Genomic DNA, 57,671 nt, shown 5'->3' on the forward strand with positions numbered 1-57,671 from the left:
AATCATACGGTCTTGCCTTCCCGAAGGAAGAAGTAGACCAAACTTGGCTCAAGGTTCAAACGTCTCAAAAAATCAGCCGATATGGCTTCTTTTGACGAGTCGCTTGCCTTGAAGTATCGGTGACTGACCACCCCTTCATCGACAAGCGCCCACATGAATTATCTGATCGATTGTTAAAGAGCAGCTCCGGGCTCTATAAAGAGTGGAGCATCCCGCATCGGCCTGGCCGTTCGGCCGGCGCCCTGCGAGGAAGGCGTATTCTACTGAATCGGCAGTAAATGTCAACCCTTGCTGTTAGCGCTTGCCGTTGATGACCGGGCAAACCAGCGGCGAGTTGAACGCCGATCGAGTGGAGGAGCATTTTACCGTTTCCGACTGTCTTGTCAATGCCGATCGATTCAAGCGAACCGAAAAACCTTAACGAAAACAAGTGCTTCCAACACCCTACACCGCTTCCGACGTTTGCTCATCGGCGGCAGCGGATGCGTACTCTACGGACTATCGCGGAGCGACACAACCCCTTTCTTGCAAAAAGGTGAATGAGCGGTTGTGGATAGATGACAGGGGCGAGGGCTGTGGATAACCAGGCCCCGCATACGACAACGCCCGCACGAGGGCGGGCGTTTCGGACGCAAGCACAAAGCCATAAAGCGAGACCGGAGCTATCTGCGCATAGAACGAAGAAGCCGACAGTATCGCCCTGGCTCGCTGAATAACTACTCGGCTTGTACGATATAGCAAGTCACCGACCAGCGAGAGGCTTGATCCCCCTCCCCCTTCTCGACGTCCAACCGACAGGTGAGCTCCCCACAAACGCCGATCACAATGAGCGCGACACGTTGAGTGATAAAAACCAAGGTCAGCGGCAAGCGTTCGCCACCACACTACAGGAGAGGCAGGAATGTTGACTGTCGCCCAGCATAAGAGGGCCAGACACACAAAACCCGCCCTCAAGAGGACGGGTTGAAATATGGCGCGCCCTGGAGGATTCGAACCTCCGACCCTCTGATTCGTAGTCAGATACTCTATCCAGCTGAGCTAAGGGCGCGTATCAAGATTGTGCTTGGCTAAGCAGAACGTGTTTGCCTAACCAATAACCTGCGGAACATGGTATTTCCGCTGGCAGGAAGATGGCGCGCCCTGGAGGATTCGAACCTCCGACCCTCTGATTCGTAGTCAGATACTCTATCCAGCTGAGCTAAGGGCGCGTGCTTTAGCATTACATCTTCATTGTGATGATGAAACTGCGACAACTCGCAGCTGAATGGCGGAGAGAGAGGGATTCGAACCCTCGATGGGGCTATAAACCCCATACTCCCTTAGCAGGGGAGCGCCTTCAGCCACTCGGCCACCTCTCCCTCATCAACACGGCGCGTATGTTACCGTTTCTGAAGGTATTTGTCCAACCCTTCTGGCAACTTTTTTGCGCTTTCGTGATCAGATCAGGCCTGAGACTCAGTATCAGCTCTGAATCACGATTTGCTGGGACTCGAACGCGCTATAAGCATCGCTTCTGCAACCCAGCGGCGATAGCCTACCACACTTTATCGGCCATCGCTTCCCTACAAGGCCACCTTCTTTCTCACTTCCCCCTTGAAAGCCAAAAGGCGATACAAGGCGATACCACTAAGCGACACGAGGGGACCCTAGAGTACCAGGAGTTACAGTGTCGGTTCTGGCTCGCCGTCTTCATCTGTCCTCTCGCGCTGAATGCGCTGATAAATTTCTTCACGATGCACTGCAACGTCTTTGGGAGCATTCACGCCAATGCGTACCTGATTCCCTTTCACGCCCAGCACAGTCACGGTGACTTCATCACCAATCATCAAGGTTTCGCCGACACGGCGGGTCAGGATGAGCATGACCGATCTCCTTTTCAGACTTCTCTTGCAACGGGATACGCACGCTTGTGGCCATGCGAAGCAAGATTATGCGCGAGACATGGCTTCAAGCCAAACGTCCCCTCCTATGCACATCGCTCACGGCCCGTGTATGTGGCCACCACCGATGGCAGTGACCACCCTTATAGCGTAGCGAAAGTGCTAGGCGCTACCAACCAGGATCACTCCTGCTCGATGTCGTCCTTGTCCAGACCAAACGCCTTGTGCAGGGCACGCACGGCAAGCTCCATATGCTTCTCGTCGATGACCACGGAGATCTTGATCTCCGATGTAGAGACCATACGGATGTTGATATTCTCGTCTGCCAGCACACGGAACATCTTGGAGGCAATGCCTGCGTGGGAACGCATGCCAACGCCGACCAAGGACACCTTGGCGATGTTGTCATCGCCGCGCAGGTCGCCGCCACCCAGATCCGGAATCACCTGATCCTTGAGGATCTTCATGGTCTGCTTGTAATCGCCCTTGCCGACCGTAAAGGTAAAGTCAGTGTAGTCGCCAGCCGGCGCCACATTCTGGACGATCATATCGATTTCGATATTGGCATCCGCGATCGGCCCAAGGATCCGCGAAGCCACACCCGGGACATCAGGGGTGTTGAGCAGAGTCAACTTGGCTTCGTTGGAGGTAAAAGCAATACCGGAAATCAGCGGTTCTTCCATGGAATCCTCTTCGTCATCTGAATCAGCAATGATCAGGGTTCCGCTGCCGCCATCCTCGAAGCTGGAGAGCACGCGCAGCGGCACGTTGTACTTGCCGGCAAACTCGACGGCGCGAATCTGCAGGACCTTGGAGCCGAGGCTTGCCAATTCAAGCATTTCCTCGACGGTGATGGTCTCGAGCCGACGCGCCTTGGAGCAGACCCGGGGGTCAGTAGTGTAGACGCCGTCGACATCAGTATAGATCTGGCACTCATCGGCCTTCAGCGCCGCAGCCAGCGCCACGCCGGTCGTATCGGAGCCGCCACGACCGAGGGTGGTGATATTGCCCTCCTCGTCGACGCCCTGGAAGCCAGCCACCACGACCACTTGGCCATCATCCAGATCGGCCTGGATTTCATCGGTCTCGATCCGCTGGATACGGGCCTTGGTATAGGCACTGTCGGTCTGGATGCCGACCTGGGCGCCGGTATAGGACGTCGCCTGCACACCCAGCTTCTGCAGGGCCATGGCCAGCAGCGAGATAGTGACCTGCTCGCCGGTGGACACCAGCATGTCCAACTCGCGTGGCGTTGGCTCGTCGTTGATCTGACTGGCCAGATCAACCAGGCGATTGGTCTCGCCACTCATCGCCGAGACCACGACAACAACCTGGTGACCGTTGTCGCGGAAGCGTTTGACCTTCTCGGCCACAGCCTTGATGCGCTCGACCGAGCCCACCGAGGTGCCACCGAATTTTTGGACGTATAGCGCCATATGCGATTGCCTTGAAGTAAAAGGATGAAAGGAAAGAATGCGTTATTGGGCGGGCAAGCTCGGACATGCAAACAAAGGGGGCGGAACACACCGCTCACGGCCCCTGCCAGCGGCTTACCCCAGCTGTGCCTCTACCCAGGCTGGCACACTGGCCAATGCTTCGGGGAGGGCCGCGGGGTCGCTACCGCCGGCCTGCGCCATATCGGCACGGCCGCCGCCCTTGCCGCCCACCTGGGAGGCAACATGCTTGACCAGGTCGCCCGCCTTGAGGCGCCCGGTCAGGTCATTGGTCACACCGGCGATCAAGCTGACCTTGCCGCTGTCGGCATCGGCCACGCCGAGCACCACTACGCCAGAACCTAACTTCTGTTTGAGCTGGTCCAGCACGGTGCGAAGCTCTTTACCGGAGACACCTTCGAGCTGCTTGGCGATCAGACGCACACCAGCGACGTCCTGCACCTCACTCAGCATGTCGTTACCGGCGCTGCTGGCAAGCTTGGCCTTGAGGCGCTCGAGCTCTTTCTCGAGGCTACGGTTACGTTCGAGTAGCGACTCTACCCGGCTTTCGACCTGCTCGGGCTTGGCCTTGAGTCGTTCACCGACTCGTGCAAGCTGCGCTTCCTGATTCTGGAAGTATTCAAGCGCCGCTTCGCCGGTAATAGCCTCGATGCGGCGCACGCCGGAAGCGATACCGGTTTCGGTGACGATATGGAAACAGCCAATATCACCACTGCGCGCCACGTGAGTCCCGCCGCACAGTTCTACCGAGAAGTCGTCGGCACCAATGGTCAGTACCCGCACGTCGTCAGCGTACTTGGCCTCGAACAGTGCCGCCGCCCCCTTGGCCTTGGCCTCATCGAGGGTCATGTTCTCGATTTGCGTGGGCGCGTTGGTCAGCACCTGGGCATTGACGATGGCCTCGATCTCGGCAAGCTCCGCGGGGGTAACCGCCTCGAGGTGGCTGAAGTCGAAGCGCAGCCGCTCGGCGGTGACCAGCGAGCCTTTCTGCTGCACATGATCGCCAAGCACCATACGCAGCGCCTGGTGCAACAAGTGCGTCGCCGAGTGATTGCGCACGGTGGCGGCGCGCAGACTGGCATCGACGGTCGGCGTCACCACGGCGCCTACCTTGAAGCCACCCTCGACCATCAGGCCCTGATGCAAGTGATGACCGGCCTGCTTCTGGGTGTCGGTGACCTGGAAACGGCCGCCATCAACCACAAGATAGCCGGTATCGCCCACCTGGCCGCCGGACTCGGCATAGAAAGGCGTACGGTCGAGTACCACGACACCCTTCTGGCCTTCTTCCATCGCCGCCAGTTCGTTGCCTTCTGTATCGACCAGGGCCGTAATCCTGGCCTGGTCCTCGAGGCGATCATAGCCAGTGAAGGCGGTCTCACCGTCAAGCTCCAGGGTGATGCCATAGTCGGCACCGAACTGACTGGCCGCCCGAGCCCGCTCACGCTGTGCTTCCAGCGCCACCTGGAAGCCGTCCTCATCCAGCGACACGCCGCGTTCGCGGCACACATCGGCCGTCAGGTCATAGGGGAAACCGTAGGTGTCGTAGAGTTTGAACACCGTCTCGCCAGGGAGCACATCGCCTTCCAGCCCGTCCAGCCCGTCCAGCGCCTCGGTCAAAAGGCCCATCCCGTGGTCCAGAGTGCGCGCGAACTGTGCCTCTTCCTTGGCCAGCACGGTCTCGATCTGGGCGCGAGCCTGGCGAAGCTCTGGGTAGGCCTCGCCCATCTCGGCGTCAAGCGCCGCTACCAAGGTATTGAAGAAGCTACCCTCGGCGCCAAGCTTGTGACCATGGCGAACCGCGCGGCGGATGATCCGGCGCAGCACGTAACCGCGCCCCTCATTGGAGGGCATCACGCCATCAACGATCAGGAAGGCGCAGGAGCGGATATGGTCGGCGATCACGCGCAGCGACGGCGCGCTGGTATCGGCGTGACCGGTGGCGTCAGAAGCGGCCGCCAGCAGACGCTGGAAGAGATCGATCTCGTAGTTCGAATGCACGCCCTGCAGCACGGCGGCGATGCGCTCGAGGCCCATGCCGGTGTCGATGGACGGCTTGGGCAACGGGTTCATGGTGCCGGCGGCGTCGCGGTCATACTGCATGAAGACCAGGTTCCAGATCTCGATGAAGCGATCGCCGTCTTCTTCCGGGCTACCGGGAGGACCACCCCATACCTCGGGGCCATGATCGAAAAAGATTTCCGAGGAGGGGCCGCAGGGGCCGGTATCGCCCATCTGCCAGAAATTATCCTCGTCGAGCTTGGAGAAGCGCTCGGGGTCGATGCCGATCTCGTCTTTCCAGATGCGCTCTGCTTCGTCATCACTTACGTGGACGGTGACCCAGAGCTTGTCCTTGGGCAGTCCCAGACGCTCGGTCAGAAAGGTCCAGGCAAACTGGATCGCCTGGCGCTTGAAATAGTCACCGAAGCTGAAGTTGCCGAGCATCTCGAAGAAGGTGTGATGCCGCGCGGTATAACCGACGTTATCCAGGTCATTGTGCTTACCACCGGCGCGCACACAGCGCTGCGCCGAGGTGGCACGCACATAGGGTCGCGGGTCGCGTCCCAGGAAGACGTCTTTGAAGGGCACCATGCCGGCGTTGGTGAACAGCAGGGTGGGGTCGTTATCCGGCACCAGCGAGCTGGACGGCACGATGGAATGTCCCTGCTCTTCGAAGAAGGTCAGAAAGGCCTGTCTGATCTCTGCGCTTTTCATATCAAGTCCGTGGCGTTAAGCGTGTTGACGCTGCGGGCGAGCGGCCGCCGGAGCGGACCGACACGGCACGCCGGTGTCGTCGAAAACCTTGGAGTATAACGAGTCGGCGGGAAACTTTCAGGGGGGATAGTGCGCTAGAAGGCGTCGTTATCGTCCCAGGCATGGGCCAGGGCATGTTTAAGCTGGTCGAAATCGAAACCACGGCCAGCGAGAAATCGCTCGCGCTTGGCTCGCTCCTTGGGGGTCTCGCCCGGGCCGCTGAAGCGCCGGGCGAGGGTCTCGGCGGCAAGCGTAAACCAGTCGACCTCGGCCTCAGTCAGGGCCTCGTCGACCGTCTCGCGCGCCGCACCGCGCTGGTCGAGTTCGGCGCGCACCTTGCGTGGCCCCTGGCCCCGCTGAATGCGTGAGCGCACAAAGTGTTCAGCGAAGCGTGCATCCGATTGCAGGCCCTGCTCGGCCAGGTCATCAAGACATACCGCCACCTCGGCGGCGTCATGGCCCTTGGTCGCCAAGCGAGACTCGAGCTCGTGACGCGAATGCTCTCTTCGCGCCAGCAGACGAATGGCATCATCACGAGGCGAGGGCTGATCGCCGTTTTCGCCTCGCGGGGTGTTGGCGGACCCGAACGCCATGGATCAGGCCTTGTCGTCGAGCTCGCCGTCGGCTACCGCTTCGCCTTCGGCCTTGTCATCCTTCGGCTCGGCCTGGGTCAGCAACTGGGCGCGGATCTGGCTCTCGATCTCTTCCATGATCGCCGGGTTGTCCTCGAGATGCTGAGCGGCATTGGCCTTGCCCTGGCCGATCTTGCTGCCCTTGTAGCTGTACCAGGCGCCGGCCTTGTCGACGAGATTGCACTGCACGCCCAGATCGACCACTTCACCGGCGTGGTAGATCCCCTTGCCGTAGAGAATCTGGAACTCGGCCTGACGGAACGGCGGCGCCACCTTGTTCTTGACGACCTTGACACGAGTCTCGTTGCCGGTCACTTCGTCGCCCTGCTTCACCGAACCGGTACGACGGATGTCGAGGCGCACGCTCGAGTAGAACTTCAGGGCGTTACCGCCGGTCGTGGTCTCGGGGCTGCCGAACATCACGCCGATCTTCATGCGAATCTGGTTGATGAACACCACCATGCAGTTGGCGTTCTTGATATTGCCGGTGATCTTGCGCAGCGCCTGGGACATCAGGCGCGCCTGCAGGCCGACGTGGGAGTCGCCCATCTCGCCTTCGATCTCGGCCCGCGGCGTCAGCGCCGCTACCGAGTCGACGACGATCAGATCGACGCCGCCGGAGCGCACCAGCATGTCGCAGATTTCCAGTGCCTGCTCGCCGTTGTCCGGCTGGGAGACCAGCAGGTCATCAAGATTGACGCCAAGCTTCTCGGCGTAACTCGGATCCAGCGCGTGCTCGGCATCGACGAAGGCGCAGGTCTTGCCCTGCTTCTGGGCCTGAGCGATCACCGACAGGGTCAGGGTGGTCTTGCCCGACGACTCCGGCCCGTATATCTCGACCACCCGGCCCAGCGGCAGGCCGCCGATGCCAAGCGCGATATCAAGCCCCAGCGACCCGGTGGAGACCGATGGCATGGTCACGCGCGGCGCGTCGCCCAGGCGCATCACGGTGCCCTTGCCGAACTGGCGGTCGATCTGGCTGAGCGCCGCGTTCAGTGCCTTGGCGCGATTGTCGTCCTGTGCCATGAATGGCCTCCTGGAGTCATCAAAGAAAAACGATGTGTTCTGAATACTGAATCGTGGGTACAGCACCTAAATACTGTATGACTACACAGTATTATGGAGAAAAAAAACCGTCGCGCCTACCGCTAGAGGGACTTTTCCTGCGACGCCTGAGCCCCCTCAAGCCGTTCGATCAGCCCGGCGAGTGCCGCCCGCAGCGCCTGCTCGCGTACCGCGTGGCGATCACCGCCAAAGTGATGGCATACCGCCCATTGAGTGACGGCATCTCCCCAGGCCAGCCATACCGTGCCGACCGGCTTGGCCTGGCTGCCGCCCCCCGGCCCCGCCACGCCGCTGATGGCGACAGCCAGATTCGCGCCGCTGTCGCGACAGGCCCCAGCCACCATCGCCTCGACCACCTCACGACTGACGGCCCCATGCGTGGCAAGCGTCGCCTCAGGCACGCCCAACTGGCGGGTCTTGGCCGCGTTCGAGTAGGTGACATAGCCGGTCTCGAAATAGGCCGAGCTGCCCGCAACCTCGGTGATCGCGTGGGCAACACCGCCACCGGTACAGGACTCAGCAGCCGTCACGGACACCCCGCGCGCCTTGCAGGCCTCACCCAGGCGAGTGGCGAGCGCGAGCGTATCGCAGTCTTCAAGCGTCGAAGGAATAGCCGGCATCTTGCCTCCGTGGTGGTGAGCAGCGCAATCGGACAGCGCCTGACGAGACGAGCATGAGCGGGTAGAATATCGCCTTTTGCCGGCCCCTGACGAGTCACCCGTTGCAGCGTCGCCATGCTTCGCTTTCACATCCAGCCGTGCCCGCATGCCCGCCCGCATTCCAGAGTAACCAAGGAAGCCAATGACACAGGCCAGCGCCCAGCACACCCCGATGATGAGCCAGTTCCTGAAGATCAAGCGCGAGCACCCCGAGGTGCTGCTGTTCTATCGCATGGGGGACTTCTATGAACTGTTCTTCGACGACGCCAAGCGCGCCGCCAAGCTTCTTGACATCACCCTGACCCAGCGTGGTCAGTCGGCGGGCAAGCCGATCCCCATGGCAGGGGTGCCCTATCACAGCGCCGAGGGCTACCTGGCGCGCCTGGTCAAGGCCGGCGAGTCGGTGGCGATCTGCGAGCAGATCGGCGACCCGGCCACCAGCAAGGGGCCGGTGGAGCGCAAGGTGGTGCGCATCGTCACCCCAGGCACGCTCCATGATGAGGCCCTGCTCGACGCCAACCGCGACAACTTGGTACTGGCCGCGCACCCCAAGGGCGAGACCTGGGGCCTGGCTTGGCTGGAGCTCTCCAGTGGCCGCTTCAGCGTCCTCGAGGTCGAAGGCGAGGCCGAGATGCTCGCCGAGGTACAGCGCCTCGACCCGGCCGAGTGCTTGATCGCCGACGGCCAGGACCTGCCGCCCTCGCTTGCCGAGCGTCGTGGCCTGCGTCGCCAGAGCGATTGGCTGTTCGATCTGGAATCGGCGACACGCACCCTGTGTGACCAGTTCGCCGTCCAGGACCTGCGCGGCTTCGGCTGTGCCCACCTCGAGGCGGCCATGACCGCCGCCGGGGTATTGATCGACTATGCCCGAGACACCCAGCGCTCCGCGCTGCCCCACGTCACCGCCATTGGCGTCGAGAACCGCGATGATGCCGTAGTGATCGACGCCGCCAGTCGACGCAATCTCGAGATCGATACCAACCTCGGCGGCAGCAGCGACAACACCCTGGCGAGCGTGCTGGACACCACCGCCACCGCCATGGGCTCGCGCCTGATGAAGCGTTGGCTGAACCGTCCCCTGCACGACCGCCCCCGGGTACTGGCCCGCCAGGCAGCCGTCGCACTGCTTTACCACAATGAAGCCTTTCTGCCCCTTCGTGATGACCTGAAAGCGATCGGCGACGTCGAACGTATACTTGCCCGCATCGCACTGCGCAGCGCTCGCCCCCGGGATCTGGCCCGGTTACGCGATGCCCTGAACGCCCTGCCCGGTCTCGAGGCGAATCTCTCGGGCTTCGATGAAGGAACGGCGCTCGACGAGCTCAAGCGCCATATTCATCCCTACCCGACGCTTGCCGAGACACTGAGCCGGGCGCTGATCGATAACCCGCCGGTGGTGATTCGCGATGGCGGCGTGATCGCCGATGGCTTCGACGAGGAGCTCGACGAGCAGCGCGGCCTTGCAGAGAACGCCGGCGACTATCTGATCAAGCTGGAAACCCGCGAGCGTGAACGCACCGGCCTTGCCGGTCTCAAGGTCGGCTACAATCGAGTGCATGGCTACTACATCGAGATCCCGCGTGCCCAGGCGCGTGAGGCCCCGGCGGACTACATCCGCCGCCAGACCCTGAAGAACGCCGAGCGCTTCATCATTCCCGAGCTCAAGGAATTCGAGGACAAGGCGCTGTCGGCCAAGTCCCGGGCCCTGGGTCGCGAAAAGCTGCTCTACGAGTCACTGCTCGACACCCTGGGCGCCGAGCTCGATACCCTGCAGCACACAGGCCGGGCACTGGCCAGCCTCGACGTGCTGGCAAGCTTTGCCGAACGTGCCCAGGCGCTGGATTTCGTGCGCCCGACGCTCACCGAGGCGCCCGGCATCAACATTCAGGGTGGACGCCACCCGGTGGTCGAGCACGTAAGCGAAGCGCCCTTCGTGCCCAATGACCTGGCACTGGACGATACGCGGCGCATGCTGGTGATCACCGGCCCCAACATGGGCGGCAAGTCGACCTACATGCGTCAGGCGGCACTGATCACCCTGCTGGCCCATACCGGCAGCTTCGTGCCCGCCGATGCCGCCGAGATCGGCCCGGTTGATCGCATCTTTACCCGCATCGGCTCCTCGGACGACCTGGCCGGTGGTCGTTCGACCTTCATGGTCGAGATGACCGAGACCGCCAACATCCTGCACAACGCCAGCGACAAGAGCCTGGTGTTGATGGACGAGATCGGTCGCGGCACCTCGACCTTCGATGGTCTGTCGCTTGCCTGGGCCAGTGCCGAGCACCTGACGCGCTCACGGGCCTTCACGCTGTTCGCCACTCACTACTTCGAGATGACCGCTCTGCCCGATCAGGCGCCGGGCGTGGCCAATGTTCACCTGACCGCCGCCGAGCACAAGGATGGCATCGTCTTCATGCACCGAGTGGAAGACGGCCCGGCTAGCCAGAGCTATGGCCTGCAGGTCGCCCAACTGGCAGGAGTGCCCCAGCATGTGATCGCTCGCGCCCGCGAGAAACTCGCCGTGCTCGAGCAGCAGGAGATCGATCAGGGCCAACGCCAGACACCCCTGGCCGACCCGGCATCGGCGGGCGGACCAAACGCCGCGTCTGCTGCCCCCGCACCGCGTCAGGACGATCTGTTCGCCAGTACGCCACACCCGCTGCTCGACGAACTGGCCGGTCTGGATATCGACGGCCTGAGTCCGCGCCAGGCCCTGGAGCTGCTCTATGCCTGGCGGGAAAAAGTCTAGCCATGCCGATATTTACCCGCCACGGGGGCAACTGGCCTGGCCGTTGACAACAGGACTGACACAGACGCTGCGCGCCGGATGGACGAAGAACGCCGCATAACGGGCATGGATTCATGCCGAAACGTTCTTCCCCCCGGCCGCTGCGATGACTTGCTGGCCCTGCACGCCACGACTAGAATATTGCCCCATTAGAATAGCGGCTTCTAATGATCAAGCCGCTTATAACTAGATTTAGCACACGACTCCATCAGGCTCACGGCATATCACCGAGACCCTGACAGCTAACGATCGAGGAAGACCCATGACATTCGTCGTCACCGAGAACTGCATTAAGTGCAAGTACACCGACTGCGTGGAGGTCTGCCCGGTAGACTGCTTCTACGAAGGTCCCAACTTCCTGGTCATTCACCCCGACGAGTGCATCGATTGCGCCCTGTGCGAGCCGGAATGCCCTGCGGAGGCCATCTTCTCCGAAGACGAACTCCCCGAGGGGCAGCAAGAATTCATCGAGCTCAACGCCGAGCTGTCCGAGGTCTGGCCGAACATTGCCGAGAAGAAGGACCCGCTGCCTGACGCTGAAGAGTGGGACGGCAAAAGCGACAAGAAGGAATTGCTCGAGCGCTGAGACCCCGCCATCAACGATGGCCGACAGGCGTAGTCCACGAAAAAGGGGCCGGCGATTTCTCGCCGGCCCCTTTTTATGGCCGGATTATGGCCAGAACGCTCTACATAGAACGTGATCCGCAGAACCTTGTGCCCACAACGCTATGTGAGGTTGCAGAGACTTTTCCCACACGCATAAAAAAAGGCGACCCGAAGGTCGCCCGCTCCTAGCCGTTTCCTTGAGCATGTCCCTATGCCCGCTTCCTCGGGTGACTTCCCTGCCCGGGAACGACATCCTGTCGCACCAAGCGCACCCGTCTACCATCCCGTTGCATCCTGCCGGGAAAGCGTCCTGCTTTCCCACATCCCAAGCGTATTGTGGCACCTATAGCGATGTTCTCAAGTCGACCCATATAGGGAGAAAGCACTAGCCAACACATGTTGAAATAAATATTTTTATTTATTTTCAATGACTTAAAAACAACAAGGTAAGCTAAGAGTGATCATTTATTGATCGACATCATGTTTTTCGGGGCAAAGTTGTCGGCAATCTCTTACACGCAATGAGGATATGGTCGGCATCTCCCCCTTGCGGATGCGCTCAAAACCGCCGCCCGATACGAAAAAAGGCGCCCGCAGGCGCCTTTTCCACTCATCTTTCCAATATCACAGGTCATCACCGACCCATGCGGATGTCAGCCTTGACCCTTGATGGCAGACAAGCCCGGATAGTGCACGGCCTCACCCAGCTGCTGCTCAATCACCAGCAGGCGGTTGTACTTGGCGACGCGGTCGGAACGGCACAGTGAACCGGTCTTGATTTGGCCCGCCGAAGTCGCCACAGCCAGATCGGCGATGGTGGTATCTTCAGTCTCGCCGGAGCGGTGAGAAATCACCGCGGTGAAGCCGGCATCCTGCGCCATCTTGATCGCATCCAGCGTCTCAGAGAGCGAGCCGATCTGGTTGAACTTGATCAGGATGGAGTTGCCGATCTTCTCATCAATGCCACGCTTGAGAATGCGAGTGTTGGTAACGAACAAATCATCCCCGACCAGCTGAACCTTATCGCCCAGCTTGTCGGTGAGCGCCTTCCAGCCGGCCCAGTCGGATTCGTCCATGCCGTCTTCGATGGAGACGATCGGGTACTGGTCGGCAAGCTTTGCCAGGTAGTCGACGAAACCGGCCGCATCAAAGCTCTTGCCTTCACCCGACAGATCGTACTGACCATCCTTGAAGAACTCGCTGGACGCACAGTCAAGCGCCAGCGTGATGTCGCTGCCAAGCGTATAACCGGCGTCAGACACCGCCTGCTTGATCACCGCCAGGGCCTCGGCATTGGAGGCAAGGTTCGGCGCGAAACCGCCCTCGTCACCCACTGCAGTGGAAAGACCACGCGCCGCCAGCACTTTCTTCAGGGCGTGGAAGACCTCGGCACCCATGCGCAGGCCTTCACGGAAGCTCGGCGCACCCACCGGCTGAATCATGAACTCCTGGATATCGACGTTGTTATCGGCATGCTCCCCGCCGTTGATGATGTTCATCATCGGCACCGGCATCAGATACTTGCCCGGCGCACCGAAGAGCTCGGCGACATGGGCATAGAGCTCGATGCCCTTGGCGCTGGCGGCGGCCTTGGCGGCGGCCAGAGAGACGGCGAGGATAGCGTTGGCGCCGAGGCTTTCCTTGTTCTCGGTGCCATCGAGCTCAAGCATGGCGTTATCCAGCGCACGCTGATCCAGCGCATCGAGGCCCGTCAGCCGTTCACGGATCGGGCCATTGACGGCCTCAACAGCCTTCAGCACACCCTTGCCCAGGTAGCGAGACTTGTCGCCGTCGCGCAACTCCAGCGCTTCGCGAGAGCCGGTTGACGCGCCACTCGGTGCGCAGGCCACACCCTTGGCGCCGCTTTCCAGCACCACTTCGGCCTGCACGGTGGGGTTACCGCGTGAATCCAGCACCTCGAGGGCGCGAATTTCGACAATCTTGGTCATGATGTCTCGTCCTTAATTAATGCTAAGCGTTGATCCAGTCGACTTGTCTGGAGGGAATCACGGCTCCGCTCGAAAACTGTCGTCTATCCGGCACGTCATTCAAGGCATCAGGCGCCCGAAAGCCGGGTCATGCGGCCTGCCGCCACCCGTGCCTCGATCAGGCAATCGTCAGTGCAGGGAAGCCCTTGACCAGGTCATCCAGCGCCTTGAGCTGAGCAAGGAACGGCTCGAGTTGATCTAGCGGCAAGGCACAGGGACCGTCGCACTTGGCATTGTCCGGGTCCGGGTGGGCTTCGAGAAAGATCCCGGCGAGCCCCACCGCGACACCGGCACGGGCAAGCTCGGCGACCTGGGCACGACGGCCATCAGCGCTGTCGGCACGCCCGCCTGGGCGCTGCAGGGCATGCGTGACATCGAAGAAAAGCGGATAGCCGGTGGCCTTCATGTCACCGAAGCCGAGCATGTCGACCACCAGGTTGTTGTAGCCGAAGCTCGAGCCTCGCTCGCAGAGGATCAGGCGCTCGTTGCCGGCTTCCTCGCACTTGCGCACGATGTGGCGCATCTCGTGAGGCGCCACGAACTGCGGCTTCTTGATATTGATCACCGCGCCGGTCTCGGCCATGGCTACCACCAGATCGGTCTGACGGGCCAGGAAGGCGGGCAACTGAATGATATCGGCGACCTCGGCCACCGGCTTGGCCTGCCAGGGCTCGTGAACGTCGGTGATCACCGGCACGTTGAAGCGCTCTTTGACCTCGGCGAGGATCTCGAGGCCTTTCTCCAGGCCCGGCCCGCGATAGGAGTGAATCGAGCTGCGATTCGCCTTGTCGAAGCTTGCTTTGAAGACGTAAGGGATGCCGAGCTTAGTGGTCACCTCGACGTAGCGCTCGGCGACCTCCAGAGCCATGTCGCGAGACTCGAGCACATTCATGCCGCCAAAAAGCGACAGCGGCAAGGCGTTGCCGGCCTTGTGGCCGGCAAACTCGATGGTTTTCTGCGATTCGCTCATCTGCTGTCCTTAGCCCTGCGGCTGGGCCTGCGCATGCTGCCGGGCACGTGCCTGCTTCTGCTCGAGAGCCGCTTGCACGAAGCCCGAAAACAGCGGATGGCCATCGCGGGGCGTGGAGGTAAATTCCGGATGGAACTGGCAGGCCACGAACCAGGGATGGTCCGGCAGCTCGACCATCTCGACCAGCGACTGATCGACGCTCTTGCCGGAAATCACCAGACCGGCCTCTTCAAGCTCGCCGATGAACTGGTTGTTGACCTCGAAGCGGTGGCGGTGGCGTTCGACGATCTCATCGTTGCCGTACGCCTCACGCGCCTTGGAGCCCGGCTTCAGATGACAGATCTGGCCGCCCAGACGCATGGTGCCGCCGAGATCGGAGGCCGCATCACGCAGCTCGATCTTGCCCTCGGCATTCAGCCACTCGGTGATCAGACCGACCACGGGGTGCTTGGTGTCGTGAGTAAACTCGGTGGAATTGGCATCTGCCCAGCCCGCCACGTGGCGAGCGAACTCGATCACCGCGACCTGCATGCCGAGGCAGATACCTAGGTAGGGAATCTTCTGCTCACGGGCGAAGCGAGCCGTGGCGATCTTGCCTTCCACGCCGCGCTCACCGAAACCGCCAGGCACCAGAATGGCATCCTTGCCCGCCAGCCGCTCGGGACCATGGCGCTCGATATCCTCGGAATCGATGTAGTCGATGTTGACCTTGATGCGGTTCTGGATACCGGCGTGGGTCAGCGCCTCGTTCAACGACTTGTAGGCATCCAGCAGCTCCATGTACTTACCGACCATGGCGATGTTGACCGACTTCAGCGGGTTGAGCTTGGCGTCCAGCACGCGGATCCACTCATCCAGCTCAGCATCGTTGGCTTCCAGACGCAGCTTGTCGCAGACGATCTCGTCGAGGCCGTGCTCATGCAGCATCAGCGGGATGCGGTAGATGGTATCGGCATCCTGCAGCGGCACCACCGCCCGCTCTTCGACGTTGGTGAACAGGGCGATCTTGCGACGCTCGGTTTCCTCGAGCTCGACTTCACTGCGACAGATCAGAATATCCGGCTGGATACCGATCGAGCGCAGCTCCTTGACGCTGTGCTGGGTCGGCTTGGTCTTGGTCTCGCCGGCCGTCTGGATGTAAGGCACCAGTGTCAGGTGCATGAAGATGGCGCGATTGGCCCCCAGCTCGCTTCTGATCTGGCGGATCGACTCGAGGAACGGCAACGACTCGATGTCGCCGACCGTCCCGCCGATCTCGACCAGCGCCACATCGAAGCCTTCGCCCCCGGCATAGACCCGACGCTTGATCTCGTCGGTGATATGCGGAATCACCTGCACCGTGCCGCCCAAGTAGTCGCCGCGACGCTCCTTGCGCAGGACATGTTCGTAGACACGACCGGTGGTGAAGTTGTTGCTCTGGGTCATCTTGGTGCGGATGAAGCGCTCGTAATGGCCCAGATCCAGGTCGGTCTCGGCGCCATCCTCGGTGACGAATACTTCGCCATGCTGGAAGGGGCTCATGGTGCCCGGATCGACGTTGATGTACGGATCCAGCTTGAGCATGGTGACCTTGAGACCGCGGGCCTCGAGAATCGCCGCCAGCGAGGCGGACGCGATGCCCTTGCCGAGAGAGGACACAACGCCGCCGGTCACGAAGATATATCGTGTCATGGAGAACCTGTCGAAACGTGATCAGAAGGCGCGGCAGGAAACCGCACCAGGATGGGACGACAGAGTAGCAGAATCGCCTTGGCGGCTCAATTTGCCATGCGCGCCATCGCTAAGGCGGTTTTCCCCGCCAGGAGCACACGTCCTTTTCCGGGAGGAAAAAGACGTGTCGCGCTGACCTGTCACCGTTGCCGGCTGAAAAAAACAGCCGTCTGTCGTTCAGACTTCCAGGTAGTCGAGGATACCCTCGCCGGCCTGGCGGCCCTCATAGACCGCGGTCACAACGAGGTCTGAGCCGCGCACCATGTCACCGCCGGCAAAGACCTTGGCGTTACTGGTCTGGAAAGGATAACGACCATGCTCCGGTGCCGTGATCAGGCCCCGCTCATTGGTATCGATATTGCTGGGCTCGAGCCAGTCGATATCGGTCGCCTGGAAGCCAAAGGCAATCACCACCGCATCCGCGGGCAGCACTTCCTCGGAGCCCGGTACGACTTCAGGACGCTGGCGGCCGTTTTCGTCCGGCTCACCCATGCGGGTGCGTACCACCTTGACGCCCTCGACCTTGTCTTCACCGATCACCGCCACCGGTTGACGGTTGAAGAGGAACTCGACGCCCTCTTCGCGGGCATTGGCCACCTCACGCTTGGAGCCCGGCATGTTTTCCTCGTCTCGACGATAGGCGCAGGAAACGCTGGCCGCGCCCTGACGAATCGATGTCCGGTTGCAGTCCATGGCGGTGTCGCCGCCACCCAGCACGACGACCCGCTGGCCCTCGAAGGAGACATAGTCAGAGGCGTTTTTCTCGAAGCCCAGGCAGTGATTGACGTTCGCCACCAGGAAGTCCAGCGCCTTGTGCACACCCGGCAGATCTTCCCCAGGGAAGCCGCCCTGCATGTACTTGTAGGTACCCATGCCGAGGAAGACCGCATCGTAGTCCTCCATCAGCTCATCGATGGTGATATCGGCACCGATCTCGACGCCCAGACGGAATTCCACGCCCATCTCCTCGAAGACCGCCCGCCGACGCTCCATCACGCTCTTCTCGAGCTTGAACTCGGGAATGCCGAAGGTCAGCAGACCGCCGATTTCCGGGTACTTGTCGAACACCACCGGGGTCACGCCATTACGCACCAGGATATCGGCACACCCGAGACCTGCCGGCCCGGCACCGACGATCGCCACGCGCTTGTCGGTCTTTTCGACCTGCGACATATCAGGCCGCCACCCCATGGCGAAGGCAGTATCGGTGATGTACTTCTCAACCGAGCCGATGGTCACCGCACCAAAGCCGTCATTGAGGGTGCAATCCCCCTCGCAGAGACGATCCTGCGGACACACTCGGCCGCATACCTCGGGCAGCGAGTTGGTCGCATGCGACAGCTCGGCGGCCTTCAGGATATTGCCTTCGGCCACCAGCTTCAGCCAGTTGGGAATGTAGTTATGGACCGGGCATTTCCACTCGCAATAGGGGTTGCCGCAACCCAGACAACGGTCCGCCTGGCTGGCGGCTTCGCTTGGCTGGTAGGGCTCATAGATCTCGGCAAACTCCCGCGAACGGGTGCGCGCCGGCTTCTTCTGCGGGTCATGGCGACCCACGTCGATAAACTGGAAATCGTTATGCTGAAGACGCTCTGCCATTGTCGTCTCTCCTCGAAAACTGGAAGGTCAGGGCGGAGCCAGTGATACTGGCTCCGCCGGGACGCGGCCGCCGGAACTCGGTCTGTGGGGCCGCTGCCGGGACGTCGCTTACTCCGGCCGCCGCCGAGACTCGGCGAGCAGACTGCCAAGACTCGCGGCCTTGGGCTTCACCAGCCAGAAGTGGCGGATGAAGTGGCCGAAGTCCTCGAGTATCTCTTCACCGCGCGCTGAGCCGGTGGTAGCGACATAGTCCTCGATGACCTCCCTCAGGTGGCGCCGGTACGCCTCCATTGCCTCGGTGTTGATCCGGTGGATTTCCACCAGCTCGTGGTTGTACTTGTCGACGAAGGTACGGTCTTCGTCAATGACGTAGGCAAAGCCGCCGGTCATGCCCGCGCCAAAGTTGACGCCGGTCGCGCCAAGCACCGTGACCAACCCGCCGGTCATGTACTCGCAGCAGTGATCCCCGGCACCCTCGATGACCGCAGTGGCACCGGAATTGCGCACCGCGAACCGCTCGCCGGCGGTGCCAGCGGCGTAAAGCGTGCCGCCGGTAGCGCCATACAGGCAGGTATTACCGATGATGGCCGTCTTGTGACTCTCGAAGTGGCTGCCGGCCGGCGGCACGATGGTGATCGAACCACCGTTCATGCCCTTGCCGACATAGTCGTTGGCATCGCCTTCGAGATACAGGTTCAGACCGCAAGCGTTCCACACCCCGAAGCTCTGCCCCGCCACGCCCTTGAAACGCGCAGTAATAGGCGCGTCTTCGAGACCGGCCTCACCATAGCGCTTGGCGATGGCCCCGGAGGTCATGGCCGCCACACTGCGATCACAGTTGGTGATGGTGAAATCGAACTCGCCACCGGATTTCTCGTCGATCGCCGAGCGTAGCGCCTCCAGCACCTCCAGGTTCTTGGCACCCGGGTCATGGGGCACGTTGCGATTGACGTGGCAGAACTGGGGAGCACCAGCCGGCACGTGGTCGTTCTCAAGCAGCGGCGTCAGGTCGAGCTTGCGCTGAGCGCTGGTCTGGCCCTCGAGCACCTCGAGCAGATCGGTGCGTCCGATCAGATCGGTGAGCTTGCGCACCCCGAGCAGCGACATCAGTTCACGCACTTCCTCGGCGATGAAGCGGAAGTAGTGCTTGACCATGTCAACGGTGCCGCGGAAGTGTTCGTCACGCAGGAACTGGTCCTGTGTCGCCACACCGGTCGCGCAGTTGTTGAGGTGACAGATACGCAGGTACTTGCAGCCCAGCGCGACCATTGGCGCGGTGCCGAAGCCGAAGCTCTCGGCGCCGAGAATCGCCGCCTTGACCACATCGAGACCGGTCTTCAGACCGCCATCGGTCTGCAGGCGGATCTTGTCACGCAGGCCATTGATGCGCAGCGCCTGGTGAACCTCAGGCAGGCCGAGCTCCCAGGGGCTGCCTGCATGCTTGATCGAGGTCAGCGGGCTCGCCGCGGTCCCCCCGTCATAGCCTGACACGGTGATCAGGTCGGCATAGGCCTTGGCCACGCCGGTGGCGATGGTGCCGATGCCGGGCTCGGAGACCAGCTTGACCGACACCTGGGCGTCCGGGTTGACCTGCTTGAGATCGAAGATCAGCTGCGCCAGGTCCTCGATCGAGTAGATATCGTGGTGCGGCGGCGGCGAGATCAGCGTGACGCCGGGGACCGCATAGCGTAGCCGGCCGATCATCTCGTTGACCTTGCCACCGGGCAGCTGACCGCCTTCACCGGGCTTGGCGCCCTGGGCGACCTTGATCTGCAATACTTCGGCATTGACCAGGTAGGTCGGCGTAACACCGAACCGCCCAGAAGCGATCTGCTTGATCTTCGACGAGCGGATGGTGCCGTAGCGCGCCGGATCCTCGCCCCCTTCGCCGGAATTGGAGCGGCCGCCGGTCTCGTTCATTGCCTGAGCCAGCGCCTCGTGGGCCTCCGGTGACAGGGCGCCGAGCGACATACCGGCACTATCGAAGCGCGGAATCAGTTCATCCGTGGTCTCGACTTCCTCGAGTGGCACCGGCTCGGCGGCAGGCTTCAAGACCAGAAGATCGCGAATGGTGGCCACCGGGCGCTCGTTGACCAGGCCAGCGAACTTCTTCCACTTCTGATAATCGCCCTGCTGGACCGCCTCCTGAAGGGTGGTCACCACATCGGGGTTGTAGGCGTGGTATTCCTTGCCATGGACATACTTGACCAGACCGCCCTGGTCAATGCTCTTGCGTGGTGTCCAGGCCCGGCGAGCCAGCAGTTCCTGCTGCATTTGCAGCTCGCTGAACCCAGCCCCCTGAATGCGCGATGCCATGTTGGTGAAGCACAGATCCATCACCTCGTCGCCAAGACCCACTGCCTCGAAAAGCTGGGCGCCGCGATAGGACGCCAGGGTCGAGATCCCCATCTTGGAGAGGATCTTGAACAGGCCCTTCTGCAGCCCCTTGCGGTAGTTCTCGCGCGCATCCGCCGGATTACCGGTCAATTCACCGGTGCGGTGCATGTCGGCCATCACATGGTAGGCCAGGTAGGGATAGACCGCCGTGGCACCGACCCCGAACAGCACGGCCATCTGGTGGGCGTCGCGGGCATAGCCGGTCTCGACGACCAGGTTGACCCGCGGACGCAGCGCCTTCTGTCCCAGATGGTGGTGCACGGCACCCACGGCAAGCGCCGCCTGGATCGGCAGCTGGCCTTTCTTGAGGCCGGCATCACTGAGTACCAGCACGACTTTGCCGCTGCGAGCAGCATCGGCGGCCTGGCGACACAGCACCTGAATGGCCTGTTTGAGCCCGGTGGTCTCGGGATCATAGGCAAGCGACAGGGTCTGACTGGCGAACGCCGGGTCGTCCTGACTGATCAGCGCGGTAAACTTGCGCGGTGAAAGCACAGGCGTGGTCAGAATCAAGCGATGTGCGTGCTCGGGCGTTGCATCGAAGACGTTAAGCTCAGCACCGCAAATGGTCTCCAGCGACATCACGATGGCTTCGCGCAGCGGATCGATCGGCGGGTTGGTGACCTGAGCAAATTTCTGGCGGAAGTGGTCGGTGAGCAGGCGCTCATGGCCCGACAACACCGCCATGGGCGTATCGTCGCCCATCGAGCCCACGGCTTCCTGACCACTTTCGGCCAGTGGGCGCAGCAACTGGTCACGCTCCTCGAAGGTGATCTGAAAGAGCTTCTGGTGGACATTGAGCTCATCGGTGCCCATGGGCTGGAAGCGGGCCAGCTCGGTCAGGGCGGATTCCAGATAGTTGGCCTCGTCCTTGAGCCAGCGACGATAGGGAAACGCCGACTTCAAACGGTTGTCGATGTCTTCGGTGTGCAGAATCTCACCGGTCTGGGTGTCGATCCCCAGCACCTTGCCGGGCCCGACGCGCCCCTTGGCCACTACATCTTCAGGCCGGTAATTGTAGGTACCGATCTCGGAGGCAAGGGTAATATAGCCGTTCTTGGTGATGACCCAGCGGGCCGGACGCAGGCCATTGCGATCCAGCATGCAGACGGCGTGGCGACCATCGGTCATCACCATGCCGGCGGGGCCGTCCCAGGGCTCCATGTGCATGGAGTTGTATTCATAGAAGGCGCGCAGATCGCCGTCCATGGTCTCCACGTTCTGCCAGGCCGGCGGCACCATCATGCGCACGGCGTTGTAGATGTCCATGCCCCCGGCCATCAACACTTCGAGCATGTTATCCATGCTCGATGAGTCAGAGCCGGAAGTATTGACGATCTCGTCGAGCTCGGCGATCTCGGGCAGCCGATCACTGACGAAGTTCTCCTTGCGCGAGTTGGCCCAGCCGCGGTTGGCCTCAATGGTGTTGATCTCGCCGTTGTGCGCCAGCAGGCGAAACGGCTGCGCCAGTGGCCAACGCGGGGCAGTATTGGTCGAGAAGCGCTGGTGGAAGACACAGATCGCGGTCTCGAGCCGCTCGTCATTCAGATCCTGATAGAAGGTGGGCAGGTCCACCGGCATCATCAGACCTTTATAGGACACCACCTGAGAAGACAGCGAACAGACATAGAACTCGGGTTCGCGAGACAGCTTCTCCTCGGCGCGGCGCCGTGCCATGAACAGGTCCACGCCAAGGTCGGCCTCGAGACGGTCGTCCCCAGCAGAGACGAAGACCTGACGAATACGCGGCAGACAGTCGAGTGCCATCGGGCCACAGACGCTCGGGTCGGTGGGCACTCTGCGCCAGCCATGTACGGTCAGGCCACGCGCTTCAAGCTCACCGTCCAGCACCTCACGAGCAGCCTGCTCGCGGGCATCGTCGTCGGGCAGGAAAATGCTGCCCACGGCAAAGCCCTCACCCAGCTCGACGCCCAGTGACTCCCGAGCCACGGCCCGCATGAAGTCGACAGGCATCTTCAGCAGCAGGCCACAGCCGTCACCGGTCTTGCCATCGGCGGCGATACCGCCGCGATGCGTCATACAGGTCAGCGACTCGATAGCGGTCTTGAGCAGGTCATGGCTGGCCTGTCCTTCCATGTGCGCAATCAGGCCGAAGCCGCAGTTGTCGCGAAATTCATCGGGCTGGTGGAGACCTTGTCTCATGGGCGCACCTCATCAATATCAGTAGTCTTGTGTCCAGATGGCTTCTGCGATATCTTTATTGGTTTTTCTTTTCCCACATATCGCTGATACATGCCGGTTTCTGGCGCCAAAAAAGGCCGTCCAGCATAGCCATCCCCCTCTTCCGGCGCAATTCCCTGCCCGCCCAGACCGAAAAAAAATCGCCTGAAATCGGCACCTTAGCGAACCAGTCAAGCAAAAAACCCTGACAGGTCAACTACTTGGCCATGCCTGACGTACAGAGTCAGCAATAGTAGACTTTAGTCGAAAAAGGAAGCTCAATGGCATGCCAATCATGCATAAGGCATGCGTATTCCTTTATGCCGGACGACACCCACGCATCGCCACATTGATGCGCCTGATCATTCGCTCCCGGAAGCAGCCAGTAATGTGTTGCCCCGCCGACGCCTCTCGACACCTTTGTCTGCAAAGGTCTGTCTTGCCAAGCGCCTGCCTTTAAAAACCGCGCCCCAACGACGTAACGCGCTTGGGCCATGTCTGAAACGCCGAGCACAAAAAAGCGCCCGTGAAAACGGACGCTTGATCATCAAGATGGCCATCGACAGCGGCTTGCCTCAGCGGCGGGGAAAGTCCGCCAGCAGGGCGGCGAGCGTATCGGTCGGCGTCGTATCATGCAGACAGGCACCGCCCAGACTTCTCAACAACACCAGGCGTAGCCGAGCATCGATATTTTTCTTGTCCAGGCGCATCACGGCCAGAAAGTCATCCACCTCCATGTCCGCCGGCGCCGCCAGCGGCAGGCCAGCGGCAGCGATCACCGACTCCACGCGGGCCACCTCGGCCTCGCTCAGCCAACCCAGGCGCTTTGACAGCTCGGCTGCCATCAGCATGCCAGTCCCCACCGCTTCGCCATGAAGCCAGCTGCCATAGCCCTGGTGCGCTTCGATGGCATGCCCGAAGGTATGCCCCAGGTTCAGTAACGCCCGAGCGCCCTGCTCGGTCTCGTCAGCGGCGACCACCTCTGCCTTGATGGCGCAGCTTCGGTAGATCGCCTCGCGCAGCGTTTCTCCATCCACTCCGCGTAGCGCTCCCATCTGCGCTTCAAGCCAGACAAGAAAATCGAGATCGCGTATCAGACCATACTTGATGACCTCGGCGAGCCCCGCCGAAAGCTCCCGGGATGGCAGAGTGGCAAGGGTATCGGTATCAATGAGCACGGCCTTTGGCTGCCAGAAGGCGCCGATCATGTTCTTGCCGCGAGGATGGTTCACTCCCGTCTTGCCACCCACCGAGGAATCAACCTGAGACAGCAGGGTTGTCGGCACCTGAATGAAGGCGACACCACGCTGATAGCAGGCCGCCGCATACCCGGTCATGTCGCCTACCACCCCGCCGCCCAGGGCGATAAGGGTGCAGCGACGATTGAAACCAGCGGCCAGCAGGGCATCCCAGATAACAGACACCGACTCCAGCGTCTTGGTATGTTCACCGTCCGGCAGTATCACCTCGCCGACCTCGAGACCGTCAGGAAGCCCCCGCTTGAAGGCCTCGAGATAGAGCGGCGCGATCGTCTCATTGGTAACGATCATGACCTGACGTCCGGCCAGGTAGGGTGTAACGGCATCGGGACGGCCGAGCAGGCCGGGGCCAATATGAATCGGATAACTGCGCTCATCGAGCGCTACGCTCAGGGTGCGGATAGCAGCAGACTGGGGCATGAAGAAGACTCGTTGGGAAAACGTGGCAGTTCGCGATCAGGCCTTGCAGGACATCAGCGGATCAAGCTGGCGTGCCACCCGACGCACGATCTCTCCCACCACCGCTTTCGGGCCACGACGGTCGGTGCGCACCACCAGGTCCGCCGTCGCCCGATACAAAGGATCGCGACGGGTAAACAGTGTGCGCAATACCTCCTCACGATCGTCTCGCTGCAACAACGGCCGATTGCGGTCGCGAGCGGTGCGCTTCAACTGCTGCTCGACGGTGGTGTAGAGATAGATCACGGTGCCGCGCTCACGAAGCGCACGACGATTGGCTTCGCGCATCACAGCGCCACCGCCGGTGGCCATGACCACATTGGGGCACCGCGTCAGTTCACCGATCACCTGTTGTTCACGCTCGCGAAACCCGGCTTCGCCCTCGACATCGAAGATCCAGGGGATGTCGGCGCCGCATCGCGCCTGTATCTCATGGTCGCTGTCGAAGAACTCACGGCCTAGTTCGGCCGCCAACAAGCGACCGATCGTGCTTTTACCAGCCCCCATGGGACCGATAAGAAAGAGATTGGGAAGATCGTCCTGCATCAGCGAAGGGCCAGCCTGTCTTCGAGAATCCTGGGGGTAATGAATACCAGCAACTCTACCTTCTCATTCTCCTCTTGGGTATAGCGGAAGAGGTGGCCAAGTACTGGAAGGTCGCCGAAAAACGGCGTTTTCGAGAGACTGCGCAGCTCTTCGGTGGTAAGGATCCCGCCCAACACCACCGTCTCGCCGTTGTCGACCAGCACCTGCGTCTCGATCTGATTGGTATCGATGGCCGGCGCGCCGCCAAAGCTCTGGTCGGAAACGGTATCGTTGTTGATGGCAAGATCCATGATCACCCGGTTATCCGGGGTAATCTGCGGGGTAACCTCAAGCGACAGCACCGCTTCCTTGAACTCGATGTTGGTGGCGCCGCTGGAGGTCGCCTCCTGATAGGGAATCTCCTGGCCCTGCTTGATGATGGCGGTCCGCTGGTTGGCGGTGATCACTCGCGGCTGGGAGATGGTCTGGCTCTTGTTCTCGGTCTCCAGGGCATTTAGCTCGAGATCGAGCAGCACGTCGCCGGACAGGTAACCGAAGGAGAAACTGGTCGCGGCGGTATTGGCACTGCCCATATCGACAGCCAGGCCACCGTTGCTTGCGATACCACTGGAGGCACCGCTCAGGTTGGCGCTGCTGCCATTGCCCAGCACACCATTGATGTTATCAGCCGACGACGCCCCCCAATTAACACCCAGTTCCTGGGTCACGCCATCCCGGGCGATAACGATGCGCGCCTCGATCTGCACCTGGCGCACGGCCACGTCCAGCTTCTCGACGGTGCGCAGGATCTCGCGTATCTGGGCGGCGGTATCCTGAATCAACAGAGTGTTGGTACGCGCATCAACGCTGACGCGCCCTCGTTCGGTCAGAAGCCCGAAGCCCTCGGCGCCGCGCAACAATTGCGCCAGGTCCGAGGCCTTGGCGTACTTGACCTGTACATACTCGGTAGTGAGAGGCGCCAGCGTCTGCATTTGCTCGCGAGCCTCGATCTCCTGGCGCTCGATATTGGCAAGCTCGCTGGCCGGTGCCACCACGATGACATTTCCCTCACGACGGCTGGCGAGCCCATGACTCTGCAGCACCAGATCCAGGGCCTGGTCCCAGGGCACATTATCGAGATTCAGTGTCACTCGGCCGCTGACGCTATCACTTGCCACCAGGTTGAGGCCGCTGACATCGGAGATGATGGACAGTACGGCTCGCACCTCGATGTCCTGAAAGTTCAGGCTGATGCGCTCTCCATCAAAGCTTTCACGAGCCGCCTCGCGATCTTCCTGCTGGTCTGGCGTGACAGGGCGCGTCTCGACAATCAATTGACGCCCCTGCAGGGTCGAGAACATCGAATAGTTGCCCTGCGTCTCGATGTTCAAGCGTACACCGTTGGCCACGCGACTCGGCACGATACGCGTGATCGGGGTGCCAAAGTCGGTGACGTCGAGCACCTGGTCCTGATCCTGAGGCAGACGCACATCGGGAAGCTCGGCGATGATGCTGTTACCGGATTCGCGCACTTGAGAAGCGACGCCGGCGCGATTGAAGTTGACCACCAGACGACCGCCACCGTCACCGCTGCGCTGGAAATCGAAACCGGCGATCCGTGGCTCGGGGCTTGCGCCTGTCGACACGGAAGACGATGACGACGTTTCGCGGGTCGTGGTTGACGCCTGTGACTGAGGGGCATCACCACCGATCACCAACTTGAGACTACCCCCCTCCTGACGGGTGCGATAAGCCATCGGTGACGCGAGATCAAACACCAGGCGCGTACGCGAGCCCGCCTCAAGCGTGATCAGGCGCTCGACGCCTGCCAGACTGATGTCACGACGGCGCTCAGCCAGGGCATTGGACGTATCGACCAGGTCGATGCTGAGCCTGGGAGGCGAGTCGAGCCGATAGCCACGCACCTCGGGCACTTCGCCATCGAAGCGCATTTCTACCTCAAGCTCGCCGGCACTGCTCTGTCGAACCTCAAGCCCTGTCAGTGCCGAGGCGCCCAACGCCGTTGCCGGCAGTCCAACAACCAATCCCAGCGCCAGCAGTACGCGCATCATGATTTGCATCGTCGCTTCCCTTGTTACCTGCGTGGCACAGTCTTTCTTCAGCTGGCCTGTTTCGTTATAGCGTCATCCAGCGTCAACTGGCGCGTCCGTTCGGTCCATCCACCGCGCCCATTATTCACTACCTCGACGAGTTGCACAGAGCGCTCGGTGATACTGACGATGCGGCCATAATCCGTGCCCAGATAATCACCACTGGTCAGCCGGTGAACCTCGCCATCAGGGTCACGCACCAAGGCCGAAGGCCGGTTACTGACACGCAATGTCCCCACCAGGGTGAGTTGCTCCAGCGGATAGGCCTCTAGCGGCCCGCGAGGCCGATCCCTATCCGGGGCCAGATCGGCGGTGCCTTCCGGCATTGTTTCCGGCGCCGACACGCGCGCCCGGAACGGGCTGCGCTGATCCGCCTGATCGTATGACACGGCCGCATATTGAGGCAGCTCCGGTACCGGCGCCAGCTCGACGCCGCTGGGATCAACCCGAAATGCCTCAAGCTTACGATCAAGCTCAGCAAGGTCAGGCTCACTGCAGCCTACCAGCAGCAGCGATAGACCCAACAACGCCAGGCGCTTTCGTGACAGTGCAACTAACCGGCGACTCATGGCGTTGCCTCCTCGCCGTCGGCTCTTGCACTCGGTGAATAACTGTAAGTGCGAGCCAACAATGACAACTCCAACTGATCGCTCCCCTCAACTGGCACCAGACTGAAATCGTGTTGGGTCACGATACGCGGCAGCGCCGAGACGCCGGCAAGAAAAGCCGCGATACGGTGATAATCACCACGCACACGAATATCGAAAGGGCGCTCGATGTAATGCTCCTGCATCACCGGCGAACGCAGGCGAATGGTCTCGATGGAAAGCTGATGCTCTACCGCAGTCCTGCTGATATCGTCGATCAACGCGGGGATCTCGGCTCCGCTGGGCAGCATTTCCAGCAGACTATCGAGGCGCGCCTCGAGGTCGGCCACCTGTTCGCGAATACCCGGCAACCGGGCCGCTTGGGCGGCCTTGCGACGATAATCACTCAGCAGCTGCGACTCCTCGCTGCGAGCCTCTTCCAGGGCTTCGATCTTGGGTGTCGCCAGATACCAATCCATGGTGGCAAAGGTCACGCCCAGCACCAACAGACAGCAGGCGACCTGCAATGACCAGGGCCAGGTGCCTGCCTCTTTTATATCGAGTTCGCGCCAATCCAGTTCACGAAGGCGACGCCATTCGGCCGACAGGTTCATTGATTCTCCTCGAGGGCGGCGGGCAAGTGCTGGTCGACACTAAGGGAAAAACGCCGATCCCCCTGACCATCGCCCTCGACTTGCGACAACTCCGGCACGCCCAGCACCGGGGTAGCCTCCAGGGCTCGCAACTGATCAGAGACCTGATAGTTGTCATCGGCCACCCCATCCAGACTCAGCCTCTGACCTGCCCGCGAAAGGCGTGTGTAGTAAACCCCCTCCTGGAGGCTGGCACTGAGAGCATTGGCCACGCGTACCGTTTGCGCACGCCCCCGCTGAAGCCGGGCGAAGACATCAATCTTGGCCACGATGGTTTCCCGCGTGGTTTTGTAATCCTGAATCCCCTGAATATCACGTTCCAGTGCCTTGGACGCCGCTTCTATATGATTATTGCGCTGCTGCTGAACGGCGAGTTGATGATCGTAGTAGAACGTCATCGCGTACCCTCCCCCCAGACCCAGTACCGCCATCAGGCAAACCGCCAGCTTGAAGCGCTTGCTACGACGCTCGCGTTGCGCCTGCCGCCAAGGCAGCAGATTGATCTCGATCCCCATCAACGTGCCCTCATGGCAAGTCCACAGGCGGTCAGCATAGCCGGCGCATCATTGGCAAGTGTCTGGGCGTTGATACGCGGGTTGACCTGCATACGCCGGAACGGATTGGCGTTCAGCACCTCCATGCCGGTTTTCTCGGCAAGGCGCTCCTTGAGACCCGGAATGACACTGCACCCACCGGCAAGCATCAGGCGACGCACTTTATCCTTGCGCCCCGCGGTATAATAGAGCTGCAGGGAGCGTTCGACCTGCTGAACCAGGGTCTCGATAAAGGGCATCAGCACATTGCCCGCATAATCCTCAGGCAACCCGCCACGCTTCTTGGCAAGGCCTGCTTCATCCATTGTGAGTTCATAGCGGCTGGCAATTTCATCAGTCAGGTGCCGGCCGCCAAAAACGGTGTCGCGGCTATAGACGATGCGCCCGCCCTTGAGTACGTGGAACGCATTCATGTTGGCCCCGATATCGACCAGCGCCACGCATTCTTCATCGCCACCACCTCCCATCTGCTGAAGGAGCTCATCGAAGGCGCGTTCCATGGCGAAGGTTTCGACATCGACTGCAGCTGGCGTAAGGCCAGCCTGAATCAGCGCTTCGGTCAACTGACTGATGTCTCGGTTACGGCAGGCGACCAACAGCACGTCCTGCTGATCGCGGTAGCGCTCATTGACGCCCAGACGCTGGAAGTCGAAGGACACTTCGCTGAACGGAAAGGGAATATGCTTGTCTGATTCGAGTTCGATTCGCGCCTCGATCTCGTCATCATCGAGCGAGGCCGGCAGGATCAGGGTCTTGGTGATGGCCGCACTCGAAGGTACCGCAACGCAGGCTTCTCGCGTGTTAGGCTGCGCCTGAACAACGGCGCGCTGCAGTGCATCAGCGACGGCCCCCATGTCGCGAATGCGTCGCTCGACAACGGTGCCTTCGCGCAGCGGGCGCACGGCATAACTTTCCACCCGCTGCTGACCTCGAACGGGCTTGAGCTCGATCAGCTTGACGGTTGCGGAGGAAATATCGACTCCAATCAACCCTTTTCCGGACTTTATTAGCCTCTTCAAGGCCTCACCCCCAACTCAAGCCTAGGTTGTTGTCGCACTTAAACATTAGTTGACTACGCTGCATTCAGGTTAAAAGCTCATAACGCGCAGCCTACAGGATTTTGCGAATGCTCACACTTTGGCCACCGCATGCGCCCTTCAACGCTGGTGACCTGACGCTCGGGTTCCTATAATACAGCCCTCCACGGAGTGTCGCTCTCAGCACCATCGCCCAGCCACCGTTCATCATGAGTCCTACATTTTCATGAAGTTATTCAAAACGCTTGCCTCCTCGGCGATATGGATCACGCTATCCCTTGGCGTATCCGGGGCTCTGGCCCTGGTCGGCTCCGCCCTATATTTCGCCCCGGGCCTACCCGACGTGCGCCAATTGCAGGATTTCGAGCTGCAGACACCGCTGCGCATCTATACACGCGACGACAAACTGATCGGCGAGTTTGGCGAGGAACGACGCCAGCCGATCAGCTTCGATGAGATTCCCAAGGACATGATCGACGCCCTGTTGTCCGCCGAGGATGCCAGCTTCTTCGAGCACCCTGGCGTTGACCCCAAGGGCCTGCTGCGTGCCGCTACCGAGCTGGTAGCAAGCGGAGGGGACATTCAGTCCGGCGGCAGTACCATTACCATGCAGGTCGCCCGTAACTATCTGCTGACGCTTGACCGTACCTTTACGCGCAAGATCCGCGAGATATTGCTGGCCCTGCAGATGGAGCAGGTGCTGAGCAAGGAAGAAATCCTCACGCTTTACGTCAACAAGATCTTCCTGGGCCACCGCTCCTACGGCATCGGCGCCGCCGCCGAGACCTATTACGGCAAACCTCTTTCCGAGCTGAGCCTGGCGCAGACTGCAATGATCGCCGGACTGCCCAAGGCGCCCTCGAACTTCAATCCGCTGGCCAACCCGGAACGCTCGCTGATCCGCCGCAACTGGATCCTCTATCGCATGCGCGAGCTGGGGCACATTGATGCCGAACGCTATGAGACGGCGGTGCAGGCACCGATCACCGCACGCCGCTTCGCCACCAAGCTCGAGGTCGAGGCCGACTACGTGGCCGAGATGGCTCGTCAGTTCGTCGTTGACCGCTATGACGACGCCTACACCGGGGGATACAAGGTCACCACAACGCTCGACAGCCGGTTGCAGCCGATGGCCCGGCAGGCCCTGACCCAGGGCCTGATCGAATACGACACGCGCCACGGCTGGCGTGGCGCCGAAGAAACCGATATCCCGGCAAGCCTGGTCGAAGCCCAGGAGCGTACACAGCGTAGTGGCCTGGAAGAAGAACTGGCCGAGTCAGAGGTGCGCGAGACGGCTCGTCAGGCGGCCGAGCGCAGCCAGACCCAGGTCAGCGGTATCGACGGCGACGTCAGCAACTGGCTGCGAGTGCTCGAACGCACCCCAGCGTATGGCCCACTCGAGCCTGCCATTGTGGTGGAAAGTGAAGGGCGCGAGATGCGCGTCTTGAGCGAGGATGGCAAGGCTATCACCCTGCCCTGGAGCGGCCTCGAATGGGCTGACCCTTACCTGAGTCCCTACAGCCGTGGCCAGCCACCGAACTCGGCCGATGATATCGCCGAGCGGGGCTCACTGGTGCGCATCCTCGAGCAGGACGATGGCAGCTGGCGCCTTTCCCAGCGACCGGCCGCCGAGGGTTCGATCATCGTCCAAGATCCCGACAGCGGCGCGATACTGGCATTGCAGGGTGGCTTCAGCTTTGCCGCCAGCAAGTTCAACCGCGCCACTCAGGCCAAGCGCCAACCGGGCTCGACCTTCAAGCCATTCATCTACCTGGCCGCACTCCAGGAAGGTGGCATGACGCCAGCCACGGTGATCAATGACGCTCCCGTGGTTATGGAGTCCAACGAAGGCCTGTGGCGGCCGGCCAACTCCGGCGGTGAGTTCCGGGGCCCGACACGGCTACGCGAGGCATTGGCACAGTCTCGCAACCTGGTGACCATTCGCATCCTGCGCACCATGGGGCTCGAACGTACCATCGACTTCCTGACTGGCTTCGGTTTTGCCAAGGAGCAGCTGCCCAATGGCCTGTCGCTGGCACTGGGCAGCGCCAGCCTGACCCCGCTGAGCATGACCAACGCCTACTCGACACTGGCCAATGGCGGCTTCGAGGTTTCCCCCTGGTTCATCAAGACCCTCTCCCGGGATGGCGAGGTCATGGAGGAAGCCGAGCCCAGACTTGCCTGCCGCAACTGCGCACCGGATGCCCAACAGGTGGAGCGCGACGGCAAGCGTTATCCGCTTGCACAACGCGTTGCCGATGAAAGCGCCGTTTATCTGCTCCGCAGCATCATGCGTGACGTCATCGAACACGGCACCGGCCGGCGCGCCATGGCGCTCAATCGAGGCGACATCGTCGGCAAGACCGGCACCACCAATGATCGTCGCGATGCCTGGTTCGCCGGCTTCAATGACGAACTGGTGACCACCGTATGGATCGGCAAGGATGACTACGACACCGTCGCCGAGTATGGCGGTCAGGCTGCCCTACCCATCTGGATGGACTTCATGGGCAATGCGCTGGACGGCCATGCAGAGACGCAGCTTGAACGCCCGGATGACATCGTGACCGCGCGGATCGATCCAGAAACCGGACAGCGACTTCGAGACGACCAGCCTGGCGGTATTCAGGAAATGTTCGTGGCCGGCCAGCTGCCATCGTTTGCCCCGCGTAGCATTGACCAGGAGCTGGAATCCCAGAGCGGCTCTCAGGGCACAGGCTCTTTCGACGCCATTTTCTGATCTAACCCGACCCGGGGCTTAACGCCCCGGGCATCGAGCACCATGATACTGCACTCCCTTCTCCAAGACCGGCAGCGTCTCGCCGGTCTAGCCCGTTGCCGGCTCCGTCTGACGTCTAGCGCCACGACGCGAAAGCGCCTGACGCTGATGGCCGCCACAGTGGCATGCACGCTGGCAAGCCACTCGGCGCTGGCCTACCCCTTCTATGCACCACCGAAGGCCAAGCCGGATACGCCGACCTTCAGCGGCGACGCCGAACTGGGCTACACACGCCTGAGCGGCAACACCAACAGCCAGACATTGATCGCCAAGACGCGCCTGACCTGGTTGACCGGCGACTGGCTGCATACGCTGCGCCTGGAAGCTCGAACCGTCAGCGAAGACGAAGAAATCGAGGATGAGCATTACCTTGCTTCCTGGCGCGAGCGCAAGGACCTGAGCGGACCGCACTACCTGTTCGGCTTCACGCGCTGGGAACAGGAGCGCGATAGCGGCTACGACCGCCAGCTCACCGCCATCGGCGGCTATGGGCGCCAGCTGCTTGATGACACCATCCATCAGCTCTCCCTTGAAGCGGGCCCCGGCTACCGCAACGATCGCGTCCAGGATCAGACTAGCCAGCAGCTGGCCGTGGCCTACGCCGCCACTGACTACCGCTTCACGCTCTCCGATACCGGCTACTTTCAGCAACAGCTGTCGATGGAAGCTACCGGCGACAACACGACGGTTCGCTCACTGAGCGCGATCACCAGCAACCTCACCTCTCGTCTGGCGCTGCGCCTGTCTCACGAGATCAAGCACAACTCTCAGCCGCCCGACAGCGCCGCTGCGAGCACCGATACCACCACCACCGCTTCGCTGCAGCTAAGCTGGTAGCCACTCTTTTTTGCTACCTCATCCAAACGCAAAACGCCGGCCCAAGGGCCGGCGTTTTGCGAGCGGGAGGCATCCCTTGGGTATCAGTCGCCGTAGACACCTTCCACACTGGTCAGCGGGTAATGGGCCGGATAGGGCTTGCGCGCCACACCGGTGTCGACTGCTGCCTGGGCGACCGCTGAGGACACGCGATCCAGCAAGCGAGAATCCAGTGGCGTGGGGATGATGTAACCACGCCCGAATGCCAGATGCTCGATATCATAGGCCTTGAGTACCTCGTCGGTGACAGGCTCTCGGGCCAGATCCTTGAGGGCGTGGACCGCCGCCACCTTCATCTCCTCGTTGATACCGGTGGCACGCACATCAAGGGCACCGCGGAAGATGAACGGGAAACCGAGTACGTTATTGACCTGATTCGGGAAATCCGAACGCCCCGTAGCAATGATCACGTCCTCGCGGACCGCCTTGGCGTCGTCAGGATGAATTTCCGGATCCGGGTTGGAACAGGCGAAGACCACCGGATCGGGCGCCATGGTCTTGAGCTGCTCGGGCGTCAGCAGATTGGGGCCAGACAGCCCCACAAACACATCGGCGCCGTCGATGGCATCATCCAGCGTGCGCCGCTCGGTCTCGTTCGCGAACATCGCCTTGTACTGGTTGAGGTCTTCGCGACCACTGTGGATCACGCCCTTGCGATCGAGCATGAAAATATTCTCGACCCGCGCGCCGCAGGCCACCAGCAGCTTCATGCAGGCAATGGCCGCCGCACCGGCGCCCAGGCAAACGATACGTGCGTTGTCCAGCGTCTTGCCGGCGATATCAAGGGCATTGAGCATACCCGCGGCCGTCACGATGGCCGTACCGTGCTGATCATCATGAAAGACCGGGATGCTGCAGCGCTCGACCAGCACCCGCTCGATCTCGAAGCACTCGGGTGCCTTGATGTCCTCGAGGTTGATGCCACCCCAGGTATCGGCAATGCGCGCCACGGTGTCGATGAAGGCCTGCGGACTTTCAGCATCGACCTCGATGTCCACCGAATTGATACCGGCAAACTTCTTGAACAACACCCCCTTGCCTTCCATCACCGGCTTACTGGCCAGCGGCCCCAGGTTACCCAGACCCAGAACGGCCGAGCCATCCGATACCACCGCCACCAGATTACCCTTGCCGGTATACAGATAGGCATTTTCCGGCTCTTTGGCGATTTCACGACAGGGTTCCGCTACGCCCGGGCTATAGGCCAACGCCAGGTGTTTTGCCGTGGTGGTCGGCTTGGTCAGTTCGATGGACAACTTGCCGGGAGTCGGATGGGAGTGGTAATCCAGTGCCGCTTGCTTCGGGTCGGTCATGTCACGTCCATTGATGTCATATGAAGTGGCGCAAGAATATAGAAAAACACCCGACCCTACAACGCAGACCAAGTTAGCCAATTTTTCCACTTTTTATTGCGCGTTTGGCACCAAAGCCACCTATTTGCTGACCTTTATACCCAGCCGACTACCTATAACGCCTAGCTTATCCTCAAGCCCTGGTCGGCGATCGCCCACAAAAAAGTCCGCCGCGGATAACCCGCGACGGACTCTTGCCTGGCCAGCGACAAAAGATCGCCGGCTTGGCGACGTAAGCGCTTAGCCGCGCTTGACGGCAGCACCGAAACGCTTGTTGAAGCGCTCGACGCGGCCACCGGTGGTCGCCTGCTTCTGCTTGCCGGTGTAGAACGGGTGGCACTGCGAGCAGACGTCCAGGTAGAACTCCTGGTTCGCTGTGGTGCCTACGTCGAAGGTCGCGCCACAGCTGCAAGTAGCGGTGACCTTCTTGTAATTCGGGTGGATACCTTGTTTCATCTTGAAGCCTCATTAAGCGGTATGCCGCCACCTGATCGACTGCCAGGCACCGCATACGGGTTATGATCGCCCGCAGCCAACATGGCCACGCCAACGAACCGGAGTCCGACGACTCACTTGCTATGCGCGGGAGAACCCACAGAGGGTAGCCCGCCAACATGAGTGAGGCCGCGGAGGGCCGGCATTATAGCAGACCCGATCTTGGAGGCCAATTGTCCGACAGTGCTTCGCCGCTACCCTCGACGCCTCGCGTGCTGGGTATTGCCGTCCCCACGCCCATGCGCCGTCTGTTCGACTACCTGCCCGGCCAGGAGACACCGCCTGGTGGCTGGCGGCCTGGCCTGCGTGTTCAGGTCGCGCTGGGCCGGCGCTCGGTCGTGGGCATCATTATCGAATGCCGTGACAGCAGCGAGATGGCGCTCGAGCGCCTCAAGCCCATCGAATCCTGCCTGGATGCCAGTCCGCTTCCCGACGACTGGCTGTGGCTGACACGTTTCACGGCCCGCTACTACCAGCACCCCCTCGGCGACACCCTGCACCAGGCACTTCCCGTGCTGCTACGCCAGGGACGGCCGCTTGAAGCCCGCACGCTGGAGCGCTGGCGACTCAACGAACGAGGGCAGATGAGCCAAGCCGCCGACCTGGGTCGCGCACGCCGCCAGGCCGAGCTGCTGGAGCTTCTGCGCCAGCACCCCCGAGGCCTGCCCACCGCCGCCGTTACCGCCCAGCAGTTCAGTCGTGCCCAGCTCCAGGCCCTGCATGACAAGGGGCTTGTCGAATGCCTGGAGGAGCCACGCGTGGCAAGTGAGCCGCCGCGTCCGGCGACGCTGCTGGCCGAGCCGGCACTCACCCTCAACCGTGAGCAGGCCGCCGCCCTCTCGACACTGCACGAAGGCCTCGAGCGCTTTCACCCCTGCCTGCTGCATGGCGTCACTGGCAGCGGCAAGACCGAGGTTTATCTACAGCTCATCGAGGCGGTGATCCAGCGTGGCCGCCAGGCCCTGATACTCGTCCCCGAGATCGGCCTCACCCCCCAGACGCTCGAGCGCTTTCGTCGCCGCTTCCGGGTGCCGGTAGTCGCCCTGCACTCGGGCCTCACCGATCATGAGCGCCTGGATGCCTGGCTTGCCGCCATGAGCGGACGAGCCCCGATCGTGATCGGCACGCGCTCCGCCATTTTCACGCCCCTGGCGAGCGCCGGGGTGATCATCGTCGACGAGGAACACGACGGCTCGCTCAAGCAGCAGGAAGGACTTCGCTACCACGCCCGCGACCTGGCCGTGGCACGTGCTCACTACCACGGCATTCCGGTGGTGTTAGGCAGTGCCACCCCGGCGCTGGAGAGCCTGGCCCAGGCCAAAAGCGGTCGCTACGCCCACCTGCGCCTGACCCAGCGCGCCAGTCGCCACCCACCGGCCAGGCTCGAACTGATCGACCTGCGCGGCCGGCCTCGCCAAGGCGGACTGATACCCGCGGCGATCGACGCCATCCGCCAGACACTCAACGCCGGCCATCAGGTACTGGTGTTCATCAACCGCCGCGGTTTCGCCCCCACACTGGCTTGCCACAGCTGTGGCTGGCTCGCCGAATGCGATCACTGCGATGCCCGCATGACCCTGCACCGCCAGCCCTCGTTACTGGCTTGCCATCACTGCGAGCGACAGCAACCACTGCCCCACGCCTGCCCGGAGTGCGCAAGCGGTGACCTGCGCCCGTTGGGCGCGGGCACCGAACGGGCCGAAGAGAGCTTGGCGGCCCTCTTCCCGGATGTAGCGGTGCACCGCATCGACCGCGACAGCACCCGTCGCAAGGATGCCTTCGGCGAGGTGCTCGCCGAGATCAAGCGCGGCGAACCGAGCCTGCTGGTCGGCACCCAGATGCTCGCCAAGGGCCACCATCTGCCCCACGTCACCCTGGTGGTGGTCGTCAATGCCGATGCCGGCCTCTATGCAAGCGACTTTCGCGCCCTTGAACACTCGGCGCAGCTACTGACCCAGGTGGCGGGCCGCGCCGGTCGGGCCGCCCATCCGGGCCGCGTGCTGGTGCAAACCCTGCACAGCGATGACCCCCATCTACGCCTGCTCGCCGAGCGGGGCTACGAGGCCCTGGCCGAGGCCCTGCTCGAGGAGCGGCGCGGCGCGGCCCTGCCGCCTTTCCGTTTTCTGGCGCTGGCACGCTTCGAGGCGACGCGGGAGGCCGATGCCATGGGGCTCGCCAAGGAAGCCGGCACTGCGCTTCGCGAGTGGCTCGCGGCACAGGGCCACGCCGTCAGCTGTCTGGGACCGGTACCGGCCCCCATGGAGCGTCGCCAGAACCGTTATCATGTACAACTGCTGCTCTCCGCGGCTCAGCGCAGCCAGCTGCACGAGGCCAGCGCCTGGCTCGTGGCCTGGCTGGAAGCCTGCCGCGATGCGCGTCGGGTACGCTGGTCGCTCGACATCGACCCCCAGACCCTGGCCTGAGCCCTCTGTGCGATGCGCCATGCCTGCCTGCAGCCGGGGCGCATCGTCAGGGTTTAAAGCCGGGCCGCCATGGCCGATAATGCGCCATCACGTTAGGTAGAGCGACGCTTTCACGCCGGCCGGCGGCGCGCCTCATCGCCGTCATTCACGCCTGCCGGGCCAGGCCACAGGACATCAGAGTTTTCATGAAAGACACCATCATTGCATTGCTTGAAGAGGCGCTGAGCACCCTTCAGCAGCAGGGCGAACTGCCCCAGGGCCTCGCCCCGACCATCAAGGTTGATCCCACCAAGGACAAGGCGCACGGCGACTTCGCCACTAACCTGGCGCTCGCGCTGGCCAAGCCGGCGGGCAAGAAGCCCCGCGAGCTGGCCGAGGCGCTGGTCGCGGCGCTACCGGCCTCCGAGGCGGTCAGCAAGACCGAGATCGCCGGCCCCGGCTTCATCAACTTCTTCGCCGCCACCGACGCCCTCGCACAGGTAGTAGCGACCATCCTCGAGACCGGCGACACCTATGGTCGCAGCCTGGATGGCCAGGGCGAAAAGGTGCAGGTCGAGTTCGTCTCCGCCAACCCGACCGGCCCGCTGCACGTCGGCCATGGCCGTGGCGCCGCCATCGGCGACAGCCTCTGTCGCCTGCTCGAAGCCACGGGTTTCGATGTCACCCGCGAGTTTTACTACAACGACGCGGGCGCCCAGATCAGCAACCTGGCACGCTCGGTGCAGTCGCGCGCCAAGGGGCTGACCCCGGATGATCCGAACTGGCCGGAAGACGGCTACCGCGGCGACTACATTCGCGACGTCGCCCAGAGCTACCTGGCCGGCGACACCGTGCACGCCGATGATCGCCACGTCACCGGCGCCGCCGATCCGGACGATCTCGATGCCATCCGCGACTTCGCGGTGGCCTATCTGCGCCGCGAGCAGGACCTGGACCTCAAGGCCTTCGGCGTCGCCTTCGACGTCTACTTCCTGGAATCCTCGCTGTATGAGGACGCCAAGGTCGAGGCCACCGTCAAGACACTGATCGAGGGGGGGCATACCTACGAGCAGGACAACGCCCTGTGGCTGCGCACCACCGACTTCGGTGATGACAAGGACCGGGTGATGCGCAAGCAGGACGGCGGCTATACCTACTTCCTGCCCGATGTCGCCTATCACCTCGACAAATGGCAGCGCGGCTTCACCAAGGTGATCAACGAGCAGGGCGCCGACCACCATTCCACCGTGACCCGTGTGCGTGCCGGTCTGCAGGCGCTAGAGACCGGCATCCCCAAGGGCTGGCCGGACTATGTGCTGCACCAGATGGTGCTGGTGACCCGTTCGGGCGTCGAGGTCAAGCTCTCCAAGCGGGCCGGCAGCTATGTGACCCTGCGCGACCTGATCGACGAGGTCGGCCGCGACGCCACCCGCTACTTCCTGGCCGCGCGGCGCGCCGACTCCCAGTTGACCTTCGATATTGACCTGGCGCGCTCGCAGTCCAATGACAACCCGGTCTATTACATCCAGTATGCTCATGCCCGGGTATGCAGCGTGCTGCGCAAGGCCGCCGCCGAAGAGCGCGACTTCCAGCATGACCTCGCGCTCGACAACCTGGCCCTGCTTGAAGCGGATCAGGAGAAGGCGCTGATGAATCGCCTGGCTCGCTATCCCGAGGTGGTGCGTATCGCCGCCGGCAACCGCGAGCCACAGCAGGTTGCCCAGTATCTTCAGGACTTGGCCGCCGACTTCCACACCTGCTACAACGCCGTGAAGGTGATGGTCGACGACGATGCCCAGCGCAACGCTCGCCTGGCGCTGGGCATCGCGACCCGCCAGGTGATCCGCAACGGTCTCGACCTGCTGGGCGTCAGCGCACCCGAGGAGATGTAAGCCATGGCCGCACGCCAAGCCGCCAAGACCGACGCCAAGACCGCTGCCAATCGCAAGGGCGCCACGACCCGCAAGCGCGCCGCCCCGGCCAAGCGCCCCGCTCCTCGCGTGCCCGGCTGGCTATGGGGGCTTTGTGGCCTGGTGGCCGGCTTCTTCCTCTCACAGTACCTGCAGGACTCGGCACCGGCGCCGCTGGCCAAGGTATTCAGCCGCCCGGCGACCGAACAGGCCGCATCATCGGCCGACCAGCAAGAACGCGACGCGGGTAGCGAGACATCCGGGGAAAGCGAGCAACGCATGCCGACCTTTGAGTTCTACACGCTGTTGCCGGAGTCCGAGGTCATCGCGCCCAGTGGCCAACCACAGGGAGGTGCCGCTGCGCCTGCCAAGGACCCGATCGCCGAGCAGATCGCCCGCCAGCAGTCGCAGCCGGCCGAGAATCGCCAGCCCACCGAAATAGCCGACGACGAGCGCTACATTCTGCAGGCGGCCTCGTTCCGTAAGCCGGCAGACGCTCAGCGCCTGGCCGGACGACTCAGCGACTTCGGGCTGATGGCCAGCATCAGCAAGGTCCAGACCGGTGACGGCGCCACCTGGCACCGTGTCCAGGTCGGTCCCTATGGCGATACCCGCGAGCTCAACCGGGCCCAGGACCTGATGATCACTCAGGGCATCGAGCCGCTGACCATCCGCCTTCAGAACTGATCCTGTGCGCCAGGGAAACCGCCATCGGCGTGACGGCGGTGGCGGGCCTAGCCCTGCCGCCGCCCTTCGAAGGTTGAATTCATCCCCCCCCGCCCACACCTTTCCCTCACGTTACCAACGACAGATTCCACTGCGTCCGTCCGACCGCTTACCGCATCCCGGACGCCCAAGTCACCGGGAGTGTCATTACTCCCATTACGGAGTTCATCTCCATGACCACGATCGTATCCGTGCGCCGCGGCGACCATGTCGCCCTGGCCGGTGATGGCCAGGTCTCACTGGGCAACACCGTCATGAAAGGCAACGCCAGCAAGGTGCGTCGCCTCTATCGCGGCCAGGTGCTGGCCGGCTTCGCGGGCGGTACCGCCGACGCCTTCACCCTGTTCGAGCGTTTTGAAGCGCAGCTGGAGAAATACCAGGGTCACCTGACCAAGGCCGCCGTTGAACTCGCCAAGGAATGGCGCACCGACCGCGCCCTGCGCCGGCTCGAGGCGCTGCTGGCGGTGGCCGACAAGAATGCCTCGCTGATCATCACCGGCAACGGTGACGTCGTGGAACCCGAGCGTGGCATCATCGCCATCGGTTCGGGCGGCAACTATGCCCTGTCGTCGGCCCGTGCGCTGCTCGATAACACCGAGCTTTCGGCCCGTGACATCACCGAGAAGTCCCTGGAGATCGCCGGCGACATCTGCGTCTTCACCAATCACCACATCACGCTGGAAGAGCTCTGAGCCATGACCCAGATGACCCCCCGCGAGATCGTTCACGCCCTCGATCAGTTCATCATCGGCCAGCAGGACGCCAAGCGTGCCGTGGCCGTGGCGCTGCGCAACCGCTGGCGCCGCATGCAGCTCAACGACGAGCTGCGCCAGGAAGTCACGCCCAAGAACATCCTGATGATCGGGCCGACCGGTGTGGGCAAGACCGAGATCGCCCGTCGCCTGGCCAAGCTGGCGCGCGCTCCCTTCCTCAAGGTCGAGGCCACCAAGTTCACCGAGGTCGGCTATGTGGGCCGCGACGTCGAGTCGATCGTGCGTGACCTGACCGAGGCGGCGATCAAGATGGTCCGCGAGCACGCCAAGGAAGAAGTGAGCCACAAGGCCGACGATGCCGCCGAGGAACGTATCCTCGACGCGCTGCTGCCGCGTCCGCGGGGCAGTGAATACGACAGCGCTCGGGACGACTCATCGACTCGCCAGGTGTTCCGCAAGAAGCTGCGCGAAGGCCAGCTCGATGACAAGGAAATCGACATCGAGATCACGCCCCAGAGCGGCGGCATGGACTTCAATACCCCGCCGGGCATGGAAGAAATGGCCAGCCAGCTGCAGAACATGTTCTCCAGCATGGGCAAGCAGAAGACCGAGACCCAGCGGGTCGCCGTCAAGGATGCCTGGAAGCTGCTGCGCGACGAGGAAGCCGCCAAGCTGGTCAACGAGGAAGACATCAAGAGCCGCGCCATCGAGGCAGTGGAACAGCACGGCATCGTCTTCCTCGACGAGATCGACAAGGTCGTCAAGGGCCAGCAGAGCAGCGGTGGGGAAGTGTCCCGCGAGGGCGTGCAGCGCGATTTGCTGCCATTGATCGAGGGCTCGACGGTCTCGACCAAGCATGGCATGGTCAAGACCGACCACATCCTGTTCATTGCCTCGGGGGCCTTCCACCTGGCCAAGCCGTCGGACCTGATTCCCGAGCTGCAGGGTCGCCTGCCGATCCGGGTCGAGCTCAATGCGCTCTCGCCTGACGACTTCAAGCGCATCCTAACCGAGCCGTCTGCCGCTCTGACCAAGCAGTATCAGGCGCTAATGGCCACCGAAGGGCTCGAGATCACCTTCACCGAGGAGGGCATCACGCGTATTGCCGAGATCGCCTGGAAGGTCAACGAGGGCACCGAGAACATCGGCGCGCGCCGCCTGCACACCGTGATGGAGCGACTTCTCGAGGACGCCTCCTTCAAGGGTGGCGACATGGAAAGCCCGTTGACCATCGACGCCGCCTATGTCGATTCCCAGCTCGGCGAACTGGCCATGGACGAAGACCTGTCGCGCTACATCCTCTGATCTGGCACGCTGGCCGTCGCCACGCCCTTGCGGCGGGCAAGGCCAGCACGTTCTCTGTACCCCTGCAGGAGGCCGCCATGAGCGTCCCGATCCCCTCAAACGTCCACTATCACAAGTCTGCTCGCGAGCTGGAACTTAGCTACCCGGACGGTTCGACCTACCGCCTGTCGATCGAGTATCTGCGGGTCTTCTCGCCCTCTGCCGAGGTGCGAGGCCACGGCCCTGACACCGCCGTGTTGCAGGTCGGCAAGAAGGACGTAGGCCTTGCCAACATCACCCCGTCAGGCCGCTACGCCCTGAAACTCACCTTCGATGACGGCCATGACAGTGGCCTCTTCAGCTGGGACTATCTGTATGCCCTCGCGACCAATGCCGACATCAACTGGGCAGACTACCTCAGGCGTCTAGAAGCGGCTGGCGAGTCCCGGCAACCCAAGAGCATCCAGTTCAAGGAGCTCTGACGCGACCCTCGCTTAGCCGGCAGCTGGATAGCCCACGCCGGACTTACCGATAACGGGTCAAGGGCGTGACGACAAAGACAAGGCCATCGCGGTGACGCTACAATGGCGCCATTGTCGGCCCCGGGTCGGCCCTTTTTTTCACGTGCTGCACCCCCTGCTGCACGGCCTGATGCACTGACTGATAGGGATGCCCATGGATAAGCGCACCACACACTTCGGCTATCAGGAAGTCCCGGTCGACGAGAAAGCCTCACGCGTCGCCGACGTCTTCCACTCGGTGGCGGCGCGCTATGACGTGATGAATGACCTGATGTCGTTCGGCGTCCATCGGATCTGGAAGCGTCTGACACTGGAGCGCGCGGGCGTACGACCCGGCCAACGCGTCCTCGACATTGCCGGTGGCACTGGCGATCTGACGCTGAAATTCTCGCGCCAGGTCGGGCCGCGCGGTCAGGTCATCCTTGCCGACATCAACGAATCCATGCTGCGCGTCGGCCGTGACAAGCTGCTCGACCACGGGGTTGGCGGCAACGTCGAGTACGTACAGGCCAACGCCGAGTGCCTGCCCTTCCCGGATAACAGCTTCGATTGCATCACCATCGCCTTCGGCCTGCGCAACGTCACCGACAAGGATGCCGCGCTGCGCTCGATGGCCCGGGTGCTCAAGCCCGGCGGCCGCCTTTTGGTGCTTGAATTTTCCAAGCCCGCCAATCCCCTGCTGTCCAGGGCCTACGACGACTACTCCTTCCACCTGCTGCCCAAGATGGGCCAGTGGGTGGCCGGCGATGCCGACAGCTACCGCTATCTTGCCGAGTCGATTCGCATGCACCCGGACCAGGAGACCCTCAAGGACATGATGGAAGCCGCCGGACTCGAGCGGGTCGAGTACACCAATCTGACCGGCGGAATCGTGGCCCTGCATCGGGGCATCAAGCTCTGATGATGGTACTCGCCGGTTTCGAACGCACCCTGAACGCCCTGCTCGACCGGGACCCCGCGGCACCGGCGCGACTGGCGGCGCTCGACGGCTCGCGCCTGCTGGTGCGCCTGGAGCGCCCCGCCTACGCCCTGCTGGTGAGCTTCGACGCCCACAGCCTGTCGCTCTGCCGGGGAGAAGGCCTCGCCGATGAAGATGTCGACGTGATTGTCGAGGCCGACAGCGAGGCCCTGGGCGAACTGATCGGCGGCGAGTCCGCCGAGCGCCTGATGTTTCGCGGTCGCCTCGCGGTGCGCGGGCGCGCTCAGGTGCTCGAACAGGCGCGCGACCTGCTGCTCGATCTCGACTTCGACTGGGAGGGCGAGCTCGCTCACTGGCTCGGTGACATGCCGGCCCATAGCCTCGCCGAGGGCCTGCGCCGTCTGGCGCGCTGGGGCCTGCGCACCCGCCAGGAGCTGACCGCCGATATCGGCGAATACGTCTTCGAGGAAGCACGCCTGCTGCCCGGACGTCAGCAGCTCGACGTGATGCGTGACCAGCTCACCGAACTCGAGATTGCAAGCGATCGCATTGAGGCAAGGCTTTTGCGTCTCAAGCGACGCCTGGAGGCGCGCCGCCTGCCTGATGAGGCCCCCGAGGAGCCCCATTCATGAGCCTGCGCCTGGCACGGATCGCCTGGGTCGTCACCCGCTACCGCCTCGACACCCTGATACCCAAGGCGCGTCTGCCCTGGCCACTTCGACTGCTACTCGCCCTCTCACCACTGCGCCTGATTCCGGCGCGTGGCGAGCGTGCGGAGCGGCTACGCCTGGCGCTGGAAGCGCTAGGACCGATCTTCGTCAAATTCGGCCAGATGCTCTCGACCCGCCGCGACCTGCTGCCCCCGGATATCGCCGACGAGCTCAAGCGTCTTCAGGACCAGGTCCCCCCCTTTCCCGGCGATCAGGCGGTGGCGCTGGTCGAGGAAGAACTCGAGTGCTCGATCGACGAGGCATTTGCGCACTTCGACACCACACCACTGGCTTCGGCCTCGATCGCCCAGGTCCATGCCGCTCGGCTGCACGATGGCCAGGAGGTCGTCGTCAAGATCATCCGTCCGGGCATCGACCGGGTGATGCGCCAGGACATGGCGCTGCTCTACGGGGTGGCACGCGTGCTGGCAAAGATTCCCGAAGCCCGGCGACTGCGCCCCCGCGAGGTCGTCGCGGACTATGAGTCCACGCTCTTCGACGAGCTGAACCTCCATCGGGAGGCCGCCAACACCTCCCAGCTCAAGCGCAACTTCAAGGGCTCGCCGCTGCTCTATGTGCCGACGATCCACTGGCCCCTGACCCGGCGCAGCGTGATGGTCCAGGAGCGTATCCATGGCATCCCCGTGGCTAACATGGAAGCACTCGAGGCACAGGGCACCGATCTCAAGAAGCTCGCCGAACGCGGTGTGGAAATCTTCTTCACCCAGGTATTTCGCGACAACTTCTTCCATGCCGACATGCACCCGGGCAATATCTTCGTCACCCACGGCAAGCCGAATGATCCGCAGTACATCGCCATCGACTGCGGCATCGTCGGCAGCCTGACCCGAGAGGATCAGGACTATCTGGCCCGCAACCTGCTGGCTTTCTTCCATCAGGACTATTATGAAGTGGCGGCCCTGCATATCGAATCCGGCTGGGTCGGCGAAGGTACCCGCGCCAACGAGTTCGCCTCGGCGATTCGTTCGGTGTGCGAGCCGATCCTCGAGAAGCCGCTAAAGGACATCTCCTTCGGCCAGGTACTGCTGGGGCTCTTCCAGACCGCCAGACGCTTCAACATGGAAGTCCAGCCGCAGCTGGTGCTGCTGCAGAAGACCCTTTTGAATATCGAAGGCCTGGGGCGCCAGCTCTACCCGGATCTTGATCTGTGGCACACCGCCAAGCCCTACCTGGAACGCTGGATGAAGGAGCGCGCCGGCCCCCGCGGGCTCTGGGAGTCGTTTCAGCGCCAGGCGCCCGAGCTGTCGCGCCAGCTGCCCGAGCTACCGGTGCTCGCCCACCAGGCGCTATCCCGGGTCGAGGCGGAACACAAGCAGCGCCACCGCCAGAGCGAGTCGATCTCGACCCTGCGCCAGCATGTCGTTGCCTCCGCTCGCGGCGCCCGGCGACTGCGCCTTGGCGCGCTCCTGGTAGGCCTGGCGTTGGCCTGGCAGCCACTCTTAAGCTGGGCCGGTGATCAGCCCTGGCCGGTGCTGGTGGCCGCAGGCCTGGGTGTGCTACTACTTGCCTGGCAATGACCACGCCTTTTCAGGACCTCACAAGACATCACAAGCGACTGAATCACCGCCTTTTTGACCCACTGACTCAGGAATGTCATCGATGAGCGATATTCTCCACCAGCTCGCCGAGGTGCTCGATCAGCGCCGTCAGGCGGATCCCGACACCAGCTATGTGGCATCGCTGCATGACAAGGGGCTCAACAAGATCCTCGAGAAGGTCGGCGAGGAAGCCACCGAGACCCTGCTTGCCGCCAAGGATGCGGCTAATGGCTCAGACGAGAGCCGCGCGGCAGTAGTCGCCGAAACCGCCGACCTGTGGTTTCATAGCCTTGTGATGCTGTCGCATCTCGGGATCGACCATCAGGACGTGCTCAATGAACTGGCACGTCGCTTCGGGATTTCCGGGCTGGACGAGAAGGCCGCCCGCCCAACGGACGCATAGGCCCAAGGGCCCATTGAAGGGAGAGACTCCATGTTAGGTGGCATCAGTATCTGGCAACTCTTGATCGTGCTCGGCATTATCATCTTGGTCTTTGGTACCAAGAAACTGCGCAATGTCGGTGGAGATCTGGGGGGCGCCGTAAAAGGCTTCAAGAAAGCCATGAATGATGGCGAGAAGACCGAAGACGAGAAGCAGGAAGAAGACGCGACCCAGCAGCGAGTCGCCCACGACGAGACCGGCAAGACCTACCACGTCGAAGCCGAGAACAAGAAGCAGGAATCGGAAGAGCGCAAGTAACCGCCCATGTTCGATATCGGTTTTCTCGAACTGCTGATCATCGGCGTGGTCGGCCTCTTGGTGCTCGGTCCTGAGCGCCTGCCCAAGGCAGCGCGTACCGTCGGCCTGTGGATCGGCAAGATCAAGCGCACGGTCTCGGGCATGCAGCGGGATATCTCCGCGCAGCTCGAGGCCGAGGAGCTGCGTCAGAAGCTCGACGAACAACAGAAAAAGCTCGATGCCAGCCTGCAGAAGGCCAAGCAAGGCGTCGAGCGCTACGGCGACGCTGACACTGCCACGCAAGACAAGGCCACGCAGGACAAGGCCAGCCCTCAGCAGACTGACGACCGGGCTCGCCTGGACGACGCACTGGCCAAGCGCCGTGAAGAGGCTTCGGCCACATCAGAGACCCAGCACGAGGCGTCCGCGACAAGTGACAAGGATCAACATCCCCGATGAGCGCCACTCCCGACCCGCAGGAACCCACACAAGGTCCGCCTCAAGACAATCAGAACAGCGGCCATGATACCCGCCAGGCGCCGCTCATCGAGCATCTGATCGAGTTGCGCTCGCGCCTGGTGCGTGCGGTGGTCGTGATCCTGGCCATCTTCCTGTCGCTGTATGCCTTCTCCAACGACATCTACACCTTCGTCGCGCAACCCTTGATGGCGCTGCTGCCGGAAGGCTCGCAGATGATTGCGACCGAGGTTGCATCGCCCTTTCTGGCCCCCTTCAAGCTGACGCTGGTGGTGGCGGTATTCATCGCCGTGCCCTTCGTGCTGCATCAGGCCTGGGCCTTCATCGCCCCCGGTCTCTACGACAACGAGAAACGCCTCGCCATCCCCCTCCTGGTATCGAGCGTAGCGCTCTTTTATGGCGGCGCGGCCTTTGCCTATTACGTGGTCTTTCCGCTGCTGTTCGAGTTCTTCACCCAGACGGGGCCTGCCGACGTCGCGGTGATGACCGACATCAACCAGTACCTGAACTTCGTGCTCAAGCTGTTCTTCGCCTTCGGCATCGCCTTCGAGATTCCCATCGCCACCTTCCTGATGATCTTTTCCGGCGCCACCACGGTGGAAAGCCTCTCGAAGAAGCGCCCCTATGTGGTGCTGGGCTGCTTCGTGGTCGGCATGCTGATGACCCCGCCGGATGTGATCTCCCAAAGCCTGCTTGCCGTACCGATGTATCTGCTCTACGAGGTCGGCATCCTGTTTGGACGCTTGGTCAAGCGCACGCCCCGCCCGGCGGATGACGACGCCTGAGGCGTCACGGCTCGGCCGTTCATCTTGAAAACCCCGCTTATGCGGGGTTTTTTGCATTATCCGCACGTCTTCCCTTGAGGGTGACGCTCGCGTCTTGCGGGTGCGACAAGCCAACGCTTCCGGCACCGACTCACACTGCATATACTCGAGGGAAATGGACGGGCGCTTGCCTTCACTAACCCCCGCTGTCATCTGACCGTCATTATCGCCTGTCACCATGAGGTCCAAGGAATCAGGCACCAATGGCGGGCCCTGACTGGAGATAGATCTTGAGCTTCACCACTTCTCGCCAGTATCCCGGCACCCGACTGCGCCGCATGCGCAAGGACGACTTCTCGCGCCGCCTGATGGCTGAAAACACCCTGACCCCGGCCGACTTGATCTGGCCGGTATTCGTGCTCGAAGGCAGCAATCGACGCGAAGCCGTGCCCTCGATGCCCGGTGTCGAGCGTCTGTCGATCGATTTGCTGATCAACGAAGCGCGCGACGCCGAGGCGCTGGGCATTCCGGCGCTGGCGCTGTTCCCGGTGATCGATGCAGAGCTCAAGAGCGAGCTTGCCGAAGAGGCCTACAACGCCAACGGCCTGGTGCAACGCTGTGTGCGCGAACTCAAGGCGGCATGCCCGGCGCTTGGCATCATCACCGACGTCGCGCTTGACCCCTACACGAGCCATGGCCAGGACGGCATCCTGGATGGCGACGACTACGTGCTGAATGATCGCACCGTCGAGGTGCTGCTCAAGCAGGCCCTGTCACATGCCGAAGCGGGCGCCGACGTGGTGGCCCCCTCGGACATGATGGACGGGCGCATCGGCGAGATCCGTAAAGTGCTTGAACAGGAACGGCTACATAACACCCGTATCATGGCCTACAGCGCCAAGTATGCCTCGCGTTATTACGGCCCCTTCCGCGATGCGGTGGGGTCGGCGAGCAATCTTGGCAAGGCCGACAAGACCAGCTACCAGATGGACCCCGCCAACAGCGACGAGGCGCTCCACGAGGTCGCCCTGGATCTCGCTGAAGGTGCCGATATGGTCATGATCAAGCCCGGCATGCCTTATCTGGACGTGGTACGGCGGGTCAAGGATGAGCTGCGCGTGCCGACCTATGCCTACCAGGTCAGCGGCGAATACGCCATGCACATGGCGGCCTTCGAGAAGGGCTGGCTCGAAGAGGACCAGGTCATTCTTGAGTCACTGATGTGCTTCAAGCGTGCCGGTGCCGACGCCATTCTGACCTACTTCGCCAAACGCGCGGCAAGACTGCTCACTTAATCACCGGAAGGGCTCGAGCGCCCTTCCATGGCTTCCCGGAGGCAAGATGGAAGACTCTCGCACCCCTGACACCGGCAGCTCGCTACCGGAGGCAGCGATCGACGAGGCCGGCCCTGCCGAAGCCCCACCGCTGCGCGTCAACCGGACCCGCACCGGCATCCAGGCCAAGGTGGTACCGGACCCCGAGGCCGACCTCAGTGATCCGCGTCTGTACTTCAACCGCGAGCTGTCGCATCTGCAGTTCAACATCCGGGTGCTCGAACAGGCGCTCGACACCTCGCATCCGCTGCTCAACCGGGTCATGTTTCTGTTGATCTTCTCGTCCAATATGGATGAGTTCTTCGAGATTCGTGTCGCCGGCCTCAAGCATCAGCTGATGCTCGGTAACGACGATACCGGTGCCGACGGCCGCCTGCCGCGCTCGATCCTCGACGAGATCAGCCAGGTCGCCCATACCCAGGTCGAACGCCAGTACCAGATACTCAATGAGCAGCTGATCCCGGCGCTGGAAGAAAAGGGCCTGCGCTTTCGCCGCCGCAGCGACTGGAATGAAGCGCAGGCCAACTGGGTGCAGGACTACTTCGATGAGGAGATCGTGCCGGTGATCAGTCCGATCGGGCTGGACCCCTCTCACCCCTTCCCGCGACTGGTCAACAAGAGCCTCAATTTCATCGTCGAGCTGGAGGGCAAGGATGCCTTCGGACGCGAGGGGGGCCTCGCCATTCTGCCGGCCCCGCGCTCGCTGCCACGGGTGATTGCCCTGCCTGATGGACTCTGTGCAGAAGGGTTCGACGAATATGTATTCCTGTCCTCGATGATCCACGCCCATGCCCAGGAGGTCTTCCCGGGCATGAAGGTGCGCGGCTGCTACCAGTTTCGCCTGACACGCAATGCCGACCTGGCCGTCGATCCCGAGGAAGTCTCGGATCTCGCCACCGCGCTGCGTGGCGAACTGTTGGCCAGACGCTACGGCAGTGGCGTGCGCCTGGAAGTCGCCGACAACTGCCCCGATGACCTGGCTGCCTTCCTGATCAAGCAGTTCGAGCTCGAGGAAAGCGATCTCTACCGGGTCAACGGCCCCGTCAACCTGACGCGCATGATGGCGGTGCTCGGCGACGTCGACCGCCCCGAACTAAGCTATCGCCCCTTCACGCCAGGCCTGCCCAAGCCCTTGAACAAGAGCGGTAGCCTGTTCGATGCCATCCGTGATCAGGACATCCTGCTGCACCACCCTTTCCAGTCCTTCAAGCCGATCGAGGACCTGCTCGCCGAGGCCGCTCGAGACTCGGCGGTGCTTGCCATCAAGCAGACGCTTTATCGCACCGGTGCCGACTCGCCGATCGTCAGCGCCCTGGTCGAAGCAGCGCGCAACGGCAAGGAAGTCACGGTGGTGATCGAATTGCGCGCCCGCTTTGATGAAGCCGACAACCTGACGCTTGCCTCGCGACTGCAGGAAGCCGGCGCCATCGTCATCTACGGCGTGATGGCCTACAAGACCCACGCCAAGATGATCCACATCGTGCGCCGCGAAAAGGGCGATCTTCGCTACTACGCGCACCTGGGCACCGGCAACTATCACTCAAAGACCGCCAAGCTCTACACCGATTACAGCCTGCTGACGGCCAATCCAACGCTGTGCGAGGACGTGCACAAGGTTTTCCAGCAGCTGTCTGGCATGGGGCAGGCGCGCAAGATCGAAACGCTGCTGCACGCCCCCTTCACGCTGCATCCGAAGATGGTCGAGATGATCGATCGCGAGGCCAAGCATGCCGAGAAGGGCAAGCGCGGCCACCTGATCATCAAGTGCAACTCGCTGACCGAGCCGCAGCTGATCCGCGCCCTCTACCGCGCCTCCCAGGCCGGCGTCGAATGCGACCTGATCATCCGCGGCATGTGCTGCCTGCGCCCGGGCATCCCCGGCATTTCCGATAATATCCGGGTGCGCTCGGTGATCGGACGCTTCCTCGAGCACACACGGGTCTTCTACTTCCACAACGGCGGCAAGCCGGAAGTCTGGGGCTCAAGCGCCGACTTCATGGCCCGCAACATGTTTCACCGGGTCGAGACCTGCTTTCCCTTCCTCGACAAGAAAATTGCCGCCCGGGTGCGCAAGGACCTAGAGACCTATCTAGTCGACAACTGCCAAAGCTGGCTTCTGCAATCCGATGGCAGCTACATCAAGCAGGAGGTCGGCGACAGCGCCCCGATCAGCGTTCAGGAAACGCTGCTCTACGCCTACGCCACCAAGGCCTGACGGCGCCTCTTCTCTCTTCGGGCGATCGAACACGACAACGCCGGGCCTGGGCCCGGCGTTGTGGTGTCTGCGTGTTCGATCTTATGGCTCGACCTGATGGCTAGATCTGAAGGCTACATCGTAAAGGTCAGGCTAAAAAGGACGAGGCATCAGCCCTGGTCGAGTGCCTGCTTGAGGCGACGCTCGTCGAAACCGGGGACGCGCTCAGGCAGACCGGCCTCCCGGCGCCGCTGCTGTATCGCCAGGCGTTCGGCGAGGCGCTCGCCGTCATCGTCCAGAGAACGGCCATCGAGATGGGACAGTTCCGCGATACCTTGATAATAGAAGCTCAATACCTCGAGTGCCGCCGGGTCATCGTCGGCGAGAGCTCGACGCAGCGCCGGCAGGTGGGCGCTGACCCGTGACAAGGACTGCTTGAGACGCCAGCCATAGCGCACTTGTGCCATGAAGGGGCGCTCCTTGAGTACCGCAATCAGGCCGCTGGTGATCAACAAGCCAAGCAGCACGCCCAGCGCATTGAGCCAGACACTCGAGCCGAACGCCCAGGTCAGCAGCTGAGAAAAACACAGCCCCAGCACAAGAAACAGGGCCGCCATGGCAATGGACGCCCGCCGCGACTGGCGGCGGTAGGCCTCGGGGTCATGGGCCTCGAAGCGAAAGTCCAAGGAGGTATCCTGATGGTGAGACGGCTCATGCATTGCGCAGGCGCTCGGCCGCGGTCAGCAGCAGATGCTCGGTGGTCTCCCAGCCGAGGCAGGCATCAGTGATCGAGACGCCATAACGCAAGGCGTCCGGCTTCAACGGCTGCTTGCCCTCGTGGAGATGGCTCTCGAGCATCACGCCGAAAAGTGCGTTATCGCCATTCAGGCGCTGATCCAACACATCGAACAACACCTCGCCCTGACGCCGATGGTCCTTTCGCGAGTTGGCATGACTGCAATCCACCATGAGTCGCGCCGCGAGTCCGGCTTCCTTGAGCGCCCGGCGACACGCCGCGACCTCGGGCGCCCGGAAGTTAGGCTCACCATGCCCGCCACGCAGCACCACATGGGTGTGAGGGTTGCCTGGTGTGCGGCGCATCACGGGGCGGCCGTCACTGGCAATGCCTGGATGATGATGCGGATGTGCACTGGCCCGAATGGCATCGATGGCTACCTGGATACCGCCATCGGTGCCGTTCTTGAAGCCGACCACCGCGCCCAGGCCGCTGGCCAGTTCACGATGGATCTGCGATTCGGTGGTGCGGGCACCAATGGCCGTCCAGGCAAGCAGGTCATCGAGATAGGGCGCGACCATCGGCTGCAGGAGCTCGGTGGCAACCGGTAGCCCCAGTTCGACGATCTCGCGCATCAAGGCGCGGGATTGGGCAAGGCCTGTCGCCATGTCATCGGCCCCTTCGAGGCCGGGGTCGTAGGCGAGCCCCTTCCAGCCCACAGTGGTTCGCGGCTTCTCGACATAGACCCGCATCACCAGCAGCAGGCGATCCTCTACCCGGTGCGCCAAGGCGGCGAGGTGTTCAGCGTACTCGCGGGCCGACCTGGGGTCATGGATCGAGCAGGGCCCGACCACTACCAGCAGGCGATCGTCGCGGCCATCGAGAATGGCGCGAATCGCCTCACGCTGCTCCTCGACACGCTTGGCAAGCATCGGCGACAGCGGAAGATCGCTGCGCAGTTCATCAGGCGTCGGCAGTGGGGTCTCTTCAACCGTCAAGGCCGCCGCGGTTTCGCCCTGAGAATCGGGCTCCTGCGGCGAGGGCGTGGAAGGCTTACTGTTATCGGCGTGATGGAGTTCAGCACCGTCGGCAAGGGTATCGAGGGGAGAAAGACTGGCATTCATCGGGAAAGGCTCCGGCTAGGCGATTGGCGTCGAGTCGAGTGGCCACCAAGAGTGTGCCGGTCGGAGGTGGCGAGTTGTGCCGACCGAGCGTCGCTAAATCGCCAATAGCCATACGCGCTCGGATAACGGGGCGAGAGGGTCATGGCAAACGCTGGGTTGCGGTCGAACATCGCGTGTCTTCCTCGTGGGCCAATGGCCCGATATATGAATGGCAGACAGTCCACTAACGAAAACCCCCGGTCGGGTTGCCGACCGGGGGTTTCAAGACATCGGAGGCAACCCTTAAGGGGCGTACCTCGCAGCAAGATCAGTGTGACCCTGCTGCCGGCACGCCGGCGCTAAACCAATAGCTCCAGAAACGGGGCCAGCCGCCGGTAGCGTATCCCCCATTGATCTTGCGAACACCCACGCGCCGCACGTCGCCAGCGAGGGCGAAGCGAGAAGTGGCGGATACAAGCGAGATATGCGGCATGGGACTCCGGCGGTCGTTAACGATGTCTGATCTAACATGTCTTATGGCTAGGTGGTTGGCGCGACGACACTTAAGTCGAGAATTAAAAGAACGTCACACCACACTTTGTGCCTGACATCATCCTACACGCCCTGACTGGCTTGGCAAGCCTGTCAGGGCGTGTAGAGCTAAACCAAGTGCCTGGAAAATGACCTTCCCTGAAGCCTTCCCCACCCACTGGCCTCAAACCTAACCCACATACTGCACCCAGCCGATGGTTGCCGGCAACGCGGCCATGCCAATCACGACGACGAGACCCAGAAAAAGGCTCAGAAACCCCGAGTCGTCATTGAAGTGCGGTTCGTGCTCTGCCATGGACACCTCGCAATATGAGTAGCAGCGGTTAGACAGAGTCTAGCGCAAGTGCCGACCGCCATCGACCGGCAGGGTCACGCCGGTGACAAAGCGGTTATCGAGCAGGTAGCGGAGGCTATCGTAGATCACCCCAGGCCCGGGAATCATCTGCATCGCCGACTTGGCCCGCGCCTTCTGGGCATAGGCCTCATCGTCGCCTTCGTTGAGCATGATCATCGCCGGCGCGATGCCGTTGACCTGGATACGCGGCGCGTACATGGCAGCAAACGAGAGCGTCAGATTGTCGAGCCCGGCCTTGGTCGCCGCATAGGCCGCATGCTTCTTCGAGCCCTTGACCGCCACGAAGTCGGTCATGTGCACGATATCGGCAAGCGGTTCATCACCGGCCTCGAGCAGCGCCTGAGCATGCAGGTTGATCAGATAAGGGGCCTGCATGTGGACTCGAAACAACCGCTCGAAGTTGGCACCCGCCTCATCGCCACGACTATCCGGGGCCCAGTCGCTGGCGTTGTGGACAATGGCCCGCAGCCTTGGCGTCGTCTCCTTGAGCCGCGCAATGAAGTCGAGGATGCCCGCCTCGCTCGAGAAATCCGCCGAGAGGGTCACGATCCCCTTCGCACGCAGGGCCTCGAGTTCGGGTCGCTCGCGACGATAGCTGATAATCACCGGATGGCCATCATCGATCAGCCGTTCGGCACAGTGGCGCCCCAGCCGCTGAGCCCCACCGGTGATCAGGATCGGGGCCGCACTCATGCCCCGCCGGCCCTTACCAGGCTGCCCACGGTGGGCACCAGCGGATCACGTGGCGCATAGGCGAAGACATCGGAGAATACCCGCGAAGGCTCGAGCCCCAGCGAGGCCAGCACATCGACGCAGGCGTAAACCATGCCCGGCGAGCCGGACAGATAAACGTCATGGCCTGAGACATCGACATCGTCCAGCACCTCGCCCAGCGCCGCATCGATGCGACCGACATGCCCCTGGATATGCGGGGCCGCGAAGTCGTCGCTCATGCCCTGCTCGCTGACCCCGTGGAAGCTCACGTTCGGGTAGCGGGTGGCCCACTCCCGCGCCTGGCTCTCCATATAGAACTCGCGACGTTCCTTGGCCGCCCACCACAGCTCAATCTCGCGCTCGGGGTCGTCGTGCAGCGCCGCCTCGATGATCGCCTTCATCTGAGCGAAGCCGGTGCCGGCGGCCACCAGCAGCAAAGGACGGCGGCTGTCGGGGTCAAGCACACAATCGCCACTCGGCACGCGCAGGGTCAAATGGGCGGCGTGCTGCATGAGCTCGCGCAGGCGGGCCGAATTGGAGCGCTCGGGCCAATGCTGGATATGCAGCTCGAGGGCGCCATCACCGGCATGCGCATTGGCGATCGAGAACGGCACCCAGGTGTCGTCATCCAGCTCGAGCTCCAGGTACTGGCCCGGCGCATGCGCCATGGCCTCGGGACGCCCTTCCAGGCGCACCCGGAAAACATCGGGATTGAGATCCTCCACCGCCGTCACTTGGCAGGTCAGAGTCCTTGCGGTCATAAGCGCCTCTCGTGGTCAGGAGCGTAAGTCAGGAGCGTGGGGCGTTGTCAGGAGCGTAAGTCATGAGCGGGGAGCGGGGCCCACCGGCAGGGTGATTCCCAGCTCGGCCCAGCGATCCTCCACCCGCGTCTTGACGGCTTCATCCATGACGATCGGCTCGCCCCACTCGCGATCGGTCTCGCCGGGCCACTTGTTGGTCGCGTCCATGCCCATCTTGGAGCCAAGTCCTGCGGTGGGCGAGGCAAAGTCCAGATAGTCGATGGGCGTATTTTCGACCATCACCGTATCACGCGCCGGGTCCATGCGGGTGGTGATGGCCCATATCACGTCTTCCCAGTTACGCGCATCGACATCGTCATCGAGCACCACCACAAACTTGGTGTACATGAACTGGCGCAGAAAACTCCATACCCCCATCATCACCCGCTTGGCATGCCCCGGGTACTGCTTCTTCATCGTCACTACCGCCATGCGGTAGGAACAGCCTTCGGGTGGCAGATAGAAATCGACGATCTCCGGGAACTGCTTGCGCAGGATCGGCACGAAGACCTCGTTGAGAGCCAGGCCGAGGATCGCCGGCTCATCGGGCGGCCGACCGGTGTAGGTCGAGTGATAGATGGGATCGCGGCGGTGCGTGATGCGCTCGACGGTGAACACCGGGAAATGTTCGATCTCGTTGTAATAGCCGGTGTGATCGCCGTAGGGGCCCTCGGGCGCCATGTCATCGGGATAGATGAAGCCCTCGAGGATGATCTCGCTGGAGGCCGGCACCTGAAGATCGGCATGGCCGCACTTCACGAGCTCGGTGCGCGAACCCCGCAGCAGCCCGGCAAAGGCATACTCCGAGAGCGTATCCGGCACCGGTGTCACCGCCCCGAGAATGGTGGCCGGGTCGGCGCCCAGCGCCACCGCGACCGGGAAGGGCTCGCCCGGATGGGCGGCCTGCCACTCCTGGAAATCCAGCGCGCCGCCGCGATGCGAGAGCCAGCGCATGATCAGGCGATTCTTGCCGAGTTTCTGCTGGCGATAGATGCCGAGATTCTGGCGCTCCTTGTGGGGCCCCTTGGTGACGACCAGCGCCCAGGTGACCAGCGGTGCGGCATCACCGGGCCAGCAGTGCTGAATGGGAATACGGTCGAGATCGACCGCCTCGCCTTCGAGCACCACCTCCTGCACCGGCGCCTTGCGGAGCACCTTGGGCCCCATGCTCATCACCTGCTTGAAGATCGGCAGCTTCTCCCAGGCATCTCGAAAGCCCTTGGGCGGGTCGGGTTCCTTGAGGAAAGCCAGCAGCTTGCCGACTTCGCGCAGCGCCGTCACCGATTCCTGCCCCATGCCCAGCGCCACCCGGCGCGGCGTGCCGAACAGGTTGCCGAGCAACGGCATGTCGTGACCCTTGACGTTCTCGAACAGGAGCGCCGGCCCGCCGGCCTTGAGGGTACGGTCACAGATTTCGGTGATCTCGAGGTAGGGGTCCACCTCGGCCGTCACACGCTGAAGCTCCCCTTGCGCCTCCAGGGCAGCGATGAACTCACGCAAGTCCTTATACTTCATGCGGTTTTTGCGCTCCCAAAACGACAAAAAGGGCAGCATAGCATGCCGCCCCTCGGGCTCATTAACAGATCGTGGCGTACGCTGAACCACATCGGCGTGGCGGCGTCTACGCAAGCTGGCGTGCCGCCTGGCTGGGCCGGCACACCGGCCGATTTTTCAACGCCCTATCGTCACGTGCAGCAGACTCGCATCAGCGCCGCTTCATGGCCTCGAAGAATTCGAGGTTGGTCTTGGAATCCTTCAGGCGATCGATCAAGAACTCGGTCGCCGCCACATCATCCATCGGATTGAGCAGCTTGCGCAGGATCCACATGCGCTGCATTTCATCCTC

The 57,671-nt window shown here is 62.4% G+C and carries 46 protein-coding genes and 3 tRNA genes (1 of these 49 running past the window's edge); 19 read left to right on the forward strand and 30 right to left on the reverse strand.

What is annotated here, in order from left to right; genetic code table 11:
* Positions 1-971 precede the first annotated feature (971 nt).
* The 9 genes from HF027_RS06025 to HF027_RS06065 all read right to left on the reverse strand — a co-directional run bounded on the left by HF027_RS06025 (position 972) and on the right by HF027_RS06065 (position 8,405).
* Positions 972-1,048, reverse strand: a tRNA-Arg gene (locus tag HF027_RS06025).
* 83 nt (positions 1,049-1,131) lie between these two features.
* Positions 1,132-1,208 (reverse strand) — tRNA-Arg (locus HF027_RS06030).
* Positions 1,209-1,265: 57 nt separating this feature from the next.
* Positions 1,266-1,358, reverse strand: a tRNA-Ser gene (locus HF027_RS06035).
* Positions 1,359-1,661: 303 nt separating this feature from the next.
* Entirely contained in the window at positions 1,662-1,862 is a 201-nt protein-coding gene (csrA, locus tag HF027_RS06040; protein ID WP_168013867.1) for a carbon storage regulator CsrA, read from the reverse strand.
* 200 nt (positions 1,863-2,062) lie between these two features.
* Positions 2,063-3,316 (reverse strand): aspartate kinase, encoded by a 1,254-nt coding sequence (locus HF027_RS06045; protein ID WP_168013868.1) that lies wholly within the window; start codon positions 3,314-3,316, stop codon positions 2,063-2,065.
* Between the two features lie 114 nt (positions 3,317-3,430).
* A complete protein-coding gene (alaS, locus tag HF027_RS06050; RefSeq protein WP_168013869.1) occupies positions 3,431-6,049 on the reverse strand; it encodes an alanine--tRNA ligase in 2,619 nt (872 codons plus the stop codon).
* Positions 6,050-6,183: 134 nt separating this feature from the next.
* Positions 6,184-6,681: a regulatory protein RecX gene (locus HF027_RS06055; protein WP_168013870.1), complete on the reverse strand. Its 498-nt coding sequence runs from the start codon at positions 6,679-6,681 to the stop codon at positions 6,184-6,186.
* A 3-nt stretch (positions 6,682-6,684) separates the two neighbouring features.
* Entirely contained in the window at positions 6,685-7,746 is a 1,062-nt protein-coding gene (gene recA, locus HF027_RS06060; RefSeq protein WP_168013871.1) for a recombinase RecA, read from the reverse strand.
* A 122-nt stretch (positions 7,747-7,868) separates the two neighbouring features.
* Positions 7,869-8,405: a CinA family protein gene (locus HF027_RS06065; protein WP_168013873.1), complete on the reverse strand. Its 537-nt coding sequence runs from the start codon at positions 8,403-8,405 to the stop codon at positions 7,869-7,871.
* Between the two features lie 181 nt (positions 8,406-8,586).
* Here HF027_RS06065 and mutS point away from each other — a divergent pair, with 181 nt between their 5' ends.
* Both mutS and fdxA read left to right on the forward strand, forming a co-directional pair.
* Positions 8,587-11,196, forward strand: a complete 2,610-nt coding sequence (mutS, locus tag HF027_RS06070; protein ID WP_168013875.1) for a DNA mismatch repair protein MutS — start codon at positions 8,587-8,589, stop codon at positions 11,194-11,196.
* A gap of 301 nt (positions 11,197-11,497) precedes the next feature.
* Positions 11,498-11,821 (forward strand): ferredoxin FdxA, encoded by a 324-nt coding sequence (gene fdxA, locus HF027_RS06075; RefSeq protein WP_136255602.1) that lies wholly within the window; start codon positions 11,498-11,500, stop codon positions 11,819-11,821.
* A 673-nt stretch (positions 11,822-12,494) separates the two neighbouring features.
* Here the strand turns inward: fdxA and eno are convergent.
* The 12 genes from eno to pilM all read right to left on the reverse strand — a co-directional run bounded on the left by eno (position 12,495) and on the right by pilM (position 29,823).
* A complete protein-coding gene (eno, locus tag HF027_RS06080; RefSeq protein WP_168013877.1) occupies positions 12,495-13,790 on the reverse strand; it encodes a phosphopyruvate hydratase in 1,296 nt (431 codons plus the stop codon).
* Positions 13,791-13,947: 157 nt separating this feature from the next.
* Positions 13,948-14,799 carry a 3-deoxy-8-phosphooctulonate synthase gene (kdsA, locus tag HF027_RS06085; RefSeq protein ID WP_168013879.1) on the reverse strand — a complete coding sequence of 284 codons (852 nt, stop codon included), beginning with the start codon at positions 14,797-14,799 and terminating at the stop codon, positions 13,948-13,950.
* A gap of 9 nt (positions 14,800-14,808) precedes the next feature.
* Positions 14,809-16,470, reverse strand: coding sequence for a CTP synthase (locus HF027_RS06090; RefSeq protein ID WP_168013881.1), 1,662 nt, complete (start codon positions 16,468-16,470; stop codon positions 14,809-14,811).
* 216 nt (positions 16,471-16,686) lie between these two features.
* Positions 16,687-18,108: an FAD-dependent oxidoreductase gene (locus HF027_RS06095; protein WP_168013883.1), complete on the reverse strand. Its 1,422-nt coding sequence runs from the start codon at positions 18,106-18,108 to the stop codon at positions 16,687-16,689.
* 108 nt (positions 18,109-18,216) lie between these two features.
* A complete protein-coding gene (gene gltB / locus HF027_RS06100; RefSeq protein ID WP_168013885.1) occupies positions 18,217-22,668 on the reverse strand; it encodes a glutamate synthase large subunit in 4,452 nt (1,483 codons plus the stop codon).
* A gap of 593 nt (positions 22,669-23,261) precedes the next feature.
* Complete coding sequence (aroB, locus tag HF027_RS06105; protein ID WP_168013887.1) at positions 23,262-24,365, reverse strand: 3-dehydroquinate synthase; 1,104 nt, start codon at positions 24,363-24,365, stop codon at positions 23,262-23,264.
* A 36-nt stretch (positions 24,366-24,401) separates the two neighbouring features.
* Positions 24,402-24,950, reverse strand: a complete 549-nt coding sequence (gene aroK, locus HF027_RS06110) for a shikimate kinase AroK (protein WP_168013889.1) — start codon at positions 24,948-24,950, stop codon at positions 24,402-24,404.
* A complete protein-coding gene (locus HF027_RS06115) occupies positions 24,950-27,010 on the reverse strand; it encodes a type IV pilus secretin PilQ (protein ID WP_168013891.1) in 2,061 nt (686 codons plus the stop codon). Before HF027_RS06115 ends, aroK begins: the two co-directional genes overlap by 1 nt.
* A gap of 38 nt (positions 27,011-27,048) precedes the next feature.
* On the reverse strand, positions 27,049-27,609 hold the full coding sequence (locus tag HF027_RS06120) for a pilus assembly protein PilP (protein WP_168013893.1): 561 nt from the start codon (positions 27,607-27,609) through the stop codon (positions 27,049-27,051).
* Complete coding sequence (locus HF027_RS06125) at positions 27,606-28,241, reverse strand: type IV pilus inner membrane component PilO (protein ID WP_168013895.1); 636 nt, start codon at positions 28,239-28,241, stop codon at positions 27,606-27,608. Before HF027_RS06125 ends, HF027_RS06120 begins: the two co-directional genes overlap by 4 nt.
* Complete coding sequence (locus tag HF027_RS06130; protein ID WP_168013897.1) at positions 28,238-28,795, reverse strand: PilN domain-containing protein; 558 nt, start codon at positions 28,793-28,795, stop codon at positions 28,238-28,240. Before HF027_RS06130 ends, HF027_RS06125 begins: the two co-directional genes overlap by 4 nt.
* On the reverse strand, positions 28,795-29,823 hold the full coding sequence (pilM, locus tag HF027_RS06135; protein ID WP_245184555.1) for a type IV pilus assembly protein PilM: 1,029 nt from the start codon (positions 29,821-29,823) through the stop codon (positions 28,795-28,797). The genes HF027_RS06130 and pilM overlap by 1 nt, the downstream gene beginning before the upstream one ends.
* A 274-nt stretch (positions 29,824-30,097) precedes the next feature.
* Between pilM and HF027_RS06140 the strand changes: the two genes are divergently transcribed.
* Together HF027_RS06140 and HF027_RS06145 are read left to right on the forward strand one after the other, a co-directional pair.
* On the forward strand, positions 30,098-32,611 hold the full coding sequence (locus tag HF027_RS06140) for a penicillin-binding protein 1A (protein WP_168013901.1): 2,514 nt from the start codon (positions 30,098-30,100) through the stop codon (positions 32,609-32,611).
* 147 nt (positions 32,612-32,758) lie between these two features.
* Positions 32,759-33,487, forward strand: a complete 729-nt coding sequence (locus HF027_RS06145) for a DUF481 domain-containing protein (RefSeq protein ID WP_168013903.1) — start codon at positions 32,759-32,761, stop codon at positions 33,485-33,487.
* A gap of 83 nt (positions 33,488-33,570) precedes the next feature.
* Here HF027_RS06145 and HF027_RS06150 read toward each other — a convergent pair whose 3' ends face one another.
* Both HF027_RS06150 and rpmE read right to left on the reverse strand, forming a co-directional pair.
* The gene (locus tag HF027_RS06150) at positions 33,571-34,839 is read right to left on the reverse strand and encodes a malic enzyme-like NAD(P)-binding protein (RefSeq protein WP_168013905.1); all 1,269 of its coding nucleotides are present in this window, start codon (positions 34,837-34,839) and stop codon (positions 33,571-33,573) included.
* Positions 34,840-35,118: 279 nt separating this feature from the next.
* Positions 35,119-35,334, reverse strand: coding sequence for a 50S ribosomal protein L31 (gene rpmE / locus HF027_RS06155; RefSeq protein WP_168013907.1), 216 nt, complete (start codon positions 35,332-35,334; stop codon positions 35,119-35,121).
* Between the two features lie 212 nt (positions 35,335-35,546).
* Between rpmE and HF027_RS06160 the strand changes: the two genes are divergently transcribed.
* The 15 genes from HF027_RS06160 to ppk1 all read left to right on the forward strand — a co-directional run bounded on the left by HF027_RS06160 (position 35,547) and on the right by ppk1 (position 51,586).
* Complete coding sequence (locus tag HF027_RS06160) at positions 35,547-37,796, forward strand: primosomal protein N' (RefSeq protein WP_425338669.1); 2,250 nt, start codon at positions 35,547-35,549, stop codon at positions 37,794-37,796.
* 185 nt (positions 37,797-37,981) lie between these two features.
* On the forward strand, positions 37,982-39,667 hold the full coding sequence (argS, locus tag HF027_RS06165; protein WP_168013911.1) for an arginine--tRNA ligase: 1,686 nt from the start codon (positions 37,982-37,984) through the stop codon (positions 39,665-39,667).
* 3 nt (positions 39,668-39,670) lie between these two features.
* A complete protein-coding gene (locus tag HF027_RS06170) occupies positions 39,671-40,372 on the forward strand; it encodes an SPOR domain-containing protein (RefSeq protein ID WP_168013912.1) in 702 nt (233 codons plus the stop codon).
* Between the two features lie 212 nt (positions 40,373-40,584).
* Complete coding sequence (hslV, locus tag HF027_RS06175) at positions 40,585-41,103, forward strand: ATP-dependent protease subunit HslV (protein ID WP_168013914.1); 519 nt, start codon at positions 40,585-40,587, stop codon at positions 41,101-41,103.
* 3 nt (positions 41,104-41,106) lie between these two features.
* Complete coding sequence (hslU, locus tag HF027_RS06180) at positions 41,107-42,429, forward strand: ATP-dependent protease ATPase subunit HslU (RefSeq protein WP_168013916.1); 1,323 nt, start codon at positions 41,107-41,109, stop codon at positions 42,427-42,429.
* A 77-nt stretch (positions 42,430-42,506) separates the two neighbouring features.
* Complete coding sequence (locus HF027_RS06185; RefSeq protein WP_168013918.1) at positions 42,507-42,890, forward strand: gamma-butyrobetaine hydroxylase family protein; 384 nt, start codon at positions 42,507-42,509, stop codon at positions 42,888-42,890.
* 193 nt (positions 42,891-43,083) lie between these two features.
* A complete protein-coding gene (ubiE, locus tag HF027_RS06190) occupies positions 43,084-43,830 on the forward strand; it encodes a bifunctional demethylmenaquinone methyltransferase/2-methoxy-6-polyprenyl-1,4-benzoquinol methylase UbiE (protein ID WP_209316414.1) in 747 nt (248 codons plus the stop codon).
* Positions 43,830-44,480 (forward strand): ubiquinone biosynthesis accessory factor UbiJ, encoded by a 651-nt coding sequence (locus HF027_RS06195; protein ID WP_168013922.1) that lies wholly within the window; start codon positions 43,830-43,832, stop codon positions 44,478-44,480. The genes ubiE and HF027_RS06195 overlap by 1 nt, the downstream gene beginning before the upstream one ends.
* Entirely contained in the window at positions 44,477-46,096 is a 1,620-nt protein-coding gene (gene ubiB / locus HF027_RS06200) for a ubiquinone biosynthesis regulatory protein kinase UbiB (RefSeq protein ID WP_168013924.1), read from the forward strand. The genes HF027_RS06195 and ubiB overlap by 4 nt, the downstream gene beginning before the upstream one ends.
* 82 nt (positions 46,097-46,178) lie before the next feature.
* The gene (locus HF027_RS06205) at positions 46,179-46,520 is read left to right on the forward strand and encodes a phosphoribosyl-ATP diphosphatase (protein ID WP_168013926.1); all 342 of its coding nucleotides are present in this window, start codon (positions 46,179-46,181) and stop codon (positions 46,518-46,520) included.
* A 30-nt stretch (positions 46,521-46,550) separates the two neighbouring features.
* The gene (gene tatA / locus HF027_RS06210) at positions 46,551-46,817 is read left to right on the forward strand and encodes a Sec-independent protein translocase subunit TatA (protein WP_168013928.1); all 267 of its coding nucleotides are present in this window, start codon (positions 46,551-46,553) and stop codon (positions 46,815-46,817) included.
* Positions 46,818-46,823: 6 nt separating this feature from the next.
* The gene (gene tatB, locus HF027_RS06215; protein ID WP_168013930.1) at positions 46,824-47,255 is read left to right on the forward strand and encodes a Sec-independent protein translocase protein TatB; all 432 of its coding nucleotides are present in this window, start codon (positions 46,824-46,826) and stop codon (positions 47,253-47,255) included.
* Positions 47,252-48,058, forward strand: coding sequence for a twin-arginine translocase subunit TatC (gene tatC / locus HF027_RS06220; RefSeq protein ID WP_168013932.1), 807 nt, complete (start codon positions 47,252-47,254; stop codon positions 48,056-48,058). The genes tatB and tatC overlap by 4 nt, the downstream gene beginning before the upstream one ends.
* Before the next feature lie 269 nt (positions 48,059-48,327).
* Positions 48,328-49,332 (forward strand): porphobilinogen synthase, encoded by a 1,005-nt coding sequence (gene hemB, locus HF027_RS06225; protein WP_168013934.1) that lies wholly within the window; start codon positions 48,328-48,330, stop codon positions 49,330-49,332.
* Positions 49,333-49,378: 46 nt separating this feature from the next.
* On the forward strand, positions 49,379-51,586 hold the full coding sequence (gene ppk1 / locus HF027_RS06230) for a polyphosphate kinase 1 (protein WP_168013936.1): 2,208 nt from the start codon (positions 49,379-49,381) through the stop codon (positions 51,584-51,586).
* A gap of 149 nt (positions 51,587-51,735) precedes the next feature.
* On the opposite strand, the gene HF027_RS06235 is transcribed toward ppk1, so the two are convergent.
* The 7 genes from HF027_RS06235 to rho form a co-directional block, all read right to left on the reverse strand.
* Complete coding sequence (locus HF027_RS06235) at positions 51,736-52,251, reverse strand: DUF3087 family protein (RefSeq protein WP_168013938.1); 516 nt, start codon at positions 52,249-52,251, stop codon at positions 51,736-51,738.
* Positions 52,252-52,276: 25 nt separating this feature from the next.
* Positions 52,277-53,425: a 3-deoxy-7-phosphoheptulonate synthase gene (locus tag HF027_RS06240; RefSeq protein WP_168013940.1), complete on the reverse strand. Its 1,149-nt coding sequence runs from the start codon at positions 53,423-53,425 to the stop codon at positions 52,277-52,279.
* A 700-nt stretch (positions 53,426-54,125) separates the two neighbouring features.
* Positions 54,126-54,251, reverse strand: coding sequence for a hypothetical protein (locus HF027_RS15745; protein WP_280730172.1), 126 nt, complete (start codon positions 54,249-54,251; stop codon positions 54,126-54,128).
* Between the two features lie 39 nt (positions 54,252-54,290).
* On the reverse strand, positions 54,291-55,004 hold the full coding sequence (folM, locus tag HF027_RS06245) for a dihydromonapterin reductase (protein ID WP_168013942.1): 714 nt from the start codon (positions 55,002-55,004) through the stop codon (positions 54,291-54,293).
* Entirely contained in the window at positions 55,001-55,786 is a 786-nt protein-coding gene (locus HF027_RS06250; RefSeq protein WP_168013944.1) for an NAD(P)H-flavin reductase, read from the reverse strand. The genes folM and HF027_RS06250 overlap by 4 nt, the downstream gene beginning before the upstream one ends.
* 60 nt (positions 55,787-55,846) lie before the next feature.
* A complete protein-coding gene (gene ubiD / locus HF027_RS06255; RefSeq protein WP_168013946.1) occupies positions 55,847-57,340 on the reverse strand; it encodes a 4-hydroxy-3-polyprenylbenzoate decarboxylase in 1,494 nt (497 codons plus the stop codon).
* Positions 57,341-57,530: 190 nt separating this feature from the next.
* On the reverse strand, positions 57,531-57,671 hold the final stretch of the coding sequence (gene rho / locus HF027_RS06260; protein ID WP_136255568.1) for a transcription termination factor Rho. It continues 1,119 nt past the right edge of the window; 141 of the gene's 1,260 nt are visible here — the last part of the coding sequence; its start codon lies beyond the right edge, outside the window; it ends in the stop codon at positions 57,531-57,533.

The organism is Halomonas salinarum (assembly GCF_012062845.1).
GTDB lineage: Bacteria > Pseudomonadota > Gammaproteobacteria > Pseudomonadales > Halomonadaceae > Onishia > Onishia salinarum.

Excerpts from the sequence above, each read along its gene's own strand:
- ubiB (WP_168013924.1), top strand. The coding sequence starts at position 44,477 with ATGAGCCTGCGCCTGGCACGGATCGCCTGGGTCGTCACCCGCTACCGC.
- ubiE (WP_209316414.1), top strand. The coding sequence starts at position 43,084 with ATGGATAAGCGCACCACACACTTCGGCTATCAGGAAGTCCCGGTCGAC.
- HF027_RS06130 (WP_168013897.1), bottom strand. The coding sequence starts at position 28,795 with ATGGGGATCGAGATCAATCTGCTGCCTTGGCGGCAGGCGCAACGCGAG.
- HF027_RS06095 (WP_168013883.1), bottom strand. The coding sequence starts at position 18,108 with ATGGCAGAGCGTCTTCAGCATAACGATTTCCAGTTTATCGACGTGGGT.
- aroB (WP_168013887.1), bottom strand. The coding sequence starts at position 24,365 with ATGCCCCAGTCTGCTGCTATCCGCACCCTGAGCGTAGCGCTCGATGAG.
- HF027_RS06150 (WP_168013905.1), bottom strand. The coding sequence starts at position 34,839 with ATGACCGACCCGAAGCAAGCGGCACTGGATTACCACTCCCATCCGACT.
- HF027_RS06170 (WP_168013912.1), top strand. The coding sequence starts at position 39,671 with ATGGCCGCACGCCAAGCCGCCAAGACCGACGCCAAGACCGCTGCCAAT.
- HF027_RS06045 (WP_168013868.1), bottom strand. The coding sequence starts at position 3,316 with ATGGCGCTATACGTCCAAAAATTCGGTGGCACCTCGGTGGGCTCGGTC.
- HF027_RS06120 (WP_168013893.1), bottom strand. The coding sequence starts at position 27,609 with ATGAGTCGCCGGTTAGTTGCACTGTCACGAAAGCGCCTGGCGTTGTTG.
- HF027_RS06195 (WP_168013922.1), top strand. The coding sequence starts at position 43,830 with ATGATGGTACTCGCCGGTTTCGAACGCACCCTGAACGCCCTGCTCGAC.
- ppk1 (WP_168013936.1), top strand. The coding sequence starts at position 49,379 with ATGGAAGACTCTCGCACCCCTGACACCGGCAGCTCGCTACCGGAGGCA.
- eno (WP_168013877.1), bottom strand. The coding sequence starts at position 13,790 with ATGACCAAGATTGTCGAAATTCGCGCCCTCGAGGTGCTGGATTCACGC.
- HF027_RS06140 (WP_168013901.1), top strand. The coding sequence starts at position 30,098 with ATGAAGTTATTCAAAACGCTTGCCTCCTCGGCGATATGGATCACGCTA.
- HF027_RS06090 (WP_168013881.1), bottom strand. The coding sequence starts at position 16,470 with ATGACACGATATATCTTCGTGACCGGCGGCGTTGTGTCCTCTCTCGGC.
- ubiD (WP_168013946.1), bottom strand. The coding sequence starts at position 57,340 with ATGAAGTATAAGGACTTGCGTGAGTTCATCGCTGCCCTGGAGGCGCAA.
- mutS (WP_168013875.1), top strand. The coding sequence starts at position 8,587 with ATGACACAGGCCAGCGCCCAGCACACCCCGATGATGAGCCAGTTCCTG.
- HF027_RS06115 (WP_168013891.1), bottom strand. The coding sequence starts at position 27,010 with ATGCAAATCATGATGCGCGTACTGCTGGCGCTGGGATTGGTTGTTGGA.
- tatC (WP_168013932.1), top strand. The coding sequence starts at position 47,252 with ATGAGCGCCACTCCCGACCCGCAGGAACCCACACAAGGTCCGCCTCAA.
- HF027_RS06185 (WP_168013918.1), top strand. The coding sequence starts at position 42,507 with ATGAGCGTCCCGATCCCCTCAAACGTCCACTATCACAAGTCTGCTCGC.
- tatB (WP_168013930.1), top strand. The coding sequence starts at position 46,824 with ATGTTCGATATCGGTTTTCTCGAACTGCTGATCATCGGCGTGGTCGGC.
- argS (WP_168013911.1), top strand. The coding sequence starts at position 37,982 with ATGAAAGACACCATCATTGCATTGCTTGAAGAGGCGCTGAGCACCCTT.
- HF027_RS06205 (WP_168013926.1), top strand. The coding sequence starts at position 46,179 with ATGAGCGATATTCTCCACCAGCTCGCCGAGGTGCTCGATCAGCGCCGT.
- kdsA (WP_168013879.1), bottom strand. The coding sequence starts at position 14,799 with ATGAGCGAATCGCAGAAAACCATCGAGTTTGCCGGCCACAAGGCCGGC.
- HF027_RS06240 (WP_168013940.1), bottom strand. The coding sequence starts at position 53,425 with ATGAATGCCAGTCTTTCTCCCCTCGATACCCTTGCCGACGGTGCTGAA.
- folM (WP_168013942.1), bottom strand. The coding sequence starts at position 55,004 with ATGAGTGCGGCCCCGATCCTGATCACCGGTGGGGCTCAGCGGCTGGGG.
- hslV (WP_168013914.1), top strand. The coding sequence starts at position 40,585 with ATGACCACGATCGTATCCGTGCGCCGCGGCGACCATGTCGCCCTGGCC.
- rpmE (WP_168013907.1), bottom strand. The coding sequence starts at position 35,334 with ATGAAACAAGGTATCCACCCGAATTACAAGAAGGTCACCGCTACTTGC.
- tatA (WP_168013928.1), top strand. The coding sequence starts at position 46,551 with ATGTTAGGTGGCATCAGTATCTGGCAACTCTTGATCGTGCTCGGCATT.
- HF027_RS06250 (WP_168013944.1), bottom strand. The coding sequence starts at position 55,786 with ATGACCGCAAGGACTCTGACCTGCCAAGTGACGGCGGTGGAGGATCTC.
- fdxA (WP_136255602.1), top strand. The coding sequence starts at position 11,498 with ATGACATTCGTCGTCACCGAGAACTGCATTAAGTGCAAGTACACCGAC.
- HF027_RS15745 (WP_280730172.1), bottom strand. The coding sequence starts at position 54,251 with ATGGCAGAGCACGAACCGCACTTCAATGACGACTCGGGGTTTCTGAGC.
- HF027_RS06125 (WP_168013895.1), bottom strand. The coding sequence starts at position 28,241 with ATGAACCTGTCGGCCGAATGGCGTCGCCTTCGTGAACTGGATTGGCGC.
- gltB (WP_168013885.1), bottom strand. The coding sequence starts at position 22,668 with ATGAGACAAGGTCTCCACCAGCCCGATGAATTTCGCGACAACTGCGGC.
- alaS (WP_168013869.1), bottom strand. The coding sequence starts at position 6,049 with ATGAAAAGCGCAGAGATCAGACAGGCCTTTCTGACCTTCTTCGAAGAG.
- hslU (WP_168013916.1), top strand. The coding sequence starts at position 41,107 with ATGACCCAGATGACCCCCCGCGAGATCGTTCACGCCCTCGATCAGTTC.
- recA (WP_168013871.1), bottom strand. The coding sequence starts at position 7,746 with ATGGCACAGGACGACAATCGCGCCAAGGCACTGAACGCGGCGCTCAGC.
- csrA (WP_168013867.1), bottom strand. The coding sequence starts at position 1,862 with ATGCTCATCCTGACCCGCCGTGTCGGCGAAACCTTGATGATTGGTGAT.
- aroK (WP_168013889.1), bottom strand. The coding sequence starts at position 24,950 with ATGCAGGACGATCTTCCCAATCTCTTTCTTATCGGTCCCATGGGGGCT.
- HF027_RS06145 (WP_168013903.1), top strand. The coding sequence starts at position 32,759 with ATGGCCGCCACAGTGGCATGCACGCTGGCAAGCCACTCGGCGCTGGCC.
- HF027_RS06065 (WP_168013873.1), bottom strand. The coding sequence starts at position 8,405 with ATGCCGGCTATTCCTTCGACGCTTGAAGACTGCGATACGCTCGCGCTC.
- HF027_RS06055 (WP_168013870.1), bottom strand. The coding sequence starts at position 6,681 with ATGGCGTTCGGGTCCGCCAACACCCCGCGAGGCGAAAACGGCGATCAG.